At 68.3% G+C, this 42,252-nt stretch carries 38 protein-coding genes, 1 pseudogene and 1 riboswitch; of the genes and pseudogenes, 12 read left to right on the top strand and 27 right to left on the bottom strand.

Going from position 1 to position 42,252, the window contains the following annotated elements; translation table 11 throughout:
• Nucleotides 1-497: 497 nt before the first annotated feature.
• From HNO83_RS19120 to HNO83_RS19085, 8 genes are read right to left on the bottom strand one after another with little or no spacing between them, the layout of a single operon-like run.
• Complete coding sequence (locus HNO83_RS19120) at nt 498-1,223, bottom strand: SDR family NAD(P)-dependent oxidoreductase (RefSeq protein ID WP_175339125.1); 726 nt, start codon at nt 1,221-1,223, stop codon at nt 498-500.
• Nucleotides 1,220-1,693, bottom strand: coding sequence for a MaoC family dehydratase (locus HNO83_RS19115; protein ID WP_175339124.1), 474 nt, complete (start codon nt 1,691-1,693; stop codon nt 1,220-1,222). The genes HNO83_RS19120 and HNO83_RS19115 overlap by 4 nt, the downstream gene beginning before the upstream one ends.
• A complete protein-coding gene (locus HNO83_RS19110; protein ID WP_175339123.1) occupies nt 1,677-2,465 on the bottom strand; it encodes an SDR family NAD(P)-dependent oxidoreductase in 789 nt (262 codons plus the stop codon). The genes HNO83_RS19115 and HNO83_RS19110 overlap by 17 nt, the downstream gene beginning before the upstream one ends.
• The gene (locus HNO83_RS19105) at nt 2,462-3,091 is read right to left on the bottom strand and encodes a CoA-transferase (protein WP_175339122.1); all 630 of its coding nucleotides are present in this window, start codon (nt 3,089-3,091) and stop codon (nt 2,462-2,464) included. Before HNO83_RS19105 ends, HNO83_RS19110 begins: the two co-directional genes overlap by 4 nt.
• Nucleotides 3,088-3,867, bottom strand: coding sequence for a CoA-transferase subunit beta (locus HNO83_RS19100; RefSeq protein ID WP_175339121.1), 780 nt, complete (start codon nt 3,865-3,867; stop codon nt 3,088-3,090). The genes HNO83_RS19105 and HNO83_RS19100 overlap by 4 nt, the downstream gene beginning before the upstream one ends.
• The gene (locus tag HNO83_RS19095) at nt 3,864-4,787 is read right to left on the bottom strand and encodes a CoA transferase subunit A (protein ID WP_175339120.1); all 924 of its coding nucleotides are present in this window, start codon (nt 4,785-4,787) and stop codon (nt 3,864-3,866) included. Before HNO83_RS19095 ends, HNO83_RS19100 begins: the two co-directional genes overlap by 4 nt.
• Entirely contained in the window at nt 4,784-5,554 is a 771-nt protein-coding gene (locus tag HNO83_RS19090; protein WP_175339119.1) for an SDR family NAD(P)-dependent oxidoreductase, read from the bottom strand. Before HNO83_RS19090 ends, HNO83_RS19095 begins: the two co-directional genes overlap by 4 nt.
• Nucleotides 5,551-6,609, bottom strand: coding sequence for a Gfo/Idh/MocA family protein (locus HNO83_RS19085; protein ID WP_175339118.1), 1,059 nt, complete (start codon nt 6,607-6,609; stop codon nt 5,551-5,553). The genes HNO83_RS19090 and HNO83_RS19085 overlap by 4 nt, the downstream gene beginning before the upstream one ends.
• Nucleotides 6,610-6,734: 125 nt before the next feature.
• Between HNO83_RS19085 and HNO83_RS19080 the strand changes: the two genes are divergently transcribed.
• Together HNO83_RS19080 and HNO83_RS19075 are read left to right on the top strand one after the other, a co-directional pair.
• Complete coding sequence (locus tag HNO83_RS19080) at nt 6,735-7,520, top strand: shikimate dehydrogenase family protein (protein ID WP_175339117.1); 786 nt, start codon at nt 6,735-6,737, stop codon at nt 7,518-7,520.
• Between the two features lie 61 nt (nt 7,521-7,581).
• A complete protein-coding gene (locus HNO83_RS19075; RefSeq protein ID WP_175339116.1) occupies nt 7,582-8,448 on the top strand; it encodes an SDR family oxidoreductase in 867 nt (288 codons plus the stop codon).
• A 40-nt stretch (nt 8,449-8,488) separates the two neighbouring features.
• On the opposite strand, the gene HNO83_RS19070 is transcribed toward HNO83_RS19075, so the two are convergent.
• The 9 genes from HNO83_RS19070 to HNO83_RS19030 all read right to left on the bottom strand — a co-directional run bounded on the left by HNO83_RS19070 (nt 8,489) and on the right by HNO83_RS19030 (nt 19,021).
• The gene (locus HNO83_RS19070) at nt 8,489-9,481 is read right to left on the bottom strand and encodes a MaoC family dehydratase (RefSeq protein WP_175339115.1); all 993 of its coding nucleotides are present in this window, start codon (nt 9,479-9,481) and stop codon (nt 8,489-8,491) included.
• Between the two features lie 41 nt (nt 9,482-9,522).
• The gene (locus HNO83_RS19065; protein ID WP_175339114.1) at nt 9,523-10,242 is read right to left on the bottom strand and encodes a GntR family transcriptional regulator; all 720 of its coding nucleotides are present in this window, start codon (nt 10,240-10,242) and stop codon (nt 9,523-9,525) included.
• A gap of 78 nt (nt 10,243-10,320) precedes the next feature.
• Nucleotides 10,321-11,742 (bottom strand): xylulokinase, encoded by a 1,422-nt coding sequence (locus tag HNO83_RS19060; RefSeq protein WP_175339113.1) that lies wholly within the window; start codon nt 11,740-11,742, stop codon nt 10,321-10,323.
• A complete protein-coding gene (locus HNO83_RS19055; protein ID WP_175339112.1) occupies nt 11,742-12,941 on the bottom strand; it encodes a CaiB/BaiF CoA transferase family protein in 1,200 nt (399 codons plus the stop codon). Before HNO83_RS19055 ends, HNO83_RS19060 begins: the two co-directional genes overlap by 1 nt.
• 6 nt (nt 12,942-12,947) lie before the next feature.
• A complete protein-coding gene (locus HNO83_RS19050) occupies nt 12,948-14,651 on the bottom strand; it encodes a thiamine pyrophosphate-binding protein (RefSeq protein WP_175339111.1) in 1,704 nt (567 codons plus the stop codon).
• A 31-nt stretch (nt 14,652-14,682) separates the two neighbouring features.
• A complete protein-coding gene (locus HNO83_RS19045; RefSeq protein WP_175339110.1) occupies nt 14,683-15,702 on the bottom strand; it encodes a MaoC family dehydratase in 1,020 nt (339 codons plus the stop codon).
• Between the two features lie 80 nt (nt 15,703-15,782).
• Nucleotides 15,783-16,610, bottom strand: coding sequence for a carbohydrate ABC transporter permease (locus tag HNO83_RS19040; RefSeq protein ID WP_175339109.1), 828 nt, complete (start codon nt 16,608-16,610; stop codon nt 15,783-15,785).
• 1 nt (nt 16,611) lies between these two features.
• Nucleotides 16,612-17,520: a carbohydrate ABC transporter permease gene (locus HNO83_RS19035; protein WP_175339108.1), complete on the bottom strand. Its 909-nt coding sequence runs from the start codon at nt 17,518-17,520 to the stop codon at nt 16,612-16,614.
• Between the two features lie 124 nt (nt 17,521-17,644).
• Nucleotides 17,645-19,021: an ABC transporter substrate-binding protein gene (locus tag HNO83_RS19030; RefSeq protein ID WP_175339107.1), complete on the bottom strand. Its 1,377-nt coding sequence runs from the start codon at nt 19,019-19,021 to the stop codon at nt 17,645-17,647.
• Between the two features lie 534 nt (nt 19,022-19,555).
• On the opposite strand from HNO83_RS19030, the gene HNO83_RS19025 reads away from it, so the two are divergent.
• A complete protein-coding gene (locus tag HNO83_RS19025; RefSeq protein ID WP_175339106.1) occupies nt 19,556-20,962 on the top strand; it encodes a ParB/RepB/Spo0J family partition protein in 1,407 nt (468 codons plus the stop codon).
• Nucleotides 20,963-21,014: 52 nt separating this feature from the next.
• On the opposite strand, the gene HNO83_RS19020 is transcribed toward HNO83_RS19025, so the two are convergent.
• Nucleotides 21,015-21,317 carry a hypothetical protein gene (locus HNO83_RS19020; RefSeq protein WP_175339105.1) on the bottom strand — a complete coding sequence of 101 codons (303 nt, stop codon included), beginning with the start codon at nt 21,315-21,317 and terminating at the stop codon, nt 21,015-21,017.
• Nucleotides 21,318-21,731: 414 nt separating this feature from the next.
• On the opposite strand from HNO83_RS19020, the gene HNO83_RS19015 reads away from it, so the two are divergent.
• Nucleotides 21,732-23,081 (top strand): DUF1214 domain-containing protein, encoded by a 1,350-nt coding sequence (locus HNO83_RS19015; protein ID WP_217499249.1) that lies wholly within the window; start codon nt 21,732-21,734, stop codon nt 23,079-23,081.
• A gap of 15 nt (nt 23,082-23,096) precedes the next feature.
• On the opposite strand, the pseudogene HNO83_RS19010 reads toward HNO83_RS19015, so the two are convergent.
• The 6 genes and pseudogenes from HNO83_RS19010 to HNO83_RS18985 form a co-directional block, all read right to left on the bottom strand.
• Nucleotides 23,097-24,108, bottom strand: a pseudogene (locus HNO83_RS19010) (transposase).
• 777 nt (nt 24,109-24,885) lie between these two features.
• Nucleotides 24,886-26,259: a phosphopyruvate hydratase gene (gene eno / locus HNO83_RS19005; protein ID WP_175339104.1), complete on the bottom strand. Its 1,374-nt coding sequence runs from the start codon at nt 26,257-26,259 to the stop codon at nt 24,886-24,888.
• A 181-nt stretch (nt 26,260-26,440) separates the two neighbouring features.
• Nucleotides 26,441-26,818: a fluoride efflux transporter CrcB gene (gene crcB / locus HNO83_RS19000; RefSeq protein WP_175339103.1), complete on the bottom strand. Its 378-nt coding sequence runs from the start codon at nt 26,816-26,818 to the stop codon at nt 26,441-26,443.
• Complete coding sequence (locus HNO83_RS18995; protein WP_175339102.1) at nt 26,815-27,318, bottom strand: fluoride efflux transporter FluC; 504 nt, start codon at nt 27,316-27,318, stop codon at nt 26,815-26,817. The genes crcB and HNO83_RS18995 overlap by 4 nt, the downstream gene beginning before the upstream one ends.
• Nucleotides 27,319-27,345: 27 nt before the next feature.
• Nucleotides 27,346-28,101, bottom strand: a complete 756-nt coding sequence (locus tag HNO83_RS18990) for a 2,3-bisphosphoglycerate-dependent phosphoglycerate mutase (protein WP_175339101.1) — start codon at nt 28,099-28,101, stop codon at nt 27,346-27,348.
• Complete coding sequence (locus HNO83_RS18985; RefSeq protein WP_175339100.1) at nt 28,098-28,616, bottom strand: universal stress protein; 519 nt, start codon at nt 28,614-28,616, stop codon at nt 28,098-28,100. The genes HNO83_RS18990 and HNO83_RS18985 overlap by 4 nt, the downstream gene beginning before the upstream one ends.
• A 174-nt stretch (nt 28,617-28,790) precedes the next feature.
• A riboswitch (Fluoride riboswitch) is annotated at nt 28,791-28,852 on the top strand.
• Nucleotides 28,853-28,889: 37 nt separating this feature from the next.
• Between HNO83_RS18985 and HNO83_RS20845 the strand changes: the two genes are divergently transcribed.
• From HNO83_RS20845 to HNO83_RS18945, 8 genes are all read left to right on the top strand, one after another.
• Nucleotides 28,890-30,449 carry a MutS-related protein gene (locus tag HNO83_RS20845; RefSeq protein WP_175339099.1) on the top strand — a complete coding sequence of 520 codons (1,560 nt, stop codon included), beginning with the start codon at nt 28,890-28,892 and terminating at the stop codon, nt 30,447-30,449.
• Nucleotides 30,446-31,981: a MutS-related protein gene (locus HNO83_RS18975; RefSeq protein ID WP_175339098.1), complete on the top strand. Its 1,536-nt coding sequence runs from the start codon at nt 30,446-30,448 to the stop codon at nt 31,979-31,981. Before HNO83_RS20845 ends, HNO83_RS18975 begins: the two co-directional genes overlap by 4 nt.
• Nucleotides 31,982-32,170: 189 nt before the next feature.
• Nucleotides 32,171-33,130, top strand: coding sequence for a respiratory chain complex I subunit 1 family protein (locus tag HNO83_RS18970; protein WP_217499248.1), 960 nt, complete (start codon nt 32,171-32,173; stop codon nt 33,128-33,130).
• Nucleotides 33,130-33,822 carry a hydrogenase gene (locus HNO83_RS18965; RefSeq protein ID WP_175339096.1) on the top strand — a complete coding sequence of 231 codons (693 nt, stop codon included), beginning with the start codon at nt 33,130-33,132 and terminating at the stop codon, nt 33,820-33,822. Before HNO83_RS18970 ends, HNO83_RS18965 begins: the two co-directional genes overlap by 1 nt.
• A gap of 1 nt (nt 33,823) precedes the next feature.
• A complete protein-coding gene (locus tag HNO83_RS18960) occupies nt 33,824-35,320 on the top strand; it encodes a proton-conducting transporter transmembrane domain-containing protein (protein ID WP_175339095.1) in 1,497 nt (498 codons plus the stop codon).
• Entirely contained in the window at nt 35,317-36,810 is a 1,494-nt protein-coding gene (locus HNO83_RS18955) for a hydrogenase large subunit (RefSeq protein ID WP_175339094.1), read from the top strand. Before HNO83_RS18960 ends, HNO83_RS18955 begins: the two co-directional genes overlap by 4 nt.
• Nucleotides 36,811-36,843: 33 nt before the next feature.
• Nucleotides 36,844-37,605, top strand: coding sequence for an NADH-quinone oxidoreductase subunit B family protein (locus HNO83_RS18950; protein ID WP_217499247.1), 762 nt, complete (start codon nt 36,844-36,846; stop codon nt 37,603-37,605).
• Between the two features lie 254 nt (nt 37,606-37,859).
• Entirely contained in the window at nt 37,860-39,638 is a 1,779-nt protein-coding gene (locus HNO83_RS18945; RefSeq protein WP_217499246.1) for a proton-conducting transporter transmembrane domain-containing protein, read from the top strand.
• Between the two features lie 18 nt (nt 39,639-39,656).
• Here the strand turns inward: HNO83_RS18945 and HNO83_RS18940 are convergent, their stop codons facing one another.
• The 3 genes from HNO83_RS18940 to HNO83_RS18930 all read right to left on the bottom strand — a co-directional run.
• The gene (locus HNO83_RS18940) at nt 39,657-40,148 is read right to left on the bottom strand and encodes an inorganic diphosphatase (protein ID WP_175339091.1); all 492 of its coding nucleotides are present in this window, start codon (nt 40,146-40,148) and stop codon (nt 39,657-39,659) included.
• The gene (locus HNO83_RS18935) at nt 40,148-41,377 is read right to left on the bottom strand and encodes an MFS transporter (protein WP_175339090.1); all 1,230 of its coding nucleotides are present in this window, start codon (nt 41,375-41,377) and stop codon (nt 40,148-40,150) included. The genes HNO83_RS18940 and HNO83_RS18935 overlap by 1 nt, the downstream gene beginning before the upstream one ends.
• Before the next feature lie 159 nt (nt 41,378-41,536).
• Nucleotides 41,537-42,252 (bottom strand): glutamine synthetase family protein (locus HNO83_RS18930; RefSeq protein WP_502708442.1); only part of this gene is annotated, 716 nt, incomplete at its 5' end.

Genomic DNA, 42,252 nt, shown 5'->3' with positions numbered 1-42,252 from the left:
CCCCCGGCCGATGGCCGAGGGCTTCTTCAAATGAGACCTAAGACGCGACTCAGGTAAGACCTATGTCGCGACTCAAGACAGGGCGGAGGGCGTGGGATTCGAACTCTATCCGGGATACTCTTGTCACGTCACCGGGCTGGAATACCCGCGGAAAATCAACAATCAACGCGCTCGCTCGACCCCTTACGACCCCACTCAACCTCGTCCGATTGTGCGCAAAATGTGCGCAAATTGCGCGCGGTAGGATATCAACCCAAAATATCAAACTGACGGAGGTTGTTGACAGTCGGGTCTTCCAGTTTGGGAACAAAACAGCGGTGAAGAGCGGTGACTCGGGGCGCAGACGCACACCGGCCACAACTTCGGCGACACCGACACCCGCGTAATCTCCATCGAACTCAAGGAGCCCCGCCTGGGCGACGTCGACGTACCGACGGCACTCGGTCCGAGCTCCTTGCTGAAACCCAATCGTGGACGTCCTCAACGACGACACGACCTCAGTCGACAAGAGCCAGGCCGCCATCAACGAGGACGACCTCCCCTGTCACATAATCGGAGCGGATCAGCGCAAGTGCCATCTCTGCCACGTCCGCGGGGTTCCCAATCCGCCCGAGCGGGGTAAGCCGCGCGACCTCGACCCCGCGTTCGCCGTATCCAGCGGTCCAGGGCGTCGCCACGAAGCCCGGTGCGACGGCGTTGACCCGAATGCCGCGCGGGCCGAGTGCCCGAGCGAGCGTTCGTGTCAACTGGATGAGGGCCGCCTTCGAGACCGAGTACGGCAGCGAGCTGCCAGCAACCCGGATCCCCGCCGAAGACGCCACATTGACGACCGCGCCGATCGGTGACGCCTCCAGGAGCCCGGCAGCCGCCTTAACCGTGTTCCAGGCGCCGATCACGTTGACGTCGAGGATTCGCCGCCAGTCGGAGACATCTATCCCGTCCAAGTCGGCGAAGTCCACGAACTTCGTCGCACCCGCGCTGTTGACGAGCACGTCGAGCCGGCCGTGCTCCTGCTCGACCGCCTCGATGACACGGGCCACCTGTTCTTCGTCCGAGACATCACAGGGCAGGTTCGCTACAGATCGTCCGTCGGAGAGCCGCAACTTGCCGCCCCGACGAGAACTGATCACGACCGTCATGCGCTCATCGGCGAAGCGTTCCGCCATGCCGAGCCCGATTCCGGAGCTGCCGCCGAATATCAGGGCGACCGGGTTCCCATTCATCGCAGCCTCCCGCCGGGATACAAGGTCAGGCTCTCTGCGACACAGGCCGCGCGGTCTGCGCCGTCGGCTGTCATCGTCACACGGGATGTCAGCAAGACCCCGCGCTCCTGCTCACGTACGTCGATTACCTCGAGCACCGCTCGCATAATCGCGCCGGAAGCCACCGGGGAAGGGAAGCGGACTCGATCCAGACCGTAGTTCACCGCCGCGGGCGCGTCGATCACCCTCATCAGTTCCCCAACGAACCGCGAAAGCAGGGCCAGCGTGAGGAAGCCGTGGGCCACGGTTCCGCCGAAGGGGCCACCTGCTGCGCGCTCTGGGTCGGTGTGGATCCACTGGAGGTCCTCGGTGACGCGAGCGAAGCTGTCGATGCGCTCCTGTGTCACGTCGACGGCGCTACTGGGACCGAGGGACCGCCCGACCATACTCGGAAGATCCGCGAGCCGAAGCCCGTCAGCGGATATAGCCATTGGCGAGCCAGCCTCCATCGATCGACAGCGTCGCGCCGGAGACGAACGACGAGAGGTCGCTCAGCAGGAACAGGGTCGCGCCCGCGACGTCGTCCGGCATACCGAACCGGCGCAGTGGGGTCCGACCCTCGACGACGTCGCGGTCGAGGATGCCGCGCCGGAGCAGGTCGCCGGTCAGGTCGGTCTCGATGTAGCCGGGGGCGATCGCGTTCACGCGCACGCCCAGCGGTCCCCACTCGACGGCGAGCGAGCGGGTGAGCCCCAGCACGGCCGTCTTGGAGGCGACGTAGGCTGCGCGCTCCGGCTGTCCGATGAACGACGACAGGGAGGCCGTGTTCACGATCGAGCCGCCGTCCGGCATGGCGCGCACAGCGGCCTGCGAGCACGCGAACACCGCCGCGACGTTGACCTCTAGGATCCTTCGGAAGTCCGCCAGGTGATAGTCGGCACTCGGCCCGACCTTGGTGATCCCGGCGTTGTTGACCAGCCCGTCGATCCGGCCGAACTTGGCGACGACGCGCTCGAATGCGGCCTCCCGCTCGTCGTCGACGGCGAGCTCGGCGGCGATCCCGTGGATGGTCGCGCCTGCAGCCGCCGCCTCCTGTACGACACCGTCGAGTCGCTCGGCGTCGCGCGCCAGGACGACGACCGTGGCGCCGGCCGCGTGCGCCGCCTTCACCATCGACAGGCCCATGCCACGGCTGCCTCCGGTGATCACGACGACTCTGCCGCTCAGGTCGACCGTCACGGCCGGGTCGTTCCAGGTGGTCATTCTGATTCTCCTCTCGAGGGTGCGTCCAGTTCCGTCGCGCGCCGCACCAGTCGCGCATAGCCGATCGCGTCGAGGTACGCCCAGTGGTCCTCTGCCTCCGGGCCCTCGACGGTCGCCTGCGGGTCCGCAGGGTATCTGCCGGCGAAGGCGAGCGGATGCGCTCCGAACGGGGTGTGCGCGAGCGCGACGACGTGCTCGCCCGGCACCACCAGATCGCGCGGCCGCCCGAGGGCGGTGGCCGGGCTCACGAGCTGTTCGACTGTCGCGATCACGCGGCCGGCGCCGGCGCCGAGCAGGCGGTCGGCGTACCACTCGTCCGGGTCGGCCACCAGCAGGAGGTCGCCGGCGAGGGTCGCCGCGTCGGCGTGCAGCAGCAGCACGTCGGCGTGGAGCGCCTCCCCGTCGGGCATGAGCTCGAGCGGGACGCCGAGGAGGTCGCCCTCCGGTCCGTCCGTCCGCGCCAGCAACCGGGACAGGCGCGTCCCCTGGCGGGCGAGCGCGCGCACGAGCGCGAGCGGCCGACGCGCCTGAGCCGGGCCGCCGATCGCCACGACAGCGCCGTCGGGCACCGCCCGCGCCGCCTCGGCGAGCGACACCAGTCGCTCCGTGCTCCGCTGCCCGGTCATGCGCGGTCCGCCTTCAGGTAGATGCCGTCCGGATCGATGTGCACGCGCAAGAGCTCCAGCTCCTCCTCGCTCGGGGGCGGTGTCGTCGGGAGGTCGTCCGGCCGCCCGATCGCGAACCCGGTCGCCGCCTCGACGTCGGCCCAGTGCACGCCGGGGTGCAGCGACACCGCGGTCATCTCCTTCGTGACCTCGTCGAAGCCGAACACCCCGAGGTCGGTGACCACCCCGACCGGGCCGCGCCCGCGGAGCCCCGCAGCCTCCCTGGCGCCCGGTCCGGTGATGAACCCCGGCGTCGTCAGGTGGTCCACGCTCTCGACGAAGGTGCGCCTGCTGTGCCGCACGACGATCAGGAACTCGCCCGCCGCGCTGGCGATGTCGTTCGCGCCGCCGCTGCCGCCCAGCCGGGTCGCGGGACGACGGTAGCCTTCGCCACCGACCGCGGTGCTGTTGATGTTGCCGAACCGATCGACCTGGGCGCCGCCGAGCACGCCGAAGTCGACGTTGCCGCCCTGCAGCAGGAGCAGCGCGTCGAGCATCCCGCTGACCCTGCGCGCCGTCGACTGCAGCCGCGGGTCGCCGACGGCGCGGGCGATCGACCGCGGCTCCGGCGCCAGGACGCCCGACTCGAACATCAGCGTCACGTCGGGCGCATGGGTCGCCTTGGCGAGGTACGCGGCGACCATCGGGAGGCCGGTGCCGATGAAGGCGTTCCAGCCGTCGCGGATGAAGCGGCTGGTCGCGACCGTCATGATCTCGTCGCTCGTGAACGCGCTCACCACTCGCCCCGTCCTCTCGCCAGCTTGTGCACCGGGTCGACGACCGCCTCGCTCAGACGGCGTGCGCCGATCCTGTCGAGGTACGCGTCGTGGTCGGCGGTTCCGAAGATCCAATCGGCCAGGTACGCCGCGGTCGTCCCCGGGTCGCGCGAGGCCTCGTAGTACTCGCCCATCAGCTCCAGGTCCTCGTCGTAGAGCCCGTACATCCCGCCCGGGTACGCGCCGTACGGCGTGTGGACGACCTGGTCGACCAGGATCCCCGGCACCGACACCAGCTGGTTGTTCCGCACGATCTCGTCACCGGTCACCAGCCGCTCGGTCGTCAGGATCACGTGCCTGGCAGACCGCACCTGCGCGTCGAGCACGGAGAGCTGGCCGTAGAGGATGCCGTTGCCCTGGTCGTCCGCCTCGGTCACATGGATGACGGCGACGTCCGGCTGCAGCGCCGACACCACGCCGATGCTCTCGTCGCCGAACGGAGACGGGATGCGCGCGAACTTCGGCTTCGGCCCGGTCTGGAGATTCTCCAGGTCGGAGCCGGCCATCGTCCGCAGCGGCAGGAACGGCACATCCCAGCCACCGGCGAGCAGCCGGAGGGTGAGCCCGAGGTGACTGTGGTCGTCGGTCGTGATCTCGCCGTTCTCGACCGCCCGGCAGATGGCGCGGACGCGTCCGAGACCTTCGAACATCAGGTTGGACATGTCGATGTGGCGCACGCGTCCCGCCGCGGTCAGCAGCTCGGCGGGCCAGCACTCCGCGATGGCGTGCAGGGTGAAGCCGCCGGTGCCCGCCCGCAGGAGTTCGTGGACGAACGCGAGCGGGTGGCCGAAGTGGCCGAAGCCGCTGAATGACAATGAGGCGCCCTCCTGGACGCTCGCCACCGCGGTGGGGAGGTCGACGACCTTGCTGCGGGCGCTCATTGCGCCGTCAACCCGCCGTCCACCGGCAGGTCGACTCCGGTGACGAACGACGACTCGTCTGACAGGAGGTAGCGCACGGCGTAGGCGATGTCGATCGGCTGGCCGAGGCGTGCCATCGGCACCTGTGCGGTGAGCCTGACCTCCAGCTCCTGCACCCCGGCCGGGTCGGCCTTCGGCCCGACGACCATCGCCATCCTCGTCTTCATCGGGCCCGGGTGCACCGAGTTCGCCCGGATGCCGCGCGACGCGAACTCCGTCGCGACCGACTTCGTCAGCAACCGGACGCCGCCCTTCGACGCCTGGTAGGCGGCGCCCCCGCCTCTGCCGACGAGCCCGTCGACTGAGCCGATGGTCACGATCGAGCCGCCGCCTGCGGCCAGCAGTGCGGGGACGACGGCGCGGATCCCGAACCACGCCCCGGTGAGGTTGACGTGGATGGTGCGCTCGAAGACGTCGATCTCGGTGTCGGCCGCGCCGGCACGGCTCAGGATGGCGGCGTAGTTGACCATGCCGTCCAGGCCGCCGAACTCGGCGGTCGCGAGCTCCACGAGACGCGTCCACGAGTCGGCGTCGCCGACGTCCGCGACGGCTGCGACGGCGGTCCCGCCGGTCGCGCGGATCTCGCCGGCGACCGTCTCGGCCGCCTCCTGGACCGCGTCGGCCACCACGACGTGGGCGCCCTGTTCGGCGAACAGCCGTGCGCCGACGCTGCCCTGGGCGCCTCCCGCGCCGACGACGAGGATGCGCTTGCCGCTGAGTGTGGTCATCGTGTGTTCCCTTCCGCCCCGCTGTGGGGCATGTCCACGGTGTGCTCGCTCCAGGACCGGCGGATCGCGTCGAGCGTGTCCGCGTTCTCGATCGAGTCCTCGAGCGTGATCAGGGGGTCCGCTCCGTCGAGCAGGACGGCAGCGACGGCCTGGACCTCCAGGTCGAACTGGTCGGCGAACGGCACGGTCTCGCGCCGGGCCGGTCCGGAGAAGGGCATCACCTCGATCACAGGATCGCCCCACTCGGCCGCCGTGCGGAAGGCGTTCGTCATCCGCAGCCGGCCGCGGTCGCCCTGCAGGTCGAGCAGGGCGCCGCCCGGCACGTCCATCGCCACGAAGAACTGGCCGAGCACGCCGTCGTCGAAGAGGATCTCTCCGGAGAAGCGCAGGTCGACTCCGCGCCCCTCGGAGAGCAGCCGGCCGGTGACGCGCTCGGGATGGCCGCCCGCGTAGGTGCGCAGCCCGCTCACTGTGTACGACCCGATGTCGCCGAGCGCACCTCCGCCCAGCCCGGCGTCGTACCGGATGTCGCGGGCGGCCGCGTCGGTGTCGCCTCCATAGCCCGCCGCGAGGTCGTAGGTGTAGGCGATCCGCACCAGGCGCAGGGGCCCGAGCTCGTCGCGCACGATCTCCCGGATCCGCTCAACGCGCGGATGGTACCGCCACATGAACCCTTCGAGCAGGAGCCGGTCGGCGGCCCGGGCGGCGTCGGCCATCGCCCGCGCGTCGGCGCCGGTGAGTGCGAGCGGCTTCTCGACCAGGACGTGCTTCCCGGCCTCCAGCGCGGCGATCGCCCACTGCCGGTGCAGCGAGTTGGGCAGTGGGACGTAGACGATGTCGACGCCTTCGTCGTGCAGCAGCTCGTCATAGCTCCCGTAGGCACGGGAGGCGCCCAACCGCCCCGCGAATGCGCTCGCGTCGGCGGTGCTGCGGCTGGCCACGGCGGCCAGGACGGAGCGCGGGTCACGTGCGATGGCGGGGGCGAGCCCCGTCTCCACGATCCGCGCGGAACCGAGCACGCCCCAGCGGAGCGGGGCGGTACGGGCGTGCGTCACGGGTGAGCCTCCTTGCTCGTCGGAGCTGCGATGCGCCGACGCAAATCAGTATAGACATATAGTCCAAATGGTTCTAGCATCGGTTTCGCCGGCCTCGGAGCAGAGGCGGCGGGAAGCGAGCCAGGATGATCACCGGTCACACCCGTGTCATCGCCGTCGTCGGCGACCCGATCACCGCCGCTCGCGCCCCGCAGGCGCTCAACGAGGCACTCGCCGCGGGCGGGCACGACGCCGTGGCGATCCCCGCGGGCATCCCCGCCGAGGCGCTGCCGGCCTTCATCGCGAGCGCGCGCGGCTGGACGAACCTCGCCGGCCTGGTCGTGACCATGCCGCACAAGGGCGCTCTGGCCTCCCTCGTCGACGAGCTCACCCCGGCGGCCCGCCTGAGCGGTGCGGTCAATGTCGTGAACCGCACCCCGGACGGCCGGCTCGAGGGCGACCAGCTCGACGGGAGCGGCTTCGTCGGCAGCCTGCAGGCGGCGGCGATCGAACCCGCGGGGTCGCGCATCCTGCTGCTCGGCGCGGGCGGCGTCGCCCGCTCGATCGCCTTCGCGCTCGCCGGCTCCGGGCCCGCGCGCCTGCGGATGGTCAACCGGTCGCAAGCCCCCGTGGAGGAGCTGGTCGCAGAGCTGCGTGCCGCGTTCCCCGACCGCGACATCGCGGCGGGCACCGTCGGCGATGCGGCCGACTCCGACCTCGTCGTCAACGCCACCAGCGTGGGCTCGGTGGTGAATCCGGGCATCCCGATCGATCCCTCCCTGCTCGCGCCCGACACGGTCGTGGCCGACGTCGTCGCCAACCCCGAGCACACCGAGCTCCTCGCCGCCGCCGCGGGCCGGGGCCTCCGAACGCACAGCGGCGTCCGGATGCAGGAGGCCCAGTTCGGCCGCATCCTCGACCGGCTGCTGTGACGAGCCCCGCCCCTCGGCCTCCGAGTCCATCCCCAACCCCTTCTGAGGAGGAACCCGAACGATGAACGAATCCGCACCCAGCACCGACACACCCAGCACCGACGCACCCAGCACCGTCGCACCCAGCGCCGTCGTCACCGGCGCCGCCGGCGGCATCGGCCTCGCCCTGGCGCACGCCTTCGCGGCCTCCGGCCACCGCGTCGTCCTCTCCGACCTGCGCGAGGGCGCCCTGAACGAGGCGCGCGACCGGATCGCCGAGTCCGTCCCCGGCGCCGAACTGCTCGCGGTGCGCACCGACGTCACGGACTTCGACGACGTGGCCGCCCTCGCCGACACCGTGGCCGGCGAATGGGGCACTCCCGACATCGTCGTCAACAACGCCGGCATCATCGGCCCCGTCGGCCCGGTCTGGGAGGGGCCGCTCGACCAGTGGGAGCTGTCGATGCGCATCAACTACTGGGGCGTGCTGCACGGCATGCGCGCCTTCCTGCCCGCGATGATCGAGCGCGGCTCCGGCCGTGTGGTGAACACCGCGTCGGTGGCGTCGTGGTCGTCCGGTCCGCGGATGGGCTCGTACGGCTCGACCAAGCACGCCGTCCTCGCCCTCACCGAGTCCGCCTCCCGCGAGCTGCGCGAGATCGGCAGCGCCGTGCGGGTGTCCATGATCTGCCCGACCACCGTCCGCACCGGTCTCGTCAACCACCTCGAGGAAGCGGGCGGCGCCGACGAGGTGGGCCGTGCGCGCCTGCTCGCCGCGCGCGAGCACGGCCTCAGCCCCGAGGAGGTCGCGACGATCGTCCTCAAAGGCATCGCGGAGGACCGCTACGTGATCACGACCGACCAGGCATGGCTGATCAACGCGGCGAAGCAGCGGCTGGCGATCGCCGAGGGCGCCGAGCCGCCCATGGACCGCGAGCCGCCGCGCTGACCTCCCCCGGAAGCGAGCGGTTCGCGACGCGGCGCCGCCCTCAGATCCCGATCACCGGGTGAGGGCGGCGCTCGTCGTCGGTCACCATCGCCCGGGCCCAGCCCAGCGCCGTGCGCGGGCCGCCGTCCGAGTCGATCCAGACCTCCAGCTCCTGCACCCCGTCCGTCTCGCCGACGAGCGCGGCTCGAACGGTCAGCTGCTCCCCGCAGAACGCGGGGTGCGTGTAGCGCAGGTCGAGCTCGCCCGTCGTGAACCAGCTCGCGCCGAAGTAGCCGACCATCGCCTCGGCGATGAGCCCGGTCTGCTGGAGGGCCTGCACGATGGTGCGGTCCACTCCGCTGTCCCGAGCCCGGCCGATGTCGGTGTGCACGTTGCGGTAGCCGCGTGCGAGCCAGGAGAACACGTTCATCTGGTCCTGCGTGAAGTGCCGCGAGACGCCGGCGACGGGCGAGCCGAGTGGCGCGCCGAGCGCAGCCCTGGTCAGGGTCGGCAACGCGGTGTCGGGCGCCGCCTGCACGCGGCGGCCAGCCGGAGCGGCCTTCGATCGGCCGGAGACCTCGCCGGCGCGGGTCCGCATGATCTCCGTGCCGCGGTGCTCGACGACGGTCCGGCCGTCCTCCGCGGTCGCCGCGGCCTCCATGACGACGTAGCCGTGCCCGCGGTTCTCGTACCGTTCGACGTATCCGCCGTCGATGCGCACGGACTCGCCGAGGCGCAGCGGCGAGCGGAAGCGCAGCCGCTCATGGGTCTGCAGGCCCTCGGCGGTGTTGCCGTTGTAGGTCTCGTAGAACAGAAACAGCAGGTCGTTGGCCAGGGCCAGCGGATGTCCGATCGGACCGCCGAAGGGCGACTCCCCGAAGTACCACGAGCCGTAGTCGCCCTGGGCGAAGGCGAACGCGCGAACGCGGTCGGCGTCGAGGGTCGCCTCGGTGGAGGGGAACGGCTCGGGGATCACGATCGCGTCGTAGCTGGCGTCCTTGCCGTGGGCGTGCGCCTCCGCGTGAGTGATCGTCGAGGGATGGGTGATCGTCATCGTTCTGCGTCCTCCGATGGATGGAGATGGATGGTCGGATGTCAGCGTTCGAGCCGCACGATGAGCGGCAGGCTCGCGGAGGTGAAGCTCTGGGCGACCTCCACCGGGTTGCCCGAGCCGTCCCAGGAGACACGGCGGATGCTCATGACCGGGCTGCCCGGCGTCTCCTCGAGCGCGTCAGCGACCTCCGGTGTGGCCGTGGCGACCGACACCGCCTGCTCCGCGCTGCGGATCTCGATGCCGCCCCGCTCGCGCATGGTCTTGTAGAGCGAGCCGTCGATCAGGCCGTCGCGGCCCAGCCCGGGGACGAGCAGGTAGGGGACCCACGACTCCTGCAGCGCGATCGGCTTGCCGTGCAGCCTCCGCAGCCGGATCACGTGCGACGTGGTCGCCCCGTGGCCGAGCACCAGGTCGTCGGCGACGGCGGCCGGCGGTGCGACGACCTCCTGCAGCAGCAGGTCAGTGACGATCTCGTTCGGGTCGAGCCCCATCTCCTCGTGGAAGGCGCCGAGCTGGTTGCCGCGGCGCTGGATGGGGCGGGGCGTGTTCACGAAGGTGCCTGCTCCGTGACGCCGCACGACGAGGCCGCCGGCCTCGAGCTCGCCGAGCGCCTGGCGCAGGGTCATGCGGCTCACGCCGTAACGCTCCGCGAGCCGCGGCTCGCTGTCGAGCCGGTCGCCGGGCTGGAGCGACCCGCCCGTGATCTGCTCGGTGATGTCTCGCACGATGACCTGATAGATCGGTCCGATGGCGGAGCCCACGATGCCTCCTCGTCGCCGCATGCTCGCCAGTTCCCCGAAGCGGCTTGGTTGTATTGTATGAAAGATTTGTGTGGACGTCTAGTCTACTTGCCAATCCGAGTAGACGGCGCGGTACGCCTCCACCCGCTCGGGGTCGGGGGCGACGACGCCGGGCGAACGCACCCCGACGTCGAACTCTCCCGAGGTCTCCGCACCGATCCCGCGGAACGCGATCAGCGCCGCGCCCATGAGACTGACGTCGGGCTCTCCGCACAGTACGACGGGCCGGCCCAGGATGTCCGCCCGCAACTGCGCGAGAAGTCGGGACCGCGCGGCCCCTCCGGCGAGCGCGATGGACGCCTCGCGAGCAGGGTCGAGCACGTCGACGCCCTCGCGGACGACGAACGCCGCACCCTCCACCGCGGCCTGGACGATGTCGGCGGCCTCGTGCTCGGCGCGCTGACCGCGGAGCCGGCCGGTCTCGTGCGGACGCCAGCGCGGGAACCGGGCTCCGGAGAGGGTCGGCACCAGTCGCAAGCCGCCGGCGCCCGGGCGGAGCGGTGCACGCCCCTCGAGCGCCGCGACGGCCGTCCCCGAGTCCCCGAAGCCGAGGAGCGCGGCCCAGCGTGCCAGCGCGCCACCGGTCATGCCGGTCGCGCCACCCGCGCTGAACCCGCCCAGCGGATACGGGTTCACCATCGCCTCCGCCGGCGCGGCCTCCGGGTCTCCGACGAGCCCGACCAGGACGTCCGTGGTCCCCGCCACGTCGGCGATGAGGTCGGAGCGCTCGCCGATCACGAAGGTCGCGCCGACCGTCCCGTCCGGACCGCCGGAGACGACCGGCGTCCCGGAGGGCAGGCCCAGCTCCGCGCTCACGGCCGCGCCGAGCACGCCGACGACGGAGGTGGAGGGCAGCTGGCCCGGGAACAGCGCCGCGTCGAGCCTCGTCGCCTCCAGCAGACCCGCATCCCACCCGCGCTCGGCGACCCTGGCGAGCCCGGTGTACGCGGCCGAGGTGTGATCGGTCGCCACCTCTCCGGTCAACCGGGCCACCAGGAAGTCCTTGGGCGACACGATCGCCCGCACGCGGGCGAACTCCTCCGGCCGCTCCGAGCGGAACTGGAGCGCGGCCGCTCCGGCACCTCCGGTGATCGAGGGGCGCCCCGCCGAGCGCAGGAGCTCGCCCGACCGCGCGCCGAGCGCGGCCTCCAGCAGCGGCACCCCGTCGGTGTCCGCCCAGCCCCGGCCCGGCCCGATGGGCTGCAGCCTCTCGTCCAGGAACACCGTGCCGATGTGACCCGCGATGGCGATCGTGCCGATCCCGGCCCGGGCATCGGCGGCCAGCGACGCGCAGACCGTCACCACCTGCGACCACAGCAGCTGCGGATCGAAGACGAGCCCGGAATGGGAGTCCGGCCGTTCCACCCGTGCGGTGGAAACGAGCACGCCGAGCGGGTCGACGGCGGCGGCGCGCACGGCCGAGGAGCCGACATCGATCGCGAGGGCCAGCGCGCCCGGCATCAGATCGCCCCGTCCTCGTACAGCCGCGCGATCTCCGCCGGGGACATCCCGAGGATGCCGCCGTACACGAAGTCGTTGTCCTCTCCGGCCAGCGGAGGAGCCTTCCTGATCGTCGGCGGCGTCTCACTGAGCTTGATCGGCGACCCGGGCAGGCGGAGCGTCCCGAGGGTGGGATGCTCGACCTCCTGCACCATCTCGCGTGCGGCGATCTGCGGCGACGCGGCGACCTCCGCGATCGACGCCACCGGCGCGTACGGCACTCCCGCACCGCGCAGCGCCTCGGCGATCTCGTCGCGGGTCCGCGTGCGCGCCCAGTCCGCGACGGCGCCCTCGAGGAGGTCGCGGTGCGCCATCCGCACCTCGGCGTGCTGGTAGCGCGGGTCGCCGGCCAGGTCAGGCCGCCCGATGACCCCGAACAGGGTGCGGAACAGCGTGCGCGTCCCGCCCTGGATGTAGATGGACCCGTCCGCCGCCTCGTACACGTTCACCGGTGCTGTCAGCGGATCGCGCGACCCGCTGCGTGGGATCTCCTCGCCTAGCATCAGCTGCGTGATCAGCCGGATGCCGAGGGTCGCGAACATCGAGTCGAGCGACGCGATGTCGACCAGCTGGCCCTCACCGGTGCGCTCCCGGTGCACCACCGCGGCGAGAGTGCCGATCGCGGCCAGGTAGCCGGTCGTGTAGTCGGCGATGTAGGTTCCGCTGAGCGTCGGCATCCCGTCCGGGTCGCCCGTCACGTGCATCAGCCCCGACTGCGCCTGGGAGATGGCGTCGAACAGCGCTCGCGACGAGTCCGGCCCGGTCTGCCCGAACCCCGAGATCGAGACGAGGATGACGGACGGGTTCAGCTCGCGCATCCGCTCCCAGCCGATGCCGATCTTGTCCATCGTGCCCGGCCGGAAGTTCTCGACCACGACGTCGGCCCACTCCACCAGCCGTTCGAGGATGCCGAGCGCCCTGGCATGACGGGTGTCGAGCGTCGCGTCGTACTTGTTGCGGTGGTAGAGCATCATGTAGACGCTCTCGTCGCGGTAGTACGGGCCGTGATGCCGGGAGTCCTCGCCGCCAGGGCGCTCGATCTTGACGACCTCCGCCCCGAAGTCGCCCAGGATCTGGGCGCACAGCGGACCGGCGATGAACCGCGAGAGATCGAGCACCTTCAGTCCGTCGAGCGGGCCGACACCGTTCTCTCGCGCCATCGCGTCCTATTCCTCGCTCGCCTCGTAGGGGACGAACGCGTGGTACGTCCACGCGTTCGCGTTGCGGTCCAGCGGCACGTCGAGCACGACCGGGCCGACCCCGGTCGTCAGCGCCTCGGCGGCGCGACGGGTCAGCGTCGCCAGGTCGTGCACCACTTCGCCGTCGACGCCCATCCCGCGGGCCACCTCGCCGAAGTCCACCGGGCCGAAGTCGACGCCGATGGTGCGCCCGTTGAAGTGCAGCTCCTGCTCCTGCCGGATGTTGCCGTAGCTCGCGTCGTTGAGGACCACGATGCAGACTTTACCGCCGACCCGCGCCAGCGTCTCGAGCTCTCCGAGACTCATCCCGAGCGATCCGTCGCCGATGAGCGCCAGCACGGGCCGATTCGGGTCGAGCACGGTCGCGGCGATGGCCGAGGGGAGGGCGAAGCCCATGTTCCCGAAGCCGACCGGCTTGATGTAGCTGTTCGTCTGGGTGACCTGCCAGAGGAACGACCAGACGCCCGGGTTGCCGGCGTCGGGAATGAGCAGGGTGTCGTCGGGAGCCACCTCGCGCAGAGCCCGCACGATGTCGGCGGGCGACAGCGGTGCCGCGTGCTCGCCCTCGGCGACGGCGGTGCTCTCCCACCATTCGGCGCGCGCCTGCTGGAGGTCTTCGATCCACTCCGCGCGCGATTCCCGCGCGGCGGCCGCACGGTCGCCCACGGCGTCGATCACGGCGGCGGCGAAGGACGAGATGTCGGAGACGATGCCGGTGGTGACCTCGGAATAGTAGCGGCCGATCATCGTCGAGTCGACGTCCACCTGGATCACATCGGGCAACACGCGCTTCCAGCGCGTGGTCGAGACCGCGTTGAGGCTGTTGCCCAGCGCGAGCACCAGGTCGGCGTCGCCGATGACCCGGGTCGAGATGGTCGTCCCCATCCGGCTGACGGCGCCGAACGCGAGCGGGTTCGTGGTCGGCACGGCGCCGATGCCGTTGAAGGTGGTGACGACCGGGATGTTGAGCGCCTCGGCGAGCGCGAGCACAGCGTCGCCAGCACGCCCGCGGTTGCCGCCGTTGCCGAGCCAGATCACCGGACGCTCGGCCGCGAGCAGCCGCTCGACGGCTTCGGCGACGGCGACAGCGTTCGGCGCGGGTCGTTGGGCGACCCAGGCCCGGGACGGGTGCACCTCCGGGATCTCCGGCGGCTGCACCACCGTCCCCTCGATGGTGTCGCGCGCGAAGTCGAGATGCACGGGCCCGGGGTTGCCCGACATCGCGTTGATGTAGGCCTCCTCCATCGCCTGCTTGATCGAGGTCGGGTGCGCGACGAGCCGGCTCCACTTGGTCAGCGGCTTGAACAGTTCGACATGGTCGGCGTTCTGAGCGTCGTCCTTGTTGATGTTCTCGCCGTTGTTGTTGCAGGTGATCACGAACCCGGGGCTGGAGTCGCGGTACGCGCCGCCGACACCGGTCAGCAGGTTGGTCGCACCCGGTCCGGTAGTCGAGATGCACGCGGCGATCTCGCCAGTGAGGCGCCCGTAGGCGTCCATCATCACGGCTGCCGCGTTCTCGTGGCGGGTGTGGATGAGCTCGATCCCCGGGGTGTCGATGATCGCGTCGGTGATGGCCAGGGTCTGGCCGCCGACGACACCGAACACGTATCGGATCCCGAGCGACTTGAGCATGTCGACGACGATCTGGCCGCCGGTCTTCGGAGTGGTCATGAGTCCGTTCTTCTGTCGAGGGATGGTGGGGTCAGGAGCGGGAGGGAAGCGCGGCGGAGGCCCAGCCGACGGTCACGAGACGACCGTCGGCGCGGCGGATCCACACCTCGAGCTCGGCGGTGCTGCCGCCGCCCTCGCGGGGGACGACGGCGGTGACGAGCGCGTGGATGGTGATCGGCTCGAAGACCTCGACGGGCACCAGGAACTTCGCCTGGATCCAGCCCGTGGTGAAGAATCCGGCGCCGAAGGCCTGCACCAGGCGGCCTGCGATGAGCCCGAACTGCTGCGCCCCCTGCACGATCGGCTGCCGCAGCTTGCCTTCCCGCGCGGCCCGGAGGTCGTTGTGCGTGTTGACGACGTATTCGCCGATCCGGGAGAACACCGCTGTCTGCTCGAAGGTCACCTCGTGCGTGACGGGCTCGAGCACGTCGCCGGGCCGCGTGTCCGCGTCGAACGCGGCGACGGTGCGCGCGCCGTCCGGGATCTCGCCGGTCACGCGCTTCTCGGGCGTCCCGCTGCCCCGTCCGCCGAGCGTGCCCGGTACGGTCTTGAGGATCTCGACCCCGCGGTGGCGGACGATGCTGCGCCCGTCCTCACCGGTGGCCGCGGCCTCCATGACGACGTAGCCCTCGCCGCGGCGCACGTACGACTCGGTGTAGGTGGCGGCCAGTGTCACCTCCTCATCGAGGTGGGCCGGGCTGTCGAACCACATCTGCTCCTCGGTGTGGAATCCCACGACCTCGCTCGCCGCGTACACGTTCGTGAACATCTGGACGAGGTCGTTGCAGAGCAGCGTGGCCTGGCCGATGCGGCCGCCGAAGGGGCTGTCCTCGAAGTACCAGGGGCCGTACTCGTCCTGCGTGAACGCGTACCGCTTGATCTTGTGGTCGTCCACGAGCTCGCGCACGGTGCCGAGGTCTTCGGGGATCTCGAGATTCTCGAACTCCGGTTCCTTGCGGCCGGCCTCCCGGTCGGCGATGTCGTCGTAGTCGACGATGCGGCGCGGATCGGTGAGGTCTCGCCACGGCCTCGTCGCTGAGTCCTGTGTCATCTGTTCGTTCTCCATCGGTTCGGATACGTCTAGTAGTCTATACAACTAGACGACTTGTCTGCAAGTGATCGGTCGTCGGGTCAGTGGATGCCGGCGCTCGCGAGCCGCCGGCTGAAGCCCTGGCTCACGATGAACATCAGCGCCATCGGCACGGCACCCACGATCGCCGCCGCCGAGAGCGGGCCGACGAGCTGCACGAAGTCCTGCGAGAAGCTCGTCACGTAGATCGGGAAGGTGTACGTCTGCGGGCCTGCCAGCGGCGCGACGATGATGTAGTCGACATAGATGAACAGGCCGGCGAGGATCCCCGTCGCCGCGATCCCTGGCGTCGCGATCGGCAGCACCACCGAGAAGAACATGCGCATCCGGCCCGCGCCGTCGACCGCGCCGGCCTCCTCCACTTCGCGCGGGATCTGGTCGAAGGTGACGCGCAGTGTCCACACGCAGTAGGGGAGCGCGAGCGGCGCGAGCGCGATGATGATCCCGGGGAGGGTGTTCAGCATCTGCACCTTCGCGAAGATCAGATAGAAGGGCATCACGAGCGCGATCGGCGGGATGCCGCGCAGCACGAAGAACGACAGGTACGCCATCCTCCCCGAGCGGCGGTGACGGAGGTGCGACAGCGCGTACGCGGCGGGAACCGCCAGCACGAGGGCGATCACGGTCGAGGCGATCGTGACGATCGTGCTGTTGATCAGCGGGATCCAGATCGAGTTCGCGCCGGAGAACAGCCCGGCGTAGTTCGTCAGTGTGAACGACGACGGCAGCTCGAGCCCGTCGAGCAGGTCGCCCTCCGGCGACAGCGACGTCACCACGAGGAAGTAGACCGGCACGAGCACCCAGAGCAGGATCACGACCATCAGCACCGACCGCGGCAGCAGCCGGACAGTGCGCTTGAGGGTCCGCATGTCAGGACTCCTTCCCGTAGAACCGCTGCCAGCCGAGCACGGCCGCGACCGAGATCACGCCGCTGATCAGCAGCATGACGATGGCCATCGCCGAGCCGTTGCCGTAGTCGAGCAGGTTGAACGCCTGCTGGTAGATGAACGTGCTCAGGATGTGCGTCGAATTGCCCGGACCTCCCTGGGTCAGCACCCAGACGAACGGGAACGAGAGGAACGAGTCGAGCGCTTTGAAGCTGAGGGTCACGAAGATCACCGGCCGCATCAGCGGGAAGATGATCGTCCGCAGACGCTGCCAGTAGCTCGCGCCGTCGACCATCGACGCCTCCAGCACGGTCCTGTCGAGCTGGTCGAGGCCGGTGGAGAAGAGGATGAACACCCACGGCGACCACGCCCAGACCACCACGACGATGATCGCCCAGAACGCCAGCTTCGGATCGCCGAGCGGAGGCGGCACGATGCCATCGAGGCCGAGCACCTTCAGGAACTCGCCACCGTGCGGCGCATACATGACGTTGCGCCAGAACACGGCGCTCGCGGTCGGGATGACCAGGATCGGCAGGATGAACACGGCCCGCCAGAACTTCGCCCAGGCCGGTTTCATGTTGAAGAGCAGCAGTGCCTGCGTCATCGCGAGCACGAAGTCGAACAGGATGACCACGATCACGTAGCCGAACGTCCGCAGCAGCGCCGCGACGAAGTCGCCGTTCTGACCGGTGAAGAGCCGGACGTAGTTGTCGAATCCCGTGAACGAGTCCGAGCCGACCTGGAGGTTGTAGTTGCGCAGGCTGTAGTAGAGCGTGAAGCCGATCGGAACGGCGATCAGGGCGATCACGCCGATCAGCGCCGGGATGAGGAACGGCCAGAAACCCTGCCGCTTGCGACGTGCGCGTTCGCGGGTCTTCGTCTGGTCCACCGGTCCCGACCCCTTCTGTTCCGCACGTCTCGTGAGAGTTCCGTTGGACACGGTCCGTCTCCTTTCTATGGCGCCGGGGCCGTGCACACGGCACGACCCCGGCGGCTGAGCACGAGGCTCACGATCAGTGGGCGACTCCTGCCGCATTCGCGGCGTCCTGCATCTGGTTGCCCGAGGTGTCGGCATACTCCTTCGGCGACAGCTGTCCGCCGATCAGCTTCTCGACGAGGGGGATGTCGATCGACTGACGCAGCTGGTTCGTCACCGGCGTCACCTTGTAGGCCTTCGCGTGGCTGACGGAGTCCGCGACGCCCTGGGGGATCAGGTTCTGCTGAACCGACCAGCTCAGGAGCGACTTGTCGGTCGGCACGTACACGCCGACGCCCTTGCTGAGCGCGATCTTCTGGATCTCGGGAGACATGATCCACTTGGTGAACTCCCACGACGCGTCCTTGTGCTTGCTGCACTCCGGGATGCCGCGGCCCCAGTAGAACGAGATGCCGCCCTGCCCCTTCTGCAGGCTCGGGAACTCGAAGGTCCCGATGTCGCCGAGGGTGGACTGCGCGTCCTTCAGCTTGTTCCAGAAGAGGTAGATGTGGTCGTAGTCCATCGCCGTGTTGCCCGCGAGGAAGTTCGCCGTGGTGTCGGCCGACTGCATCGCGCCGATGGAGTCGGGGGTGTCGCCGTCGGTGATGAAGCCCTTGAGGTAGTCGGCGGCCGCCACGACCTTCTTCTCGTTGTCCGGGTGCGCCGGACCCCACTGGGCGTTGCCCTTGGCGTCCTGGTAGCCGTCGACGCCGTTGCGGAAGATCAGGTCGGCGAGCGTGGTCTCGGCGGGGTCGCCCGAGCCGGAGAACACGATGCCCTTGCGGTCACCGGTCGAGAAGAACGCCGCGACATCCTTCACCTGCTGGGCCGTGGTGGGCGGGTCGGGAAGCTTGTAGCCGTACTTCGCCTGGAACGCCGACTGGTTCGACGGATCCTCGAACCAGGTCTTGCGGTAGGCGACGGCCTTCGCGCCCGAGTAGAACGGGTAGAACTTGAGCTTCCCGTCGAAGGTGTACGCCTTCTGGGCGAACGACACCTGGTCCTTGAGAAGGGCGGCGGTGGTGCTTCCGTCCGCCTTGAGGAACGTGCCGAGATCGGCCATGTGGGATGCTGCGGCGGCTGTCCCGCCGTCGAGCATCTCGACGTTGTCGATGGTGCAGCCGCCCACCGTCACATCGCGGAGGAACGCGCTCGAGATGTCGGTCGTGTTGACCTTGTCGAGCTCGACCTTGATACCGGTCTTGGCCTCCCACTTCGGCAGTTCGGTGTCCCACACGGGGTTGAACTGTTGGTGCCCGGAGCTGACCATCACCTTGATGGTCTGGCCGCGCAGGTCGGAGGCCTTGGTGGACGAGCCGGGGGTGCTCGTTCCGGGGCTGCAGGCGGCCAACAAGGCCACCATGCTGGAGGCGATGAGGACGAATCCTCCGCGCCGGAGATTGCGCTTGTTCACTCTTTCACCTTTCTTGTGGCGTCCTTGCCCAAGAGGGACACGCGCTGTTGCGCGTCGGGTTGATTCGCCCCCATCTAGAGGACTAGACAAATCGTACGACAGTTGTGGCCAAATGCCAACGGTCGATTTCGACGGTGACCATTTGGATGTTTTCGCTTGCCGCCGTCGGCGGACAGCGATCAGTTGCGCTCGTCTCCTTGAGTACTTGGGCCTGACGAACCGAACGGACGGACTAGGCGGCACGCCTGCCGGTCACTTACTACGAGCTCAGGTCCAGGCGGCGTTTGATTCGACTCGCGTGAAACGGCAACAAAAGGGGAGCTGCGCGAGGCGTCTTCCTGCTTGACGGGTTGTCCGTCTGCCTGGCCGTCGATCGTAGTTCGCTCTGCGGGCTGCGTGCCGGGCTTTCGCGGCATATCCTCACTCGCTACGCTCCCTGCGGTATTCCACGACCCGACACTGCGCTCCGCTCCGCTCACCCTCGATCCCCTTGCCATACAGGCGAACAAGAACAGTTGAAGGGATCACAGAACCATGAGCGACACCACCACCACTGCTGCGGGCACCATCGAACACCTCGACCCGCACACCCTGATCATCGAAACCAACGTGCGACCCTCCGCACCCATCACCCCCGCTTTCGTGCAATCCATTAAAGAGAACGGCGTCCTCACTCCCGTTCTCGGACACCGCAGCGACGACGGCACCGTGACTGTTCGGGCAGGACAGCGCCGCATCTTCGCCGCTCGCGAAGCCGGACTGACGACCATTCCTGTCTACCTGGTGGCAGTGGACGAGGTGACCGCGGAGCGAATCGTGCAGCAGATGGTCGAGAATGACCAACGCGAAGCCCTCACCGACGGCGACCGCGCCGCCGCGTTCCAGCAACTCGCATTCGAAGGACTCTCTGTCACCGCGATCGCCCGCCGCACCGGGACCAAGCCGAAAGAGGTCAAGACCGCTCTCGCGGTTTCTGAGAACGAGGTGGCGGCGTCCGCGATCCAAGAGCACGAGCTGACCCTGGATCAGGCGGCGGTGCTGATCGAGTTCGACAGCGACGACGACATCCGCGCCGACCTGATAAAGGTCGCGACCACCGACCCGATCCAGTTCGTGCACGCGGCCCAGCGGGCACGCGACGAGAAGGCCCGAGCCAAGACCAAGGCGGGAGCGGAAGCCGACCTGGCCGCGCGCGGGTACGCGATCCTTGACGTGGACCCTGGCTACTACGACACCGAGTACACCCGCATCAGCGAACTCCTCACCGCCGACGACCAACGCGTCACCGTCGAACACATCGAGCACCAGGACGGGCGAGCCGCGCTCGTGCGCGTCTACGCGGACGGCGACGCCACCATCAGCTATTTCCTCCAGGACCCGAAAGCCGCAGGCTTCCGCACCTACGGGGGCACCCAGTCCAAGTCTGGGCCGATGACAGACGAGGAGAAGGCCGAACGACGGACTCTGATCGCGAACAATAAGGCGTGGGCATCCGCCGAAATCGTCCGCCGCGAATGGCTCGCCACGCTCCTGTCCCGGAAGGCTCTGCCCAAGGACGCGGCCGTCGTGATCGCCAAGGGTCTGACCATCCACCGGCAGGCGATCAGCACCGCCATCCGTGAAGGCAACGATCTCGCCCACCAGCTGCTCGGCCTGGAGCCCTCCGGCTATTTCGAGAACGACAAGCTCGTCGCGTTGGTCCAGCAGACCCCGGCCAAAGCGCAGCATGTCGCTCTGGCGGTCGTACTCGGCGCGTGCGAGTCGGTCACCAGCAAGCAAACCTGGCGCTACCCCTCCCCCACCGACACGGACTACTTCACCCAACTCGGGGCCTGGGGCTACAGCCTCAGCGACGTCGAGCAAATCGTGACAGCAGGCGAAGCCGCCCAGGCGGCAGAAAAGGCTGATCCGGTCAACGCAGAACCTGGCGCAGGCGACTGACCACGCCGGACGGAAGCGGGCCTGCACACCAGGCCCGCTTCTCGTTGAGCGGTCAAGACAGTTCGCGAGTCGTCGCCGCGACTGTCGACGGCCCGACGGCTGGACCACCCCGCTGGGCTACCCGGTTGAAGGCAACGAACGGAACACACGCTGTCTCGGCCGTCAGCGCCGCCAGCCGGCCGATCGACGTGCGTGGATCAGCGGCAATCGCCCATCCATCAACGGCGTACCGGCTCACCGTCTCGATGCACTCCCGCTTCTCTTCCGCTGATGGGCTGATCGAGCCGACCACTCCGATCAGTCCACCTTGCAGTTCCGGACCCATGTTTCTCGTATCGATGGCGAATACCCGCATCCTGATCACTCCCCTGGTTGATCGACCCTTCTATGGGCCGGTGTCAAATTGGTCCGCCGAGCCGACTGACCAGGTGAGGGCGTTTGTGCTGTCCTGTTCCTGATCGTTTTTCTTGCCGTTCCGGCACACAGATCGAGAGCGGGCGGAGGCAGCGCAGTGCCCGGAGGGAGCGGTTGCTAAGCGCAGGGAGCGCAGCGAGCGGAGTCTGCAAATAGCGCGTGCAGGGAACGGAGTTGGTGGAGCTCGCTATGATCGGCGGCCGGATCGGAAAGAAATCCTGGAGGAGGCGTTCCATCCAGCAAAGCAGCGCCGCCTCCGTGCGGCTCCACCCCGTGCCCGGGTCTGATCCCGGGGCTATTCGTGACGTCCCTGGGCTACTTAGACTCCGGGCATCGACGGGCTCGAGGAGGACTGGTGGGCGCAGAGCAGCGGGTGACGACGGCGTACGCGGCGGAGGTGGCTCGTGCCGCCTACCTCTGGGGGTGGCCTCTGGTGAACATCCACAACCGACGCGTGTTCATGGAACAGCTGCCCGGGCCGAGGCTGCTGGCCGGAATCGTGCCCGCCGGGCCGCCGAACCACATCGGGATGCTGCATGACTACATTCGTCCCGAGGAACGCGTCGTCGCCTGCCCGAACCAAGACGTCGCGTACGGGTTCGGGCCGCTGGATGGGAACCTGGGGCCCGCGGTCGTGCAGGTGCCGGACTTCGGCGACCGGTTCTGGGTGTACCAGGTCGTGAACCAGCGCACCGACTCGTTCGTCGAGCTCGGCAAGATGTACGGGACGAAACCCGGTCACTACCTCCTCGCGCCGGAGGCCTGGGACGGCGAGGTCCCGTCCGGGATCGCCGGCGTGTTCCGCTACGACACCCGCTGCGGTGTGGTCATCCCCCGGGTCTTCATGGACGACACGGCCGAGGATCGCGCCGCCGTCCTCCCGCTGGTCAACCAGATCAGCGTGTATCCCCTCGCCGAGTTCGACGGCACCATGAAGGTCACCGACTGGACCTCCGTGCCCAGCTTCGGCGCATCGGGTTCCACCTCCGGCCAGGAGGAGACACAGTGGGTCCACCCCGACACGTTCTTCGAGTCCTTCGGTGAGATCCTCGACGAAGTGCCGCCGCTTCCCGGGGAGGAGGCGATGTACGACTGGTTCCGTGTCGTCCTCGACGCCGCGAAACGGGACGGCGACGTCGCCGCCGCGTGCCGGCAGGCGGCCCTGGAGGCCGACGCGATCGTGAAGGAGCTGTTCGAGTTCCGCAACTACGGCATCCCCGTCGGTGACAACTGGTCCACCCAGCGCTCCGGCGCCCGCTTCGGCACCGACTATCTGATGCGCACCGCGGTCGGCAAATCCAACATCTTCGTCAACACCCCCAACGAGACGACCTACTTCTACCAGGACCTCGACGCCGACGGCGCACGCCTGAACGGCTCACGCCGCTACTCGCTGCGCTTCGACGCGGGAGAATTGCCCCCGGTGGCCGGCTTCTGGTCGCTCACCGTCTACAACAAGCACCACTTCTTCCACGCCAACGACCTCGACCGGTTCTCCCTCGGCACCAAGAACCAGAACCTCACCTACGCCGCCGACGGTTCGCTCACCCTCACGGTCGGCGGCGAACCACCGACCGACCCGGCACAGCTCGCCAACTGGCTGCCGGCTCCCGCGGACGACTTCTCCGTCTACCTCCGCGCCTACTGGCCGGACGACCGGATCCTCAACGGAGACTGGGCACCGCCCGCGGTCCATCCGGCCTGAAACGTCGGTGATCGATCACCGCAAAGCCATCGCCGTGTTGAGGTGCCGGAACAACTGCCGAGCGATATAGCGCTTCAGGCTGCGGCGGATCTCCCGTTTGCTCTTGCCCTCGGCCAACCGTCTGGCCAGGTAGTCGCGCGTCGCTGGGTCGCAACTCAACCGGACCCGGGCGATGACGTCCAGCGCCCGGTTCAACTGCCGATCGCCGTGTCGATTGAGCCGATGCCTGGTCGTGTTCCCGCTGGAGGCCTCCAATGGTGACGCCCCAGCCAGAGCGGCGAACGCCGCCTCATTGCGGACACGCCCCTGATGAGAATAGGCGGTGACCAGAATGGCTCCAGTGACGGCACCCACATCGAGCAGCTGCTGCAACCCTGGCGCGAGCTGCTGAACGTGACCGGCCAACGCCGCCTGGTTGTCCGCGAGTTGAAGCGTGAGCGCTTGCACGGAGACGGCCAACAGTCGAGCTTCCTGCCGAATGGTCATCATCGCTGTGTCGTCCGCGACGCGCTGACGCCAACCTGCAACTTCGCGGACCTGGACATCCGTGAGCGGCTTGCGAACGTCGATACCGAGATCAAAGCTGCGCAGCAGAGCAGTGAGCGCGTTCCGCTCCGCGGTTCGCCGACTGTCCATCGCCTGCCGTGCCACCAAGAGGACCCGCAGGGCGGCGCGGAGTCCGTCCGATCGCGGTGTTGTCAAGCGATCAACCTCCGACGCGAGATCAGTCCGGGCTGCGGCAACGGCGTCGATCTCGTCGGACTTGCCGCGTCCGGCGCGGGCCGCCCGCTTCGGCGGTCGGACGTCGCACACGTCGACGCCGGCAGCGATCAGAGCTCGCCTGAGGCCCGAACCATAGGAACTCGCGCCCTCGATCGCGACCAGGAGCCGCCCTTGAGCACGGCGCCGGATCCAAGCCAGTGCCCTGCTGAGACCGTTCGCCTGCTTCCAGCACCGCGTAGGTGTGTGTTCGTGCATGCGTGTCGACGCCGACGACGTGGTCATAGTGATCAGCCACGGAGTTCACTCCGATGGTCCCCTTCCGGTTGGCGAACAGTGCAGTTCGTCGGTCTGGAAGTGTTTCGAGGCGGAACTCTCACGAGTCACACGAGCCGGTTCCCCGGTCGCGGACGACCTTCTATCAAGCCATCGGAACAGACAAACCGACGCCCAGTTCAGCGCGCGGACAGATCGATCGAAAGGCACCCGAGGGGCCATTTTTGTTTTGAGTCACGCGACGCCGAACCGAACGTCAGTCTGCCAGCCAGTCCCAGACCGACCGGTCTCATTAGAGTCTTGTTTGCCTTTCCGCCGGGGAGATCAGTGGGAGGTGCGGAGTGCCGGGACCGTGGAATACCGGAGGGAGCGCAGCGAGTGAGGATATGCCGCGAAAGCTCGGCACGGAAGCACCGGGAACGAGCTACGATCGGGCGGCGGAATGACACACAAACTGAGGGACAGCGCCGCCGCAGGCGGCTCCCCTGCCATCACCGACGAGGTTGGCGCACTGACACCATCCAGTCGATCTCCGACGCCCTCGGCCGGCATATCTGTCGGGAGATCGGCTGCCACACGCAGCACGCGACGGCTTAGATGTGAGGACGGGGCCGAGAGACCCTGAACGAGTGACGGTTCGCGCGACGACGAAGCGGGCGGAATGCCCGATCGATTCCGACAGATGAAAGCGGTGACGGTCCCAAGGAAGGTGGTCGGGGCCGCCACCGCTACGACCGGCGAGGCGATACAGGCGCGCCGCCGACCGGTGGGCCGGCGGACCACACCCGCCGCCCCACGTTGGGTGGGTTCAGTGTTCGATCGCGGCGAGCTCCTCTGCGCTCGCGAGCGTGAGCCCGTACGGTAGGCCCGGGTTCTCATCGGCGATCTCCAGGAGCCGGTTGTACTTCGCCACCCGCTCTCCGCGGGCGGGCGCCCCGGTCTTGATCTGCCCGACGCCGGTTCCGACGACAAGGTCGGCGATGAACGTGTCGGTGGTCTCACCGGAGCGGTGGGAGACCATCGAGGCCATCCCGAGCCGGCGGGCGGTCTCGATGGCGTCGAGGGTGGCGGAGACGGTGCCGATCTGGTTGGGCTTGATCAGGGCGGCGTTGGAGTAGTGGTTGCGGGCTCCGTCGGCGATGCGGCGCATGTCGGTGACGTAGAGGTCGTCGCCGACCAATTGGGTGCGGTCACCGACCGCGTCGAACAGGAGCTTCCAGCCCGCGTGGTCGTCCTCCGCGAATCCGTCCTCGATGCTGCGCAGGGGGTACTGGTCGAGCAGCTTGACGTAGTAGTCGACGAGCTGGTCGCGGCCGATCAGCCGGCCGGCGATCTTGTACTGGCCCTCCCGTTCGTAGAACCCGTTGGCGGCCGGGTCGATCGCGATAGCCACCTCGTCTACACCCGGCGTATATCCCGCGTCCTGGATCGCCTGGACGAGCAGGTCCATCGCGTCCTCCGGGCTGGCAATGTCAGGCGCGAAGCCGCCCTCGTCGCCGAGCCCCGCAGTGTGGAAGCGGGCCTTCACCCGCGCGGCGAGGGCATGATAGATCTCCGCCCCGGCCTCGACGGCCGCGGCTTCGTCGACGGCGCCGACCGGGGCGATCATGAATTCCTGGAACTCGAGGGGGTTCGCAGCGTGAGCGCCGCCGTTGAGCACGTTGAAGTGCGGGACGGGCATCCGTTCGGCGCTGTCGGTCACGCGCGCCAGCCAGACGTGCAGCGGCACTTCGGCGGCGTGGGCGAAGGCTCGGGAGGCGGCGATCGAGACCGCGACGACGGCGTTTGCGCCGAGGCGGGCGAGGTTGTCGGTGCCGTCGAGTTCCCGCATGGCGGTGTCGAGGTCGCGAATGGTCCGCCAGTGCTTGCCCACAAGCGCGGGCGAGATCTCGTCAGTGACCGAGGTAACGGCCTTGTGGACGCTGCGGCCGGAGTACGACGGGCCGTCGTCCCGCAGTTCGACCGCTTCGAACACGCCGGTGGATGCGCCGGCGGGTGCCGAGGCTTCGACGGTGGTGCCGTCCTCGAGGTGCAGGGCGACAGCGACGGTCGGATAGCCGCGGGAGTCGAGGATTTGGCGGGCTGTCACCTGGTCGATCACGACGGGGTGGCCTTCGGGGTGGCTCACATAGTGGCCCTGGTGGGCAGGGTCGATGTGACCGGTGTAGCCGTGGGCGTGCATCGGTTTCTCCTATCTCAGGGCATGCGCGCGGGCATGCGTTATCGCTTGAGATAGGGACCGTTGTCGGCATCGAGGTTGGTGTCGGCGAGCCCCACCGCCGAAGCGCCGAAGCGCTGATCAGGAGTGTGCCAGAGAAATCTCGAGAGCGAAAGTGTCTCGCGTGATGATTCTCAGCGACCTGTCAGAACATGCCGCCGAGCCAGAGCCCCAGACCGGCGGCCAAGAGGGCGCCTGCGAGCATCCCGAAGCCGTTGGAGACCGCGGCCGCGTAGCGGCCTTCCTGGGCGAGCCGGACTGTCTCGAAGCTGGCGGTGCTGAAGGTGGTGTATCCACCGATGAAGCCGACCCCGATGATCGCCCGCCACTCCGGTGGGAGGAGGTGGGTGATCGCGAGGCCGGTCACCAGGCCGAGCAAAAAAGAGCCGGTGATGTTGATCACGGTGGTGCCGAGCGGGTACGCGACGCGCACGCGTGCCTTCAGGATTCCGTCGAGGACGAGTCGGCAGGTGGCGCCGAGGCCGCCGGCGAGGGCGACCCCGAGAACGAGCAGACCGATCATCGCGCGCGCTCCTTCCGTGCACGGGCTCGGTGGATGGCTGCGCCGAGCGCGATGCCTCCGACCGATGCGGCGGCGCCGACGAGCACGGTGGCCAAGGCGTAGAGGATGCTGTCGCCGAGGTGCGCGGTAGCGATGAGCCCGTCGGTGTCGACCGCAAACGAACTGTACGTCGTGTAGCCCCCCATGATCCCGGTTCCGGCGAAGAGACGGATGGCTCTGCGCCTGCCCTCGTCTGGTCCGCCGCGGGACAGGGTCTCAAGAAGCCAGCCGAGCAAGAACGCCCCGGTGACATTGATGCCGAACGTCGCGACCGGCAGGCCGTTCCAAGCAGGGATGCTCAACGACAACAGGTAGCGAACGGCCGTGCCAATGGCTCCGCCGGCGAAGACCAGCCCGATGTAGCGCCAGCGCAGGTGGACGGGCCGCGGTGTGCGGGTGCGCGTGTCATCGACTTCGATGTCTGAGTCGATGGGGAGAGTGTCGTTGGGGTCTGGGTTCATGGTTGGTTCTGTTCGCGCAGGCGACACCTAGGTGCCCCCTTGCCGGTTGAGGAGTTCGGTGGCTTCGACAGCGGCGTCGGGGTCGAGGTAGTCGCGTGCTACGAGAGCGGGCGTTCCGGACCGGAGATCGAAACGATACCGCAAGGGCTGACCGGTCGGAATCGCCAGCTGCTCGACCTGCCGCGGGGTGAGGCCCTCGATGATCATGCACAGGGCGCGAAGCGAGTTCCCATGACCGACCACGATCACCGGCGATTCTTCGACCAGCACGGGATACAGCTGCTCGGCGACGAAGGGCAGGATCCGCCGTCCGACGTCATGGAGCGACTCCGTCGGGGTCAGAGCGGCCTGCGGGAGTGACCGGAAGGGCTCTTCGGACCGGATCGCCTCGAGCTGTTCGGCGCTCATCGGTGGCGGCGCGGTGAGGAACGAGCGTCGCCAGGTGAGGAATTGGCTCACTCCATAGCGGCGAGCGACCGCTGTCTTGGACTGGCCCGTAAGCGCACCGTAGTTGCGTTCGTTCAACCGCCACTCGATGCGCAGGTCCGCGTCAAGGCCGAGGACATCCTTGACGATGAGTGCCGTGGCGATGGTCCGCTCGAGCGCCGACGCGAAGATCGATACAGGCCTGATGCCCGCCGCGTGCAGCAACAGTCCGGCGTCTCGCGCTTCAATACGCCCACGCTCGGTCAACGGCGGGTTGAGCACACCGGTGAAAAGTCCTTGCGCGTTCGCGGTGCTCTCACCGTGCCGAAGCAGGTAGACCTCGTAGAGCCGTGTCACTCCCACGGCAGCGCCCGGCCGTCGGTCACCGGCGACAGGGGGACGACCAGCACCGGCCGGTGCTGTCGGTGCGCGAGGTGGACAGCGACAGAGGAGCGGAAGAATTCGCGAAGGCCCGAGCGCAGGCCGGCTTCGTGGGTGCCGACGACGATCATGCGGGCGTTCAGCGTCTCGGCGAGATGTCCGAGCGCATGGGCGGGGTCGCCGGCGAGTTCGCGCTTGCTCCAGTTGACGCCGGTCTTTGCGAGGGTCTTCTCGATGTGTGCGGCGAGTTCGGTGTCGAATACGTCCTCATCGAGTTCCGGGAGGTCGGGGTCGAAGGGGAGCGAATGCACCGATCCGTCCGGGTTCTCGTCGACCGTATACCGGCCGAGGTCGACGTGGGCGCAGATGAGTTCGCAGTCCAGGTCTCGGGCGATATGGGCTGCTTCCAGCAGGACGGCGTCGGCCAACCCGTGTTCGACACCTACGAGGATGACGGAGCGGTTCTGGTCCGGGGTGTGGGGATCGGACATTGACGTCTCCTATCTCGGCGGCGGGCGCGCGCGTCTGGCGAGATAGGGACTGTTGTCGGCGGCGCCGAGGTTGTTCGCGGTGAGCCCCACCACCGCGACGAGTTCATCGTCACCTCACAGTGTGCCAGAAGGTGCGACGAGTTCAACCACACCGCCGGGGGGTGTATCGTTGTGCTCCCAAACGGTGATGAAGCTCACCGAAACCGCGGGTCCCCGCTGATGGCTTCTACCTGAACACCCTTGCTCTGCATCGCGTCCAGGTAGGAGGACCACGTGGAAGAGAACCGCGCACAACTGACGAGCATCCTGTTTCCGGCCGCCGGCCCAGCCGGCACCGACGCCGCCTCCATGGAGTTGGCAAGAACGCAACCGGACTGCTTCCCCGACCTTGCCCTCGATCTGGTGATCGAACGCTTGGTCGGCACGGACGACTACGAGCTGCGGCCGTTCTACTGGACGCCGCTGACCACGTTGGAGCAGGTGGAGTTCCGTCATGCGGTGCTCGCCGACCTGGCGCACGAGCGCGTGCAGCAGAGTGGGCGGGCCTTCGCCGAGGGCATGCGGGAACTGCGCACCCAGCTCGCCCTGGTCGACAAACTGCGATACGTGCTGCAACGACAACGGGTGTTCCTGGACGCCGTCACTCACTATGTGACCCTAACCGGCAACCTCGCCCGCGGGCTCATGGACGCACCGCTCGAGTCGGCGGGAATGCTGGTGTTCCAGGACCATCTGGATCGCTACGTCGCCTCGGAGGGATTCACTCGGTTGGCGGAGGACGCCGAACGTGTGGCCGAACAGCTGGACGAGGTCGAGTACGAGTTCCTCATCGACGGCAACAGCGTCACCGTGATCCCATACGGCGGCGAGACGGACTTCAGCGCCGACGTCGCTGCGACCTTCGCGAAGTTCCGGCAGTCCGACGTCGGAACGCACCGGACGAAGTTCATCGACACGGTCGACATGAACCATGTCGAGGCGGGCATCCTGGGCCTGGTGGCTGACGTGTTCCCGGAGCCATTCGCGGCGTTGGCCAAGTTCTGCAATGAGCACGCGACGTTCCAGTCCGCGACGCTCGCCCGGTTCGACCGTGAGCTGCAGTTCTACTTCACCTACCAGGACTACCTGGCCCACGCCTCAGGCAACAGACTGCCGGTCTGCGTGCCCCGTGTCGTCGACGAACGCGAAAGCAACGTCACCGGCGGCTACGACCTCGCGCTGGCATTTAAGCGACAGACGGACGCGACGCCGCTGGTCACCAACGATTTCCAGCTCCGGCGCGGGGAGCAGTTCCTCGTAGTCACCGGCGCCAACCAGGGCGGCAAGACCACGTTCGCACGGTCCTTCGGGCAGCTGCACTACCTCGCCGCACTCGGGCTCCCCGTCCCGGCGCGCCGGGCGGTCCTCCCGCTGTTCGACCGGCTCTACACTCACTTCGAACGGCAGGAAGATCTCACCAACCTGGCCGGCAAACTCGAGGACGACCTGGTGCGGGCGCACGCGATCATCTCCTCGGCTGACGATCGCAGCATCGTGATCATGAACGAGACGTTCACCTCGACCACCGCCCAGGACGCGCTCGAGCTCGGCGAGAGGATCCTCCGCACGTTGATCGATGAGGGCGCGATGGGCGTCTACGTGACGTTCATTGACGAGCTGACCGCCCTCGGTCCGGAGACGGTCAGCATGGTCGCCGAGGTTGACCCGGACGACGTGACCCGGCGCACCTTCCACATCGAACGGCGGCCCGCCGACGGCCTGGCACACGCGACCGCCCTCGCTGACCGCTACGGACTGTCCACCGCCCGGATCACCGAACGGATCGCATCATGAAGGCCCACCTGCTCTTCACCGACGCCGACTTCGTTCTCATCGATCATCCGGATGAGAACCAGCACGACCGGTTCGCCGACCTCGAACTCGGCGTCCTCGTGCGCGCGATGGCAGCCGACGACGCATTCCTCGCCGAGACCGCGACCGCGGCCCTCCACCAGCCGTTGACCGACGCGGACCAGATCCGTCACCGCCAGCAGGCCCTCACTGACGCACTCGCGAACCCGGACGCAATCCGCGCGCTCTACGCGCTGCCGGTCCAAGCGCTGGCGGAGGCGAAACGCATCTACAGCTGGGGGTTGTCCTCCCCGTCCGGGATGGTTCATCACGGCAGCCAGCTGATGGAGGTGTACATCCGCTACCTGCGGAGTCTGCGGCTGCTCGCCGACGAAAACGCACCCGCCTTCCGGTCGCCGGCGTTCACGACCCTGTTCCAGATGCTGCAGTCCGAGTTGACGGACGAGTACTTCGAGGAGATCGACGAGCACCTCGCCCAGTTGCGATTCCGGCACGGAGTGCTCAGCAGCGCCCACCTCGGAGAGGCGAACAAGCCTACAAGGATCACCCTGCGCCGCCCCTCCGGCCGCCGTATCCCGCTGCTGCAGCGGCTGGGGTTCACCCACCCCGCGCACACGATGACCATCCCGGACCGGGACGAGGCCGGCTTCAGCGCGCTCCACGAGCTCCAGGACCGCGGAGTCGACCTCGTCGCGAACGCGCTGATCCAGTCGACCGATCACATCAAGAGCTTCCTGACGATGCTGCAACGCGAGCTCGCGTTCTACCTCGGAGCTATCAACCTCCACGACGCGCTGACCGCGCAGGGCGAACCGACGACAATCCCCACACTGACCGACACGGCCGGATTCGCGGCAGACGAGCTCTACGACATCGCTCTCGTGCTGATCGGCGGCCGGCCCGCCGTCGGCAACACGATCGATGCCACAGCGACCCCTCTGGTCGTGATCACCGGAGCGAACCGCGGCGGCAAGTCCACGTTCCTGCGCAGCCTGGGCCAGGCCCAGCTGCTCACCCAGTGCGGACTCTTCGCCCCCGCCACGGCGTTGAGCACCGGTGTCCGCACCGGCATCTTCACCCACTTCAAGCGCGAGGAGGACAAGCAGCTCGTCAGCGGCAAGCTGGATGAGGAGCTCGGCCGGATGAGTCGGATCGTCGACGCCGTGACACCGGGGGCAATGGTGCTCTTCAACGAGTCGTTCGCCTCCACCAATGAACGGGAAGGCTCGGAGATCTCTCGTCACGTCGTCCACGCGTTCCGGGATCGCGCGGTGACCGTCGCCTTCGTGACCCACCTGTTCGACTTCGCGCACCGGCTGCGCGAGGAAAACCGCGAGGACACGCTCTTCCTGCGCGCCCATCGCGCAGAGGACGGCAGCCGCGACTTCACCCTGACCGAAGGCGAACCCCTCTCCACCAGCTTCGGCTGGGACGTCTACCAACGCGTATTCGGCGACGAGAAGGATCCGCGACCCGCCGAACGGATGTCCTTGACCGCGTTCGAAGAGCCGTGATTCACTGAGCATCCGGCGATGGAGCTCGCCGGGACGACCCTCGTCCGAACCGCCTACGCGCTGATAGCCCCTGTGACCAGAGATGGGAACAGGCATGCACGCGCATTGGAACGAGGACGAGAGCACCGGGCAGAGCCCTCGCTCCGATCCACCTCCGACCGTGGCTGCAACGACCGCGGCGGGAGCACAGTGATCGAACTCTCCGCACCCGTCATCCAATTCCTTCAAGTCCTCACGATCGCCGGCGCCGCGCCGGGCGTGAGCGGGATCATCGCGAGCATCGAAGCCCGGATGCAGGGGCGCCGAGGCCCAAGAATCCTGCAGCCCTACTTCGACCTCGCGAAGCTGTTCGGCAAGGAGGCTCTCGCCCCGGCAGGCGCCGGCTGGTTCTTCCTCGCCGGTCCGGTGATCGCGTTCGCCTGCTACCTCACCGTCCCGCTGCTGATCCCCGTGCTGACCACCTTCGGGCTGCCGTTGGGGAATATGGGCGACATCCTCGGCGGCGGCTTCATTCTCGCCCTCGCCAGCTTCGTCGTCGCCGTCGCCGCGGCGTCCACTGGCGACCCGTACGCACAGCTCGGCGCCAGCCGTGCCAAGACCTTCGGGGCGATCACAGAGCCGGTCGTGCTGCTGGTCGTATTCACGGTCGCGATCCTCACCACGACCGATCTGCCGTACGTGCTCGGCGCGACCGTCACCAGCGGGCCGGAGCAGATCATCCGGCCGGCGCACCTTCTGGCTTCGGCGGCGTTGTTCATGGTGATCCTGTTCGAGACGGCCCGCATCCCCGTTGAGACCCATACCGGCACGATCGAGTTCGGCATGATCGAGGAGGCCAGGTCGTTCGAGCACTCCGGGCCCTACCTGGCCTTGCTGAAGTGGGGATCGGCGGCGAAGCAGCTGATCTTCTACACGATCCTGCTCAACGTTTTCGTGGCGCCGTGGGGTCTCGCACCGAGCGGACGCCTGGACCTCGTGGTGCTCGCAATCATCGCTCTGCTGGTGAAGGCCACCGCCCTCGGTGTCGTCGTCGCGGTGATCGACAACACGTTCGCCAAGCTCCGGCTGTTCAAAATCACCGAGTTCGTCGCGGCCGCGTTCCTGCTCGCGGTGCTCGCCATCCTGACCCTCTACCTCGGAGGTGGCTGATGCTGTCCCTGTCCGCGACGGCTGCGGCGCAGAGCGTGCCGAGCGTATACGAGGGCACCGCGAACACGGTCGCCGTGATCGTCCTGCTGCTCGAATTCGGGATGTTGCGCGCGGCGATGCTGCGCTCCCAGGTGGGGCTATACGCCATGCAGTCGGCCGCCGTCAGCGTGCTCGCCTTCGTGGTGGCTGCCGGCCGTGGCATCCCCGAACTCTACGCGTTGGCCGCGATCTCTTTCGCGCTGAAGGTGGTGATCGTCCCGCTGGTGATGCTCCGGCAGCTGCGCCGCTCCGGAACCGAGATCGCCGGAAGCGGCGCGGTCGGTGTGGCCAGCGAGGTGGTGATCGCGCTCATCGTGGCAGCGTTCGGGTTCTTCGCTGTCGGGGCACTTCACATCGACTCACCGGTACTCCCGTCGACAGCATTGAGCCTGTCGATGGCCGTCGTACTGGTCTCGTTCGTGCTGATGATCCTGCGGAGGGACGTGGTCAGCCAGGCCATCGGGTTCTTCTCGCTCGAGAACGGGGTCTCTATGGCGAGTCTCGTCGTCGCGGCCGGGCTGCCGCTCATCCTCGAAGTCGCGTTTCTGTTCGACCTACTCGTCGCCGTCGTCGTCTTCGGGGTGCTCATCCGCATCCATCACGGCCGGTCGAACACGCTGTCCACCATCCCGCTCGACCGGTTGCGAGGCTGAGATGTCGACATTGCTGATCCTCCTCGTCACGATGCCGCTGGGTGCGGCGATCATCTCGTTCGTGGCGTCGTATCGCGTCGCGCGCGCCCTGACGGTGGCGGTCGCCGTCGTCTGCATGGCGCTCTCGATCGCGCTGGTCCCTGCGGCGACGACCGGGACGGTCGAGGTCACTGGGTATCTGCGCCTGGACGCGGTCGGCTGTGTGTTCCTCCTGGCCACCACCTCGCTATTCGCGCTGACCAGCATCTACGCCGTCGGCTACTTCGGCGACCGAGCCCGCGCCGCCGCCTCCTCCAGCGTCGGCGTCGACCGCAGCTTCCGGCGCTACTCGGCCCGGTTCTACGCGGGCTTCAACATCTTCGCCTGGTCGATGATCTGCGCACCTCTCGTCAACGGCCTCGCGCTGCTCTGGATCGCCGTGGAGATCACGACGGTCGTCTCGGCTCTGCTTGTCGCGCTCGACAACACCGACGAGGCGGCAGAAGCCGCGTGGAAGTACGTCCTCATCGCATCCTCCGGGCTCGGCATCGCACTGCTGGCCACGATCATGCTCTACTACGCCGGCGCCACCGCCCTCGGCTCCTCCTACGATCTCGCCTTCGCACCGCTCCTGGACGCGGCGAAGCACCTTCCCTCGACGCCGGTGCAATTCGCGTTCGCCCTCGCGGTTGTCGGGTACGGCACCAAAGTGGGCCTCTTCCCGGTGCACACCTGGCTGCCCGACGCGCACTCGGAGGCGCCGACCCCGGTGTCCGCGCTGCTCTCCGGAGCACTCCTGGCGACCAGCTTCTACGCGATCGTGCGCTACTTCCAGGTCGCCGTCGCCGCGCTCGGGCCAACGTTCCCGCAGACGATGCTGCTGATCTTCGGCGTGCTCTCGCTGCTGCTGGCCGCGCTGTACCTGTTCGACCAGAAGAACCTCAAACGGATGCTCGCGTACTCCAGCATCGAGCACATGGGTATCCTCGCGATCGGCGTCAGCTTCGGCACCCCCCTCGCCTTCGCCGGGGTGCTACTGCATGTCCTGGGTCACGCGCTCGGCAAGGGCGCGGCGTTCATGGGCGCCGGGGTGTTCGTCCACACGTACCGGACCAAAGAGCTGCGCCGTATCCGGGACGGCCTCGGGGTGCTGCCCTGGTCGGCGCCGCTGTTCCTGCTGGCGATCTTCGCGCTCTGCGCGCTCCCGCCGTTCAGCATCTTCCGCAGCGAGTTCCAGATCGTCATCGGGGGCCTCCAGGGCGCGAAAACCGCGGGCGCGGCGGCGCTGGTGCTGCTGGTCACGTTCGCGTTCTTCGGGCTCTCCATGGCGGTGACGCGGATGCTGTTCCGTCCCGCTCGCGACGGCGAGCCGCTTCCCACTCGCGGCGAGCCGAGTATGTGGATGGTGGTCCCCGTCGTCGTGGCGATGGTGGCGCTGCTCTGGCTCGGCGTGCACCCTCCGGACGCATTGTCGGCGCTGTTGAACGCGGGAGCGCAGCAGTTGGGGGTGGGGCGATGAGCGACGTCCGGCTGGCAGAGCAGTGGCGGGACGCGATCCGCGACAGCATCGAGGATGGCGCACGCTTCGCCGGCCTGTTCGGCACCGCGACCGCCGGCGGCTGCCGGTTGACCGTGCTGCTGGCGGTGGACGGCGGGTTCGAGCTCCGCTCGATCGACGTGGTCGACGAGGGTGACGGTCTGCGCTATCCCGCGCTGACCCCGGTGGTGCCGAGCGCGTTCTGGTACGAGCGCGCCGCGGCGGATCTGTCCGGGGTCGTTCCGGTCGGGCACCCCCGGCTCGACCCACTGTTGTTGCCGATCGCGGAGGGCTCTCTGCGGCCACGGCCGGGACAGAACGGTGCGCACCTGGAGGAATCCGCCGTTCGCACCGCTACACCGCCGGGCCCAGTCGAGGTGGAGGGTCGCGGGTTGTTCACGATCGCCTACGGCCCGGTCCGCTCGGGTGTCGCCGAGTCGATCGAGTACCTCGTCGAGACGCCCGGAGAGGACATCCCGCGGTTGAACATCCGGCCGCACTACAAGCACCGCGGCATCGCGAAGGCGTTCGAGGGTCGCAGCATCGACGACGGCGTCCTCGTCGCCGAACGCGTCGAAGGAATCGCCTCGGCCACCCATGCGTCGGCGTACGTGCATTCAGTCGAGGCGCTCACCGGCACGATCCCTCCGCTGCGGGCACAGCTCTCGCGGGTCGTCGTCGCCGAGGTCGAACGGATCGCCAACCACCTCGACGTGGCCATGAAGCTCGCCGAAGCGGCCGGGCTCGCGGTCGCGAACGCACGGTTCGCCTGGCACAAGGAATCCACCTTGCGGTTGATGAGCGCACTGACCGGCAGCCGGTTCGGACGCTCCTTCGTGGTCCCCGGTGGAATCGCGCGCCCGCTCGCACTCAGCCCGGACGAGATCCTGGACGCGGTGCGTGTGCTGAGGGAGCGCATCCGGCCGGATGCGGCGCTCGCTATGAAGACACCGTCTTTCCTCGACAGGCTCCGCGGAACCGGCCGACTGGACCCGGCACGTGCGCGCGAGTGGGGCGCGCTCGGCCCGGTCGGCAGAGGAAGCGGAGTCATCGACGACAACCGGTGGAGCAGGCCCACCGATGCCTACGGCCTTCTCGTGGAGGGGCTGGAGCCCGCCGTCGAGAAGACCGCCGATGTCCTCGCCCGAACACGAGTCCGCTGGTCTGAGATCGAGACTTCGGTCGTCCTCGTAGAGCGTGCCTGCTCGGCGCTGCGGGAGGTCGCCGGCGAGAGCTCCCGGGCGCACGTCCCCGCCGCCACGGGGACGGCGGTCGGCTGGTCCGAAGGCCCGCACGGCGAGATCGTCTACGTCACCGAACTGCAGGAAGGCCGGATCGTGCGCTGCTTCGCCCGCACGCCATCCCTGCACAACCTGGTCCTCTTGCACGACGTGTTCAATGGCGACGTATTGACCGACTTCGCCTTCAACGAGTTCAGCTTCGGACTCAGCGCAGCAGGGGTGGCGATGTAGATGCCGTGGGCAACACGAGGACTCCGCGACGGAGTGATCACCACCCGTTGGCCGCAACGACCAGACGAATACGGTGACGGGTTCGCAGGCACCATCGACATCACCTCGGCCGAGGCGGACGACCGGGACACGGATCGCGCCATCGATGCGTGCCCCACCGAAGCCATCTACCGCGGGGACGACGGGAGGCTGCGACTCGACCGCGGCCGGTGCATCCTCTGCGGCCGGTGCCCGCTCATCGCGCCGCACACCTTCGCGTGGCGGGAGGGCTCCGACGTCGCCGATCTCACCCGTCGCAGCATCGTCGTCGGCGAACCCGCCGAGACCGAGGACGCTCTCCGTGCCGTTCGCGCCGAGCTCGCCGCCCGGGTGCGGCGGCTGCGCCAATCCGTGCACCTGCGCCACGTCGACACCGGCTCGGACGGGTCGGACGAGTGGGAGGTGCAGGCGCTCACCAACCCCGTCTACGATCTCCACCGCCTCGGCCTGTTCTTCACCGCCAGCCCGCGTCACGCCGACATCCTCCTCGTCACCGGGCTCGGCGCCCACGGGATGACCGACGCGCTCCTCACCACCCTGGAGGCCATGCCGACCCCGACCGTCGTGATCGCTACCGGGGTGGATGCCATCAGCGGCGGGATCGTCGGCAGCGGGTACGCCACGTCCGGCGGCATCGGCGGCCTCCTCGACGTCGACGTGTGGGTGCCCGGCTCGCCGGCCTCCCCGTTCGCGATCCTGCACGGGATCCTGCTCGCCCTCGACCGGCTGCCCGCCCGGAAGGAGACGCGACGATGACGGTGCTCGGTCTCCTACTCTTCCTCGCCGCCGGTGCCGTCGGCTGGCTGGCGCTCCGCGTGGACTCCGACGCTCGGCGCTGGTCGCGCATCGCCGCGGCGACGTCCTGGACGCTCTCCGTCCTGGCTTCCCTGCTGCTTGTCGTCGTCGGCGCCCGTGCACTTGCCGGAACCGGCGAGTCCACCACGCTCGAGTCGTCCCCGCCACTCGGCGCGATCGGGCTCCATGTCGACTCATTGACCGGGTTGTTCCTCGTGATCACCTTCGGCGTCGCAGTCCCTGCCTTTCTGGTTGGCCTCACCCGCGGTGGAGCATCCAGACCGCGGCTTGGCTCGGCGGCCGCGCTCGTCGGGCTCGCCGTCGGGCTGGTGCTGACCGCGAACGACCTGTTCACGCTTCTCGCCGGGTGGGAGCTGCTGGGCTTCTCCTTCTATCTGGCCGTCGGCTACGACCGCAGGAGGGCAGGGCGGGGGCGAGCAGCTGTTCTCGCCGCCGGATTCAGCAAGACCAGCGGTGCGCTGCTCCTCCTCGGTGGCGGCGTCCTCGCCGCGCAATCCGGTTCGATCGCCCTGTCCGAGCTCGGCCGGCATCCGGGCGCGTGGACGGCGCTCGGCTACACGCTCCTGCTCGCAGGATTTGCGGTGAAAGTGGGACTCGTCCCTGCCCACGTTTGGCTGCCGCCGAGCTACTCGGCCGCTCCAGGTCCTGTCCGCGCGCTGCTGGCCGGCATGGCTGTGAACGCCGGCTTCTACGGGCTGTGGAGGACACTCGACGTCCTCGGCGCCCCACCGACCTGGCTGACCTGCGCCGTCCTCCTGCTCGCCGGGGTGTCGGCCATCCTCGGAATCGCCCACGCCGCCGTCCACGCGGACCTGCGCGGCCTGATCGCCTGGTCGAGCGTCGAGAACGCAGGGGTGATCGGTGCGGGTTTCGCGGTGGCGCTGGTCGGCGAAACGATCGGGTCGAAGCAGCTGGTGGCGGTGGGCCTCTTGGCCGGCACGCTCCAGGTGATCACGCACGCCGCGGCGAAGTCGCTGTTGTTCATCAGCGCGAACGCCGTGGAGGTGGGGCTCGGCACCACCGACCTCGACCAACTTCGCGGTGTAGCACGGACATTGCCATTCACTGGCGTCGGGCTCGTCGTCGGTGGACTCACCCTCGCCGGAATGCCGCTGACAGCCGGGTTCGCCTCCGAGTGGATGACCCTGGAGGCGCTGATGCAGCAGTTTCGGGTCGGGCAGTTGCCGCTGCAGCTGTGCATGGCGGTCTGCGGCATCCTTGTCGCCCTCACGATCGGTGTCTCCGGGATTGCCTTCGTACGCCTGGTCGGGCTCACTGCGTTCGGCAAGCCCGCGAACCCTCGGCCCGCTCATCGCGAGGCTGAACGGTCGTGGACCCATCGGGCGGCGACGGGCCTGTTGGCTGCTGCCTGTCTCGGAGTCGCCGCCGTGGCTCCGCTCGTGGTCGTGATGATCGCGGCGGGGATACGTCCGATCGCCGGGACGACAACTAATGGCGCCCTGGCCGGTGGGTGGGTTCTCCAACCGGTGTTCGCGGACTTCTCCGCTCTCTCGCCGACGTTACTGTGGATCGTGATCCCCGCCTACGTCGTGATCACCATCGTCGTCGCCATCGTTTTCTCCGGCCGCCGATTCTGGCGGGTACGGCGTACACCCGCTTGGACCTCTGGATCTGAGGGGGCCCCAGGACGCACCGGCTACACCTCCTACGGGTTTGCCAACCCGATCCGCAAGGTCCTCGCCGCCCTCTTGATGACTCGGCATGAGCTGCGGGAGCTGAGCCCGGATGCCGGCTCGTCTGGGGGCCGGCCCGCCGCTGCGTCCGCCCGGCTCGGATACGTCGTGGATGTCACCGACGTCGTTCAGCGCTACCTCTATCGCCCGTTGCTTCCCGCGGTCCGTGCTGTGGTCGCGGCAGCACGAAAGCTCCAGTCCGGGCGGCTCGACGCCTACATGGCGTACATGCTGATCGCGCTGCTCGCGGTCATCGTCGTGGTGACCGCGTTGGCCTGACGGCCGACGCCGACGGGATCAGTGGTCGACGCGGTCTCGTTCGCGGGCGAGTGCGTCGCGGACGATCTGCTCGGCTTCCGCTTTGCCGCCCCAGCCGGCAATGTCGGCGTGCTTGCCAGGCTCGAGCTCCTTGTACTGGGCGAAGAAGTGCTCGATCTTGGCCAGCAGCTCCTGCGGGACGTCCGCAACGTCCTGGATGCTAGCCCAGCGGGGATCCCCGTCGGGTACGCAGAGGATCTTCCAGTCGATGCCTGCCTCGTCCGTCATGCGCAGGACCCCGACAGGTCGTGTAGCGACATCGACGTTCGGGACGACCGGTGCCCCGAGCAGGACAAACGCGTCGAGAGGATCACCGTCTTCACCGAGAGTGTCGGGGATGAATCCGTAGTCGACCGGATACACCATGGACGAGAAGAGTGTCCGGTCCAACCGGAGCCGACCGGTCTCGTGATCGATCTCGTACTTGTTGTTGCTACCTGCGGGGATCTCGATGGTCACGTCGAACTGCATCAGGGTGTCCTCTCTGAACTGGGGTTGGTGAAGAAGGCCGAGGCGGCGAAAGAAAGCAGCATCCATGCGGCCGCGTAGATGAACGCTGCGGTCGGTGAAAGTGTTGTGTAGAGGATGCCTGCGACGACGGTTCCGACGATGTTGCCGATCGCCTGGACGCCACCGAGAACGCCGAAACCAGTTCCGCGCACCCGATCGGGAAGTGCACGCGCAACAAGGGCGGACTCGGCCGTTTCAGCGAGTCCGATACCCGCGCCGGCCAAGATGAACCCGAGCAGAAGAAGCGCCCATCCGACACCGGGCACGGAGAACGCCGCGTAGCCGAGCACGTACGCAGCAGCACCAGCGGCGAACACGATACGTGGCCCGGCGCGGTCGAGCCATACACCGCCGATGAAGGAGATCGCGGCGGCGATGGCGTTGTGGCCGGCGTAGAACAGGATCGCCAGCGACGCGGCGGACGCGAAGCCCAATGCAGTGAGCTGATCTGTCGAGCGGAGGATCAGCATGGTCGTCGCCAAGTTGCCGCACTCGAACAACAGGATCGGCAGCAAAGGGCGGCCAAGGCCTGCTGAGCGGAGCCCGGCGATATTGAGCCGTACTCGCTCCTTCGTCTGATCGCCGAAGCGTCGCTTGGCCTCTCTGGCGGCGACGATGATCGCGACGGCGGCGAGGATCCCGGGGATGAACGCGAACCATATCGCCGGTCGAATGCCCACCCAGGCGACCAGGCCGGCGGCAAGGAGTGGGCCGACGACTGCACCGAGGTTGTCGCCGGCGCGCTCGATGCCGAACGACTTCCCGTAGGCGTTCGGGTTCGCAAGTGAACCCAGGAGCGAATCACGGGCGGGGGAGCGGATCCCGCGAGCAGCCCAGGCGAAAGCGCGAAGGACACCCACCTGCCAGACGGCAGTCGCCAGACCGATCGCCGCGGTCGCGACGGCCGTGACGATGTACCCGCCCGTTGCCAGCGACCGGCGACGGGCCGGGTCGTTCGCGAGCGGTCCGCCAACGACCTTAGTGACACCCGTGAGGGCGTCGCTTATCCCTTCGATGACGCCGAGCGCTGCTGCCGAGCCGCCAAGCACGCTGGTGAGGAATGCGGGCATCACACTCGTGGCGATCTCGTGTCCGGAGTCGGAGAAAAAGCTCGCCGCGCCGATCGAGACGACGCCCGGCGTGATCCAGCGTTCGTCGGGCCCTGTGCCCGTGTCACGCGGTGCGCTCATCGGCGTATCCTCCGAAGGTGTCAGGTCGAGGGGGAACGCCTCGGCGAAGGACGTTCCCCCTCTGGCTCCCGCGCCGGGCCCGTGGACGAACCCATAGCGGCGCGGGAGCGTTCTGGCTCTGCCGGTACTCCGGCAGAAGTCGTGATGGCGGCCGTCATTTCAGAGGCCGTAATAGAGCTCGTACTCGAACGGGTGGGGACGCTGCGCGAGGGGCTTGATCTCCTTCTCGCGCTTGTACTCGATCCAGGTCTCGATGAGCTCCGGGGTGAACACGCCGCCTGCGATCAGGAAGTCGTGGTCGGCCTCCAGCGCGTCGAGCGCCTCGCCCAGCGACGCCGGGACCTGCGGGATGTTGCGGGCCTCCTCCGGCGGGAGCTCGTAGAGGTCCTTGTCGACCGGCTCGTGCGGCTCGATGCGGTTCTTGATGCCGTCGAGGCCGGCCATCAGCTGGGCGGCGAACGCGAGGTACGGGTTGCCGGAGGCGTCCGGCGCGCGGAACTCGATGCGCTTGGCCTTCGGGTTGGAGCCCGTGATCGGGATGCGGATGGACGCCGAGCGGTTGCCCGCCGAGTACACCAGGTTGACCGGCGCCTCGAAGCCCGGGACCAGGCGGTGGAACGAGTTCACCGTCGGGTTCGTGAAGGCCAGGACGGCGGGGGCGTGCTTGAGCAGGCCGCCGATGTACCAGCGGGCGATGTCGGAGAGGCCGCCGTAGCCGGCCTCGTCGTAGAAGAGCGGCTTGCCGTCGTTCCACAGCGACTGGTGGGTGTGCATGCCCGAGCCGTTGTCGCCGAAGAGCGGCTTCGGCATGAAGGTGGCGGTCTTGCCCCACTCGTTCGCCGTGTTCTTGACGATGTACTTGAACTTCAGGATGT

Source organism: Leifsonia sp. C5G2 (genome assembly GCF_013359685.1).
Classification (GTDB): domain Bacteria; phylum Actinomycetota; class Actinomycetes; order Actinomycetales; family Microbacteriaceae; genus Leifsonia.
Note: the sequence above shows the minus strand (reverse complement) of the source record. Positions and strands in the feature narration are given on the sequence as shown.

What these genes read in the sequence shown, in the direction of transcription:
- HNO83_RS19055 (WP_175339112.1), bottom strand. Translation starts at nt 12,941, where the DNA reads ATGGCGCGAGAGAACGGTGTCGGCCCGCTCGACGGACTGAAGGTGCTC.
- HNO83_RS19060 (WP_175339113.1), bottom strand. Translation starts at nt 11,742, where the DNA reads ATGCCGGGCGCGCTGGCCCTCGCGATCGATGTCGGCTCCTCGGCCGTG.
- HNO83_RS19025 (WP_175339106.1), top strand. Translation starts at nt 19,556, where the DNA reads ATGAGCGACACCACCACCACTGCTGCGGGCACCATCGAACACCTCGAC.
- eno (WP_175339104.1), bottom strand. Translation starts at nt 26,259, where the DNA reads ATGCACGCCCACGGCTACACCGGTCACATCGACCCTGCCCACCAGGGC.
- HNO83_RS19105 (WP_175339122.1), bottom strand. Translation starts at nt 3,091, where the DNA reads ATGACCGGGCAGCGGAGCACGGAGCGACTGGTGTCGCTCGCCGAGGCG.
- HNO83_RS18955 (WP_175339094.1), top strand. Translation starts at nt 35,317, where the DNA reads ATGAGCGACGTCCGGCTGGCAGAGCAGTGGCGGGACGCGATCCGCGAC.
- HNO83_RS18995 (WP_175339102.1), bottom strand. Translation starts at nt 27,318, where the DNA reads ATGAACCCAGACCCCAACGACACTCTCCCCATCGACTCAGACATCGAA.
- HNO83_RS19045 (WP_175339110.1), bottom strand. Translation starts at nt 15,702, where the DNA reads ATGACACAGGACTCAGCGACGAGGCCGTGGCGAGACCTCACCGATCCG.
- HNO83_RS19075 (WP_175339116.1), top strand. Translation starts at nt 7,582, where the DNA reads ATGAACGAATCCGCACCCAGCACCGACACACCCAGCACCGACGCACCC.
- HNO83_RS19050 (WP_175339111.1), bottom strand. Translation starts at nt 14,651, where the DNA reads ATGACCACTCCGAAGACCGGCGGCCAGATCGTCGTCGACATGCTCAAG.
- HNO83_RS19095 (WP_175339120.1), bottom strand. Translation starts at nt 4,787, where the DNA reads ATGAGCGCCCGCAGCAAGGTCGTCGACCTCCCCACCGCGGTGGCGAGC.
- HNO83_RS18985 (WP_175339100.1), bottom strand. Translation starts at nt 28,616, where the DNA reads ATGTCCGATCCCCACACCCCGGACCAGAACCGCTCCGTCATCCTCGTA.
- HNO83_RS18975 (WP_175339098.1), top strand. Translation starts at nt 30,446, where the DNA reads ATGAAGGCCCACCTGCTCTTCACCGACGCCGACTTCGTTCTCATCGAT.
- HNO83_RS19110 (WP_175339123.1), bottom strand. Translation starts at nt 2,465, where the DNA reads ATGACCACCTGGAACGACCCGGCCGTGACGGTCGACCTGAGCGGCAGA.
- HNO83_RS18960 (WP_175339095.1), top strand. Translation starts at nt 33,824, where the DNA reads ATGTCGACATTGCTGATCCTCCTCGTCACGATGCCGCTGGGTGCGGCG.
- HNO83_RS18935 (WP_175339090.1), bottom strand. Translation starts at nt 41,377, where the DNA reads ATGAGCGCACCGCGTGACACGGGCACAGGGCCCGACGAACGCTGGATC.
- HNO83_RS19070 (WP_175339115.1), bottom strand. Translation starts at nt 9,481, where the DNA reads ATGACGATCACCCATCCCTCGACGATCACTCACGCGGAGGCGCACGCC.
- HNO83_RS19080 (WP_175339117.1), top strand. Translation starts at nt 6,735, where the DNA reads ATGATCACCGGTCACACCCGTGTCATCGCCGTCGTCGGCGACCCGATC.
- HNO83_RS19120 (WP_175339125.1), bottom strand. Translation starts at nt 1,223, where the DNA reads ATGAATGGGAACCCGGTCGCCCTGATATTCGGCGGCAGCTCCGGAATC.
- HNO83_RS19040 (WP_175339109.1), bottom strand. Translation starts at nt 16,610, where the DNA reads ATGCGGACCCTCAAGCGCACTGTCCGGCTGCTGCCGCGGTCGGTGCTG.
- HNO83_RS19090 (WP_175339119.1), bottom strand. Translation starts at nt 5,554, where the DNA reads ATGACCACACTCAGCGGCAAGCGCATCCTCGTCGTCGGCGCGGGAGGC.
- HNO83_RS19115 (WP_175339124.1), bottom strand. Translation starts at nt 1,693, where the DNA reads ATGGCTATATCCGCTGACGGGCTTCGGCTCGCGGATCTTCCGAGTATG.
- HNO83_RS18965 (WP_175339096.1), top strand. Translation starts at nt 33,130, where the DNA reads ATGCTGTCCCTGTCCGCGACGGCTGCGGCGCAGAGCGTGCCGAGCGTA.
- crcB (WP_175339103.1), bottom strand. Translation starts at nt 26,818, where the DNA reads ATGATCGGTCTGCTCGTTCTCGGGGTCGCCCTCGCCGGCGGCCTCGGC.
- HNO83_RS19020 (WP_175339105.1), bottom strand. Translation starts at nt 21,317, where the DNA reads ATGCGGGTATTCGCCATCGATACGAGAAACATGGGTCCGGAACTGCAA.
- HNO83_RS18940 (WP_175339091.1), bottom strand. Translation starts at nt 40,148, where the DNA reads ATGCAGTTCGACGTGACCATCGAGATCCCCGCAGGTAGCAACAACAAG.